Source organism: Niveispirillum sp. FG148 (assembly GCF_057809655.1).
Genome location: NZ_JBMDKJ010000002.1, coordinates 1 through 57,671, shown reverse-complemented (window position 1 = coordinate 57,671; position 57,671 = coordinate 1). Strand labels below are relative to the sequence as shown.

Sequence of the window (57,671 nt, the reverse complement as noted above, 5' to 3'; positions counted from 1 at the left end):
TGCGCGACGGAGCCGGGCGCCACCACCAAATTGACATCCTCGGCCAGATCCAGCGAGATCCCGACCCGGCTTTGCCGCAGCAGCGGTTCCAGGCTGCGCGTCGTTTCCCGCAGATACTCACCCAGATCGATCAGTTGCGCCTCTTCCCGCGACTGATCCGCGGCGACGCGCTTGAAACTCTGCACCAGATCGGCAGCGCGCGTCAGATTGGTCAGTACGACATGCAGGCCTTCGCTGGCGATCTTGATGAATTCGTCCAGGTCGCTCCGTTTCAGCTGCCGATCATCTGCCTTGGTCTTCAACTCCAGACATTGGCTTTCGATGAAGCTGGTGCCGGTCAGAGCGACGCCCAGAGGCGTGTTGATCTCATGCGCCACACCGGCAACCAACCCACCCAGCGATGCCAGCTTCTCCTGCTGCACCAGCCGGGCCTGGGCCGCCCGCAGTTCTGTCAGCGTGGTGTCCAGCCGCCGGTAGGCCTGGGCGTTGGCGATGGCGATGGCCGCACTGGCCGCCAGCGTACGCAGGATGTCCTGTTCGCGCGGGCCATAGGCACCGGACCGCCGCGTCTGTACGGTGAGAACGCCAAGCACCTTTTCGGAGAAAGCCAGGGTGCAGAAGGCAAGCGATGCCATCCGGGCATCGCCACTTTCCTGCATTGACGGGGCAGTGGCGGCGGCGGCGGCATCCAGAACCATCATATCCGCTTCCATGGTCAGCGCCTTGACCGTCAGCGACGTGGGATGGGTCAGCGGATAGTGCGGCAGATCGGGCTGAGGCACGCCGTCCAGTGTGAACAGCACATAGGCGACATCATCCCCCGCCTCATTCAGAAGCGCGATGCCGAATGCGTCGGTGGGCAACAGCTCGCCAGCACTTTGGGCCAGGGCGGCATAAACGGTGGTCGGGTCCAGCGTCGCCGTCAGATTACGGCCGACATGGCCCAACCGGCTCAACGTGGCTGTCGATGCCTCCAGCTCCGCATTGGCGTGACGCAGATCGGCCGTGCGCACATCCACCTGCGCCTGCAGGATTTCCGTGTCGATGCGCAGCCGCTGTTGATACCGCCCCACAACCCAGGAGACGAAGGCGGCACCCGCCGAAACCGCAATGGCGAAGAACAGGAAGGTCTGGATGGTGGTGTCAGCCCGGCTGGCGGCGGCCGCCGCCAGTTGGCGAGCCTGATTACCGTGGTCGCTGACCATTCGGTCCAACTGCACCTGAACGCGGCTGAATATCTGACCGAAGGATTCCAGATAGGCGACGGCGCTGGGATAATCGAGGTCGACCATGGAACCAACCCAGGTCACCGCGCTTCGATAATCCGACAGCTCGTTCAGCATGTCGTTGATGGCGGCGATCTGCTCTGGTTGCGCATCGACACGGCGATAGGTCTCCATGTCCGAGATGACGCTGTCGAGAGCCGCCGTTGCATTCTCCAATTCGGTGCGGACATCGATCCCTTCGCGCCCGGCTGCCTTCAACACGAGAATCCAGTTGAAGCGGGCGCTCAGTCCCTGCATCCGGTTGCCGATATCGGCAAGGCGGACACTCGCTTCCATATTGCGCAGGATCAGCGAATTATCGGCAGACAGGTCCAGAACGGTCTGACCGCCGCGACTGTAAAGCCCGGCCATCAGGATGATGACAACCAGCGTGGGGACGAGCGCCCGCAACACTGGCCCCAGACGGCGGCCGTTCCAGCGGACCGCAGAACCGGTGGATCGGGCGTCGATCATCGCCACGATCTGACCCACCTATGGGACGTGCGTCCCTTTATCCCTTTCCGCGGGCTGCGGTCCTTCATGTCCCGATCTTTCGTCACGGGGGCGCATCTCCACTTCCAAGGATCGCTTAAACCAGCCAGATATTCAATCATATGCGCCTTTGATGAAAAGCTGTGCGCGTCATGGCCGTAATGCCGGCTTGGGGCGCCAACGCTGGACCGTCAGGACCGGATCACCGAAGGGCGGGTTGCCTACCCCTTCCAACCGGTTGGTGAAGACTGTGCCGACACTGTTGAACCACAGGGGCAGGCGCGGCAACTCCACCATCAGCTCCTTCTGGAAATCCAGCCACGCGGCGCGCTGGTCATCCCGCGTGCAGCCGGCCTTGTCGATATGTTCCAGTGTCCGGTCCAGTTCGGGAATGCGCGAGCCTGTGAAATTAAGGCCACGCATACCATTTTCTGGTGTCGGGATGGCCGTAGACAGGAAATAGAGCGGCATTCCGGGGGAATTGGCGGCATAGGTGACGCTGCTCAACACCATGTCGAAATTGCGCTCCCGGAACACCCCGATAATATCCACCTCCTCCTTCAAGGTGACGGCAATGCCGATCGCCCGCCAGGCGCTGGCCAACGCCTGCGCAACGCCGCGGTCGCCCGCGCGGTAGGAGAGGGTCATTTCCAGCGTCTGCCCCGTGACCTTGCGTCGCTGTCCGGTCTTGTCGCGGCGCCATCCGGCACCATCCAGCAGCGCGGCAGCCCGGGCAGGGTCGAATCCGTAGCGGGGGAAACCTGCCGTGTAGGCCGGCAGGCCGGGGTGGAGATATCCAGGGGCCACCAGCGACGTCCCCAGCGTCAGGTCCCGCACCATGGTCTCGCGGTCCAGAGCCAGATACAGCGCCTCGCGCACCTGCCGGTCGGCCAGGGCCGGGTGTTTAAAGTTGGGAGTGAGCCAGGTCAGGGTGGAGGAAGGGGACCAGATCACCTTGAAGCTGTCGCGACGTTCCTTGGTGAAGCGGATCAGCGCCTCCTCCCGAACGCTTTTCGGCAACAGAATATCGATGCTGCCATTCATCAGGCCCTGTTCAGCGGCCGCCGTATCGCCGAATAGCAGGTCCACCCGCTCAAAATAGGGGGCGGGGCCCGCGTAATTATGGTTGCGCCGCAGTCGGATGATGCTGGGCGCCGTCTCGGACTCAACAATATAAGGACCAAGATAGAGACCCGGATTGTTGCGGCCCTTGTAATAAAGGGTACGGTCCAGATAGGTGGAGGGGTCGGCCAAGAACAGCGGTTCCTCCAGACGCCGGGGCAGGGGCGGGGGAACGAAGACCTGATCCTTGCACAAGGTGCCTTCATACAGCACTTCCAGATGCCGATCACCAGCCATCCGGACCGATCGGATGCGGGCCGTGATGCCGGTCGGGTCCAGCACCTGCGGCGGGTAGCGCTTGGCTACCTTCAGGCCGAACTCCACATCACCGATATCCAACGGTGTTCCATCACCCCAACGCAGGTTGGGCAACAATTCAAAGCTGGCCCGGGTGACGGTGCGTCCGGCCTCGTCCTGGAACGTGGTCAGCGAACCGTCCAGCGCGTTGGGAAGCTGAGTGCAGAGCGAGCAGGCGATCAGTTCCCCATGCATGCGGCCGATCACACCCTGGGTCAGCCGGAACAGGGTTGCCTGCGGCTGGGTATAGATCAGGCTGCTATGGGTCAGGGGGTAGAGATTATCGGTGGCAACCACCACCCGCTTCTCTTCCGCAAGCCGACGGGACTGCGCGTCCTGCCCCGCAGCGACCTGCGACAAGGTCAGCGACAGCAGCAGGACGATCAGCGCCTGCCAGAGTGACCGCAGACCGCCCGCCCTCATGTCACCGGATACGCATAGGCGGCGCCACAACCCTGGTACCAGGGCGCCACACCGAGATTGACCAGATGCCGGCTCAGCATATACCGGGCGTAATCAGCGCGGATCGCCGTGCGTGGCAGGTTGCTGTAATAGGTGTCCCGGCTCAGCAGCGCTGCCAGCACACCCGTGGTCAAAGGTGCGGCCAGCGAGGTGCCGCTCATATCCGCATAGGGCTTTTCCTGCCCGTACCGTGATGGAATCGTGGAAATCAGGCCTGTGCCCGGGGCGATGGCGTCGATCTGCCAGCCGACCGAGATGAAGTCGGGCACAAAGATGCCGCCCACGCTATAGCGGTCCCAGGTGTCCGGTGTCCAACTGGCGGCGAAGCTGCCGACGGGCGTCGTGCCCAGCAGGCCCAAGGCCGACACGGCCACACATTCCGGATAGGCGGCCGGATAGGTGACAGCGCCGCCTTCTTCATTCCCGGCGGACGCCAGGCAAAGCGTGCCCCGCAGACGGGCCGAGATGATGGCGTCATGTTCAATGGCGGATGCCGGGCCACCCAGGCTGAGATTGATCAAATCTGCCAGATGCGAGATGGAAAGCAGGTCGATGGCCGACGCGATGTCAACCTGACTGGCCCCACCCGTTTCTCCATAAACGCGAATCACCCCGATATCCGCACCGGGCACCAGACCGCAGAAATCGGTCGACCCGGCGGGCGGGCGGGCGCCCAGAAGGCCAGTGACGGCGGTGCCATGGTCCTGCACATCCTGGGCCGCCACGGGGCCGGGCAGAAAGTCGCCGTTCACGAATGCGCCCAGCCCATGGACATGATCAAGAAGCGGCGTGGGGCCGGATCCGGTATCCACCACACCGACGCGGATGCCCGCACCGCGGTTCGGGTCATAGGCGGGGTGACCGGTCAGGGCCTGCCACCAGCCGATCGGGCCCTGGGCCATGGGCAGCGGCGGCAGGTTGACCGTCTGCCCGTCATGGGGGGCAGCAACCATCATGCTCCAGGCTCTGCCATAAGGCAGGATCAGACCCTTCGATGGGGTCCAGCCCGATTTATGCGACAAGGTAGCATGCCCCTTGGCATCCGCCACCGTCTGCACCAGCTTGGTTTCACCGCCGCCTGTTTCGAACCAGACGCCAACCTGGGCGCCTTCGGCCGGCTGGCCGTCGGCCAGAACCGTCATGCGCAACGGCACCAGCGCCTTCTTCTCCGCTGCCGTCCGGGCCGCCGGTTCCGGCGTCACGCGGCGATGCAGATCACGCAACGGCGGCGGCAGGGGGCGTGGAATGTGGCGGGGCATCTCCCGCTCGACCAGCAGATGGTCCGGCCGTTCCGCCAATTTCTGCTGCAATTCCGCCGGATCGCCTTCCAGCACCAGGATGCGGCGACCATGGCCGCCCGGTGCCTCCTTGTGACGCTTGGTGTCCGTTACGGGTTTCAGCACCTTGTCGACATAATGGTCGAACTGGTCGCGCGCCGTTTTGCGCTGGTCCTCGTCCCGGAAAGGGGCGGTCCGGTGGGAAACGACGATACGGCCTGCGGCCTGATCCTGCGGTGGCTGGCCGGGGAATCTCCGACCGGATTTCGGGTCGTTCATCGCGTTGCTCCTCCCATGGACAGGTTGCGCGTGCCCAGATAGGCATCCGGCAGCAACAGGCTGCCGGCCATCATGGGGTCATGCAGGCGCAGATAAAAATGGCCGATTCCGGCCAGACCGGTCATCAGTCCAGGCACTTCCCCCACCCCGCTGACGGCGCAGGGCCAGGGAATGCGGGGGGCGGCATGCCGTTCAATACCGCGGTAGCCGACGGTGGCGGCCAACGCCGTCAGATCGGCCCGACCCGACCACAGGCCGGCATCCAGCAACAGATCGGCCAGGCCGGCCAGACCATGGCAATAGCTGTAGTCGGGTGACACCATGCCCATCGGCCGCGACAGGGCGGAGGCCAGCACACGCAGCGCCGCTTCCAGTTCCTGTTCCAGCATCGGGTCGCGGGCACCGGCCGCCAGCAGCCACAAGCGCGACCGGCCGATCCCGGCGGCCCCATGGCACCAGGACGCGCCAAAGACGGGCTGCTGCGACGGCTTTCCATCCGAATCCCGATAATCCGGCCAATTGCCAACCCGACCGTCGAAGCGGCTGCGCTCATAGCGCAGCGCCTCGGTCAGCGCCTCGGCCCAGCGTGCGTCGCCGGTTGCCAGATGCAGGCTGGCCAGCGCGGGCAGTAGGCCGCTACCACCATGGGCGAAGCCGACCGGGGCCGGCACGTCGCTTCCGTCGGGCCAGGACAGTCCATCCGGCCCCTGCTGTCCCGCCGCAAGCAGGGATTCACCCAATACCAGGGCCCGGTCCTGGAATTCAGGGCGGTCGTGATGGCGGGCCAGGGTCAGCAGAACGGGGATCATTCCCGCCGCGCCCCCCAGCAGGTCCAGATTTTTGTCGACCGCCGCAGCCTTTCCAATCAGGGCCAACCCGCGTGCAACCAGCCCGTCATTTTCCTGCATCAGACCGATGCTGATCAGTACCGCCCCGACGCCCCCGGCGCCGGTATAGAAGCCGCAACCAGCAGCACCCTTTTCCGCCAGCATCAGGGCCTGTTCAGCAGCGCGGGCCTGCATCCGGTCTCCTGTACGCTGATGCAGAAGGACCAGGAACAGGGCGATGCCAGCCACTCCCTGATAGAGATCCGCGCCCACGGGGCGGACCAGCACTTGGGGCAGGTTCTCGCGCCATTCGGGTTCAGCACGCAGCCAGTTGATGGCTCCGCCACCCCGCAGCGCGTCACGGCACAGGCGGCGGCCGATCTCGTCCGCGCAGCGAAGGTGATGTTCCTGCCCCTCCACCAAGGGGGCGGTCGCCAGCATCCGGTTCAAGCGGGCCTCCCCAGCGGTGTGTAAAGGTCGGCCATACCGGGGGACAGGTGCAATGCGTCCAGCCGCAGACCGGCAGCGGTCAGGCGGGCACCGATACAGTCCAGCAAGCTGCCGCCACCCGTCCAGGCATCAACAATCCCGGCCGCCACCAGCCGGCATCGCGACTGCCCGAAACTTTCGCCCGTCCCCGGATCGTCGGCGCCGCCCAGTCCCGGGAGCAATTGCCGGGTGAACAATGGCTCACCGGGCCGCAACAGCGGGGACAGCACCGAAACTGCCTGTTCCAGAAGATCCATCACCAGCGGCAGATAACGGCGCGGCGGGTACAGGACCAGCGTATCGACACGGTTGTACAAGGACGGGGACGATGGGCACTTCAGGCTGAAGGGAATGAAATAGCGATTGAGACCAAGGGTCAGCAGGTTCAGAAGTGCCGGCGCCTGTTCGGGGCCGACGTTGAAATAAAGGCGCGCCAGTTCCCCATCGTCGGCGGCACTCGCCGGCGTTTCCCCGAATGCATGGTAATAGCCGGCCTGCGCCGTCACCGATTGGTGCTGCAGGGCGACATCCACATGCTGCCCGGGCTGGGGCTGATATCCGGGCGGCAATCCCGCCTGCGCCGCAGAGATGACCCGGTAGCTGTCACCCTTCTGGACATGCAGCCCTCCGTCCGGCGCCACCTGATAGACCTGCCAGCCACGATCCCAGACAGGTTGCCCGGCATTGGCCGCGGAAAGTGCCGCAACAAAGGCCGCGTCCGCGGTCAGGTTCAGGGGTGCCGGCGACGCCGGCTTACCGTCCCAGCGGGTTGTATAGGCATGCCGGTAGAGCAGGGGCCAGATGGCCTCCACCATGGCCGGCCGCACATCCTGCCCCGGGGGGGACACGACCGGCTGTGGCGGCAGGTCCGCCAGTTGCACCGAATGCGGCGCCAGAATGCGCACGGCCGCCGCCGCAGCGACCAGAGTCGGGTCGGCCCAATCCCCGCTGTCCGGCATCTGCGGCAACAGGGCCGGCCGCTCGACAGCGGCAGGGGCGGGGCCCGGCGCTGTGACATGCCCGGCCCCGGCGAATTCGGTCAGGAACCGGTCCGGATCAGCAAAGGCCAGCCCGGCCAGATTGACCAGTTCTGCCGCCAATGGCGGCACCGTGGGAGACGTGAAGGTCGATTCCATGGCGCTTTGCAGCAGTCTGGCCCCCAGATAGGGCAGCACTGGCCACACGCTGTCGATATCCTGCCAGTTGCCACCGGTCGCGGCCTGCCAGAAGGCGGCCATGGATGGCCACATGGACTGCAGCGGCGCCAATGGCACCGGTTCCGGCCGCCGCGGTGCGGCAGTGGGATTGGTCATCCAAGGCAGGCCACCATCTTCAACCAGCCAACTGCTGTAGAAGCCGGCCAGCGCACCAGCCTGATCCCAGATCGGATCGCCGATATCCGCCAACTCCCAGTCGACGATGCGCAGTTCAATCGTCCCGTCCGCTGCCGCCCGGACCAGGATATTGTCCCATTTCATGTCGCCCTGGATCAGGGTGCGTGGGCGCCATTGTGCCAGCGCCGCCTCAAGACCCTGCAGGATGGCAGGGGTGGCGCGGACAGACGATACAAGGTTCGCGCCACCCTGGCCGAAAACGGGCACGTCACGGCGGCCGATGGTCAATATCCAGGGCGGCAGACACGGGGCAGCGATACTATCCGCCACCTGGGTTGCCAGCGGCTGCGCCTGTGTGTGGATGGCGGCCAGACTGGCGCCCAACTGGGCCAGCACTGCCGGATCAAGTCGGCGGACACGACGATAGCTCGCGTCCAATGTGTCGGCATCTTCGAACAGGTCGAAGACCAGGGTGTGGCGGCGTTCTTCAAAGCTGCGGAGCCTCACCGTGGCACCGCGCAATGCCGACAGGTCCGGCGAGGTGGCGGCCAGCCGATGCAGGGCGGCCTCCCGGCCGATAGACCCAGCCAGATCCGGCGCCGATGCCGCCACCTGTTTAATGAACAGCCCTGGACCATCGACCCCGGAGACCCGGAAGCTGCGGTTTCGCCGCCGCACCTCACGCACGCGCAGCTGGTCGCCAGCGATATCCGCGGCCTTCAGCAGGTCGCGCGACAGCAGAAAGGGCGGAATATCGCTGGCCAGCAGGAACATAGGGCGGCCTTTGCCGGGAAGACGGAACGGTTCCGCCGAGGCCGGCGCCCCGACGGACCGTCACGGGAAACGCCGCGGTCTCAGACAGCCGGCGGGCAATACGTGGTCTGCGTTACCCAGGGATTACCGGCCGGTCCAGTCTGCGGAGGCGCCACCGGCGCCTGCCCCATACCACCGGCCGCGGCCGGCTGGGCAAAGCTGATGGTACCGGGTTGGGCAAAACTGATCGTGCCCGGCTGGGCGGCACCGGGCTGAGCGAAGCTGATCGTGCCAGGCTGGGCGAAGCTGATCGTGCCCGGTTGCGCGGCACCGGGCTGAGCGAAGCTGATCGTGCCAGGCTGAGCGAAGCTGATCGTGCCAGGCTGAGCGAAGCTGATCGTACCGGGCTGAGCGAAGCTGATCGTACCGGGCTGGGCGAAGCTGATCGTGCCGGGCTGGGCAAAGCTGATCGTGCCCGGCTGGGCAAAGCTGATCGTGCCGGGCTGGGCAAAGCTGATCGTGCCGGGCTGGGCAAAGCTGATCGTACCGGGCTGGGCGAAGCTGATCGTACCCGGCTGAGCGAAGCTGATCGTGCCGGGCTGGGCGAAGCTGATCGTACCCGGCTGAGCGAAGCTGATCGTGCCCGGCTGGGCAAAGCTGATGGTGCCGGGCTGGGCAAAGCTGATGGTGCCGGGCTGGGCAAAGCTGATGGTCTGCGGATAATAGCAACTGGCCGGGACGCAGGCGCTTGCCATCGGGAAGGAAATGGTTTGAGGATATCCCGTATAACCGAACATGCAGCACCTCTCCTATGACCCATGGCGGGGCTTTGTGGCATCTCGCGGCCGCACGTCGGGCAGCCACAATCTGATTAACCTTAATGGGCTACTCATTCAAGCCGATATGGAGAACAGCAAATGGCAAATTACCCTTATAACGCGTAATTGACGCACTTCGCGGGCTGCGCCGACTGGATAACCCGGATGCTATACGGTCCGAACGACAGCCTTCGTGGCAGGCGGCCGGGGGCAACAGGCAGAAAATGAAAGACTCCGTCACAAGGACTCCCAAGCGCCCGCTGCCGGTTCAGTCCACAAATCGGCGGTTGGTACCGCTGGCCGCGACCTCGATCGCCATTCCATGGCTGCGAGCGGCATCAGCCACGGCCGCCGGCGGGGCCGCGTCGGTGTACAAAGTGTCGATGTCACCGAAATCGGCAACCTGGATAAAACCAGCCTTGTTGAATTTTGTGGCATCGGCAAGCACAACCACACGCCGGGCACGGCCGAGCAAGGCCCGCTTGAACGTCGCTTCGTCGGCGTCGAAATCCAGAAAGCCACGGGTGTTGTCGATCGCTCCCATCGACAGGACCGTCATATCGGGCACGAAACGTTGGCAGAAGCTGATGGCTTCCGGCCCGAACGCCGCATGATAGTCGGGCTTGATCTGACCTCCTGCCAGGAATATCCGCTGTCCAGCCCGTCCCAGCACTTCATGCGCGATCTCCACCGAATTGGTGATGATCGTCAAATCCCGCATGCCGGCCAGAGCCCGGGCCAGCCAGAAGCAGGTCGTGCCGGAATCCAGCAGCAGGGTCATGCCTTCCTGCACCGTTCGGGCGGCCTGATGGGCGATACGCTGCTTGGCTTCCGCCTGCTCACGCAGTCTGATCCGATAGGGCGCCTCCAGCGCGCCGGCCGGGATGGATACGCCGCCATGGGTCTTCTGCACCCGCCCGGCCGTTTCCAACTGACGCACATCCCGACGGATCGTTTCCTCCGACACGTCGAAATGGGCAGCCAGTTCGGCAACAGAACAATGGGTGCGCTCCTCCAGCAGCTTCATGATCTGCGTCAGGCGCGCAACCTGGGGGGCGCGGGCGCCGGCTTTGCCGTGGTTTGTGTCGAGGTCGGTCATAGGGAGATGATATCCACATCAAATTGCGCTGAGAAGACTCAAATTCCCACATAATCGGTCATTATTCTCACATTTTGTCACATGCTTGTCATCGCTAACCCTTAGGGTGCGCGCGGAGGGTGGCTGGGTGCCGCTGCATCTTTGGGGAAGATATCGAGATGATGATGAAGAAGTCGGCAGCGCTGCTGTCATTCCTGGCCGCGACGACGGCCCTGTTTCCGGGCATGGTGCATGCTCAGACCGCGGCTCCGGCGCCGCAGGTCGCCGCCGCACCGGACGCTGTGGAAGAGATCGTTGTCTATGGATTCGTGCAGTCCCTGAGCAAGGCCCGCGAGGAAAAGAAGAAAGCCGACATCGTCAAGGATGTCATCGTGGCCGAGGATATGGCCAAGTTCCCGGAACTGAACCTGGCGGAAAGCCTGCAGCGGCTGCCCGGCGTAGCGATCAACCGCGAAGCTGGCGAAGGCCGCCGCATCACGCTGCGCGGCCTGGGCCCGGACTATACGCGCGTGCAGCTGAACGGCATGGAAGTGCTGGGCAATGTCGACTCCGCGATGGACAGCCGTGGCCAGCGTTCGCGCGACCGCGCCTTTGATTTCAACATCTTCGCCTCGGAACTTTTCTCCAAGGTAGAAGTGGAAAAGAGCTATCAGGCGGCCCAGAACGAGGGCGGCATGGCCGGCACCGTCGGTCTGTTCAGTGCCAAGCCGTTCGATTACGGCACGGGCGCCACGGGTGCGGCGTCCGCCAAGATCGGCACCAACTCCTATACCAAGGACACGCAGCCGCGTGTGGCGGCGATGGTCGGCCAGAACTGGGATGACCGGTTCGGCGTGCTGCTGTCGGCCGCCTATTCCAAGCGCAAGACGGAGGAGCAGGGCTACAATACCTATTCGCCCAGCCAGCTCAGCGCGTCCAAGATGGCGGATTACGTCAAGAAGGGTCTGGACATCTCGGCACTCAGTGCGGAGCAGAAGGCCAAGTTCCTGTCGGGCGATCTGGTGTTTGCGTCCGGCAACCGCCTGTCGGTCTGGGATGCCGACCAGGAGCGACTGGGCCTGACCCTGTCGACGCAGTGGCGTCCCAGCGATAACGTCCTGCTGACCCTGGACGGTCTGCACGGCGAATTCACCACCCATCGTGACGAATATCACCTGGCGACCCGGCCCGGCACCACCTCCGGTTCCGTGGCGTTCGATATCGCCTCCAAGATCAATTCGATCAGTTGGGACAGCTCCAACTTCGTCAATGCGATCGACGTCGACAACCTGACCTATGCCAGCGAGCATCGCCGTTCGCTGAACAAGAACAAATTCAACCAGATCGCCCTGACCGGTGAATGGGAAGCCAGCGACCGTTTCAAGCTGGATGGCCATGTCGGCTATGAGAAGTCGACCTACGACACCCCTTATGACGACAAGCTGTATCTGCGCGCCACCGGCGGCATGACCACCACCTACGACCCGTCGGGCACGTCGGCGACCAATGTCTATGACTGGGATACGACCGACATCTCCCGCTATAATTTCAAGGAATTCTATTTCCGCGAATTCTGGAACGAGACCAGCCTGGCTGAAGCCGTCCTGAACGGCCGGTACGAACTGACCGACGAACTGAAGCTGCGCGCCGGCGTGGCCTATCACCGTTACCGTTCGGCTGGTTCGGAAATCTACAATGACGGTCAGGCGCGCCAGTTCACGGGCACGCCCGCGACCTCCTATGCCTCGGCCTATGACAGCAACAAGAAGCAGTCCTGGGTCACGGGAGATTTCGACAAGGCGTTTGCCAATTACAATCTGACCCATACGGTCAAGGGTGCGACCGATATCGAGAACACCTTCCGGGTGACGGAGGCCACGACGTCCACCTACGGCCAGGTGGACTGGGACGCGCCGATCGGTGACATGCGTCTGCGCGGCAATGCCGGTCTGCGCGCCTATTTCACCGATACGGACAGCGTGGGCGATATCATCAACAGCAGCTACACCCCGCTGGGCAGCAACAAGAACAGTTCCGACTATTCAGGCGTTCTGCCGACCCTGAACGCCGCACTGGAAGTGACGGATGATTTCCTGGTGCGTTTCGCGGCGTCGAAGAACATCAACCGCCCCTCTATTTCTTCCATGTCCGCCGCCGGCACCATGAAGTTCGAGAGCGGCAAATACACGGCCAGTGCCGGCAATCCCGATCTGAAGCCCTACAAGGACACCGCCGTGGAGGTTTCGGCCGAATGGTATTTCGGCAAGATCGGCATGCTGACCCTGGGCGTGTTCCACAAGGACATCAAGAACCTGATCTCCAGCGAAACGCTGTACAATGTGCCGTTCAGCAGCACCGGCCTGCCGACGACGATCATGACCGGCGTCACGCCCAATACGGTGGTGGCGGAATTCACCCGGCCCGTGAACCTGGACGATGCGCGGGTGACGGGCTTCGAGGCCGGCGTTCAGACTGATTTCACCTTCCTGCCGGCACCGTTCGACAAGCTGGGCGCGCTGGCCAATGTCACCTTGATTGACAGCAATACGGAGATCAACGGCCTGGACGGCCCGATCACCGGCCTGTCGAAGACCAATGCCAACGGCACGCTCTATTACGAGACGGAGGATTGGGGCCTGCGCGTGTCGGCCAATTACCGCTCCTCCTACCTGCGCAGCCGCTATAACGGCAAGAATGCCGACAGCGAGGATGGCTTCGACGGCACGGTCTATGTCGACGCCGCCGCCTTTGTCAGCCTGACCCCCAACGTGAAGCTGACAGTCGATGCCATCAATCTCACGAATGAAAAGGAAGTGCAGTACAACAGCATCTATCATCGCCTGCACAACGTGACGCAAAGCGGCACGACTGTGTTCGCGGGCGTGAGTGTGGATTTCTGATACAGCACGGCCGGGGCGGCGGGAAACCATCGCCCCGGCCTATTTCAAAGACAGGATTTTGGACGATGGCATTGAAGCAAGACCGCCGCGCCTTCATCGCAACCCTGCTGGCCGGGGGCGGGGCCGCCAATGCCTTGATGCCATCCATTGCCCGCGCCTTGTCGATTGATCCTGACCGGCGCAGCGGCAACATCCAGGATGTGCAGCATGTCGTCATCCTGACCCAGGAAAACCGGGCTTTCGATCATTATTTCGGTGCGATGCCGGGCGTGCGCGGGTTCGGCGATCGGTTCGCCGCACCTGCCCCGGCGCTGCCCCAGGCGCCCGGCCGCACCGTCTTTGTGCAGCCGGGTGATCCGGCCAAGCCGGGACCGGCCCTGCTGGCGCCGTTCCGGCTGGATACGGGCAAGGATTTCCGGATGATCCGGCCGCCCGGCACCCCACATGGCTTCACGGACAGCCAGGCCGCCTGGGACAATGGCCGCATGGCTGAATGGCCCAAGCACAAGCACAATCACGCCCTGGCCTATTTCACGCGCGACGATATCCCGTTCCAATATGCGCTGGCTGAGGCGTTCACCCTGTGCGACGCCTATCATTGCGCCCTGCATCTCAGCACCAATCCCAACCGGCTTTACATCTGGACGGGCACGCATGATCCGCAGGGGCGCGGCAATGGCCCGGCAATCGACAATTCCTATGATGGTTTTGCCGATCCGCACGGCCATGGCGGTTATCTGTGGACAACATATCCGGAGCGGCTGCAGGCCGCCGGGATCGGTTTCCAGGTCTATCAGGACATGGCCGACAATTTCAGCGACAACCCGCTGGTCGGTTTCAAGAATATCCGGGCGGCCCGCGCCGCGCAGGAGGCGGGGGACAATGGCCCGTTGGCCGATCTGGCCCGCCGCACGGTGGAAACAAGGACGCTGGAAGATCTGAAGCAGGATGTACTGGACGGCAGGCTGCCGCAGGTTTCCTGGATTGTGGCGCCCACTGCCTATTCTGAACATCCCAGCGTGTCGACACCGTTGCAGGGGGCGGAATATACGGCGCGCGTACTGGATGCGCTGACCGCCAATCCTGCCGTCTGGGCGCGGACGGTGTTGTTCATCAACTTCGATGAGAATGACGGGCTGTTCGACCATGTGCCGCCGCCGGCGCCACCGGCCCGCGCAACGGATGATCCCACGCGCACCATCGGTGCCACCACGGTGCCGGCCGAAGACGAATACCACACCAGGTCGCAGACCGAGGCGGATGCGGCCTATCTCCATCGGCCCTACGGGCTGGGTCCGCGCGTGCCGATGTATGTGGTGTCGCCCTGGAGTTCGGGGGGCTATGTCTCTTCCGAAGTGTTCGACCATACCAGCGTCATCCGGTTCCTGGAAACGCGGTTCGGCGTGCAGGAACCCAATATCAGCGCCTGGCGCCGCGCCGTTTGCGGCGATCTGACATCCTGCTTCAATTTCGAACGCAAGGATGAACGGCCGTTCCTGACCCGCCTGCCAAAGACGCGGCTATTGTCCGATCGCGCCTCCACGCTGAAAGAGACGCCGCCGCCATTGCCCGAAAACGTGGTTGCGCCACGGCAGGATCCCGGACCCAGCCGCCGCCGCGCCACACCCTATTGCCTGGACGTGGTGATGGAAGCCGGGGCGGAAATGCGGCTCCTGTTCCGGAACGACGGTAAGGAACGGGCGGCGGTCTTCCATCTCTACACAATGGATCGGCTGGACGAGGTGCCGGCCCGCTTCACCGTGGGGGCAGGCGAGACGGTTCCGGCTGCAATTCAGGGGCAGGGGCCGCGCGACCTGTTCATTCTGGGACCGAACGGCTTTCACCGCCGGCTGGTTGGCCGGTGCGACAGGTTTGGTATCAGGCTGGAACAGGGGCGCGGCCGACGGGCGGTGTTGCTGTTGAGCAATCCGACCGGGGCAGCCCTTGAACTTTCCGTGTCGGACATGGCCTACGGCGCACCGGTGTCCAAGGTGAAACTGGCGGCGCGGACCGATACCAGCCTTCCGCTGGACTTCACCGCCAGCCATGGCTGGTACGATCTGCGCGTGGCCGGCGGTGGTCAGTCCTGGCGGTTGGCCGGACACATCGAAGACGGTACGGAATCCCTCTCCGATCCTGCCGCGCATGGCCCAGCACCACTGCGGGTGGCGTCAGCCTGATCCAATGATCACCTTCTGAACAGGCAAAACCGGCAGCCATCTGGGTGCCGGTCCCGTCCCGTCCGACCTTCATCCTGCCTGCCCATGCCGCCACACTGGTTGTTGCGGCGGTTTCCATGCTGAAATCGCCATTGCAATCGTTTGTAATGTGTGGATATGATTATATCAAAGAACAATATGGCATGAAGCGGGGGGACAGGTGGTTATGCGTCATCCAAGGACGGTGCTGGCGTCGGCGGTCGCTGCCTGCGCCATCGGCACCGCGTCGGCCGGGGCAGTTGCGCCTGAAGGCGGCCCGGCATTCACGGGGCGCTGCGCGGCCGTCGCCGCACAGATGCAGGGGCACTGGCCGGACGCATCAACGCGCATCCATTCAACGCAATTTGTCGCCGACGGCAGCGTGGCGCCGACGGACACGTTCGCGTTCAACCCCGACCCGCTTCCCCCCTTGAAGGCCCATTGCCTGATCGATGCGGTCATGGCGGAACGGCAGGGGCGGGAAGGCCAGCAATACGCGATCCATTTCCGTCTGCGGCTGCCTGCCGATTGGAATGGCCGTTTTCTGTTCCAAGGCGGTGGCGGAACCAACGGCAATATCGGCAACGCCCTGGGACTGGTGCCGGGAGCAGGCCTCAGGGACCCGGCCATCAACCAGGGCTATGCCGTTGTCAGTCAGGATTCCGGTCATGACAACGCCACCAACACCGACCCGGAACGGGGCGGTCCGGTGGCCTTTGGCTGGGATCCGGAGGCGCGCCGGAATTACGCCTACGCCTCGCTGCCGGCGGTGGCGCAGGGGGCCAAGGCGGTCATCGCCCGTTTTTATGGTCGGGCTGCCGATCATTCTTATTTCGCGGGCTGTTCCAAAGGGGGACAGGAGGGGCTGATGTTCGCCCAGCGGTTCCCCGACATTTTCGACGGCATCGTGGCCGGTGCGCCCGGCATGTCACTGCCGCGCGCCGCCCTTGCCCAGAATTGGGACGTGCAGGTGTTCGGTGGCGTATTGACACCGGACGCCCAGGGCCGCCGATCCGTCTTCAGTCTGGCCGGCAGCTTCACCGCACAGGATTTCGCGCTGGTCCGACAGGCGGTGCTGGAAGCCTGCGACGCCGATGACGGGCTGGCGGATGGGATGATCGCCCGCTATGCCAGCTGTTCGGCCAGCAAGGTGGAAAAATCGCTGGAAAAGGTCCGCTGCACGGCGGACGCTGCGACGTCATGCGTTTCCGGCGTGAAGCTAACGGCATTGAAGCGGTCGCTGGGCGGGCCAAAAGGCAAGGACGGCGCGCCCCTTTATACCGACTGGCCCTGGGATGCGGGCATCGGGTCTTCGGACTGGGCCGTCTGGAAACTGGGCCTGACGCAGCCCCCCATGCCACCGCTGAATGTGGTTATCGGTGGCAGTGCCTTGCACGGCCTTTTCTCCACGACACCCCGGTCTCTGGGACGGGGACCACAGGAGATTTTCGACCAGCAGATGGGGTTCGATTTCGCCAGGGATGCTGACCTGATCTACCGCACAGCTACCCCGTTCAACGCTTCCGGCTGGGAGGAGATGTCGGCGCGGTCACCGGATATTGACGGGTTTCGCGCCCGGGGGGCGAAGCTGATTGTGCCGCATGGCGTTTCCGACCCCGTCTTCTCGATCCATGACAGCATGGCGTGGTACCGGGAAGTCGACAGCCGGTACGGCGGCAAAGCCGATACCTTTGTCCGGCTGTTCCCGGTGCCTGGGATGGGGCATTGCGGCAATGGTCCGGCCACCGATCGCTTCGCCGCCTTTCAGGCCATGGTGGAGTGGGTGGAACAGGGCAAGGCGCCGGATCGGCTGACAGCGGCCGCAGGACCCGGCAGCCCCTGGCCCGGCCGCACCCGGCCACTCTGCCCCTATCCCAGCTATGCCCGCTATGACGGGCAGCCAAACAAGGAAGCCGCCGAGAGCTTCCAATGCATCAGGGAGTGACAGAATATGAAAAGCCTTGGTTCGGCCAAATGGCTGGCGGCGTCCATGCTCGCCCTGCTGCCGGTCCTGTCCGCCGTGGCGGCACCGGACGGACGTTGGGTACAAAGCTGGGGTTCCAGTCCGTCCCTGGCGGTGGAAAAGCTGCCTTTCGATTTCTGGCGTCCGCCGGCGCAGATTCAGGGGACGGTCCGTTACATGATGCGGGTCAGTGCGGAAGGGGACGCCGTACGGGTTCGGTTGTCGGCGGAGACCTTGACACAGGACATCCATGTCGGCGCCGCAACCATCGCGCTGGCGGCTTCTGACGGAAAGGTCGATGTGGCCTCCCTGAAGCCGTTGACATTCGGCGGTGCGCCGACGGTCCGCGTGCCTGCGGGCGCCCCCATGCTCAGTGATGCCGTTGTCCTGTCTGTCAAGGCCGGGGCGATCATCTATGTGTCGCTGCATCTGACGGACAGTGTCGCCATCCCGCAGGCGGATCCGCTGCATCTGGTGGAGGTTCTGCCCGGTCCGGATCGGACGGACGCCGTCACCCTAACGGGATCACACAAGGAGACGGGACGGGAAATCGTCTCTGGCATCCTGGTCCGGTCGGCTGTCAAGGCGCGCACCATCGTGACTTTTGGCGACAGCATCACCGACGGTGCCGGCGCCACCGATCCGATGATGCGCGGCTGGCCGGACCAGTTCGCCGCACTGCTGCGTGACCGGGGCCGTGGCCAGATTGCCGTCGCCAATGCCGGCATCGGCGGCAACCGCGTGCTGCGGGAGGAAGTGGGGCAATCGGCACTGGCCCGTTTCGACCGGGATGCACTGTCGGTGCCGGGTGTGACGGATATCGTGCTGCTGGAAGGGATCAACGATCTGGGACTGAGCGGCCTGCCCAACCCACGGGGGCCGGGAAGTCATCCGACGGTGACGGCCGCCGACCTGATCGCCGGATATCGCCAGTTGATTGCCAGGGCGAAGATGCGGGGACTGAAAATCCACGGGGCGACGCTGACGCCGTTCCTGGGATCGCCTTTTCCCGGCTATGCCACGCCGATGAAAGAGGAAATCAGGCAGGAGCTGAACAAATGGATCCGTACCAGCGGGGAATTCGACAGCGTCATCGATTTTGACGCTGCCCTGCGCGATCCCGCGCAGCCGCAGCAGATCCGGCCGGCCTATGACAGTGGCGACAAGCTGCACCCATCAGATGCCGGCTACCGCGCCATGGCGGAGGCCGCATTGGCTGTGCTGCTGAAGTAATCCGGCCAATTAAGAGACGTCTTGAACGTTGTGAGCCGTGCCGATGGCGCGGACGCCCCCCTGCTGCCCGAAGCCGGAGGAGGGGCGGCACGGCACAATTGAGCACAAATGGGCCGGAACCTTGAGATTCCGGCGACAACCAACTGACAAAAGGGATGGAAAATGCAACACGCATGGAAATGCCTGCGCACGACGCTGCTGATGTCCGCTGCCGGCCTGCTCCTGGTTCCGGCAGCAGCAACAGCCGAAACGGCCGCCGATGACGATGTGCTGGCGGAGATTGTCGTGACGGCGCAAAAGGTGAAGGAGACCTTGGACAAGGCTCCCGTCGCCGTGTCGGTGCTGAGCGCGGATGCGCTTGATCGGCAGAACATCACGGCGGCCGACGATCTGGTCACCACGGTGCCCAATCTTCAGTTCAGCCAGAACGGCTTTGCCATGCGTGGCATCGGCAGCAATAACGGCTTCAGCGGCTATTCCACCGTCGCAACGCAGATTGACGGCATCTACGCGCCTTTTCCCACGACCTTGACCCTGGGCATGTTCGATATCGGCGCCATCGAGGTGCTGCGCGGCCCCCAGGGCACCGTCCATGGCCGCAACGCCACCGCCGGTGTTGTAAATATCAACACGGCCGATCCTGGGGCTGATCTGAAGGTCGCTGGCGACGTCCAGTATGGCACGCACCAGGACCTGCAGGTCCGGCTGAATACCGACCTGCCGGTGAACGACGATCTGTCCGTCCGCATCTCCGCCTTCCGTCATGTCAATGAGGGCCGGTATCCGCGCTACGCCGCCCAGGACCGGTTCGATAAAACGGACCAGACAGGTGTAAGACTGACATCGCTGTGGAACATCACCGACAATCTCACCTGGCGACTGTCACTGAACTATGGCGAGGATGTGGGAACAACCCCGTTCCTGTTCCTGGCAAGCTACAATTATTACCCCAACGCCAATCTGAAAACGGGCAGTTTCGGACCGGTAGAGATCATCAACACCCACGAACCCAATCCCGGCATCCAGAATGTCCGCGAGAACCAGAAGGATGTCCGGGAATATGCCGCCCGCTCCCGTCTGGCCTGGCAGATGTCTGACGCCGTCACGGCCACTTACATCGCTGGCTTCTCCGTTCTGAAGAATGACGGGATCGATGTCAGCACCGGCGTCTTCTCGCAGGAATATCTGGACCTGCGCCAGGAATCCAGTTCGCATGAGGTCGATATCAATTACGAAACTGACCAGTTCTCGCTGGTTGTCGGTGGCTATTATTACTGGGACGACAAGCCGTCGGGGCAGCGCCTGCTGCACGCCGGCAATACCGCACCGGCACCGTTCGGCAGCGTATTCAACGCATTCGGGCCGCTTGTCGCGGGTACGGGCAAGCAAATCTCCACCATCAATGCCGTCGACGTCGTCAATACCTACAGCGACTGGGGCAGTGAATCGGCGGCCATCTTCGCCCAGGGCACCTTCCATGTCACCGATCGGTTCCGCCTGCTGGCGGGTTTACGATCCACCTGGGACACCGTACATGGCAGGCAACAGGAACTGGTCTGCTTCGGCGGTACGGTCACCCGCGCGAACATCAACAGCGTCACCTGTCCCGCCGGCGGTTTGGGCCTGACCGACGACAGCAACCGCGCGTCGGAAAAGTTCAGCAAGATCAGTTGGAAGGCGGGCCTGGACTATGATCTCACGGAACAGGTCATGGGTTATGCCACGGTCAGCACCGGCTACCGCGCGGGCGGCCTGCAATCCAGCACAAATCCCGCGCCCTACACGGGCTACAAGCCGGAGACGGTGACGAATTATGAAGTGGGTCTGCGCAGCAATCTGCTTGATCGCCGCCTGTTCCTGTCCGCCACTGTTTTCAACATGGATTACAAGGATTTGCAGGTTTCCAGCGTGATCGGCACGTCCAGCGGACCAGTGGCGGTCACCACCAATGCCGCCAAGGCCAGAATCAGGGGCGTGGAACTGGAGACGATATTCCAACCGACGCATAGTGACCGGCTGTCGGCCTATGTCTCGTATCTGGACGGCAAATACACGTCCTTCCCCAATGCCTCCGACAACATGCACAGCGCCGATGTGATGTATAACATCTTCGCGCCGATCCTGGGCTACGCCGCCATCCCGGGGGCGGTCGCGGACTTTTCCGGCAATCGGCTGGCCAATGCGCCCCGCTGGAGCGCCCGTCTGGGTTACCAGCATATTTTCGACCTGCCCGGTGGCAGCACCCTGACACCTGCTGTCGATTTCTATGTACAGTCCAAGACCTTCAGTGACAGCGCCAACTATGTCCAGGGCATCAACGGCAGCTACACCAAGACCGACCTGAACCTGCGCTGGGACAGCCCGGCACAGAGCTACTTCGTCAATGCCTTTGTCAACAATTTGGAAGATGAGCGCGTCGCGAACCAGACCAGCGTGGTGTGGAGTTCGACAACGGCTGTCTATAACCCTGGCCGCACCGTCGGCATCCGGGTCGGCGCCACCTTCTGACAATCTCCCATGACTGACCCCGACCGTGCCTCCGGCCGGCGGGGTCACTTTTTTAAAGCATGACCAAACCGACATCGGGCAGGCGGGCGGCCAGGGCAGTCGCCTGGGCAGTCGGCATCAACAGGAATGCCGTGGACAAGGCGTCGGCGCGGCAGGCCGTGGCAGCACGCACACTGACCTGACGCGAACCCGGCACCGGCGTTCCCGCGCGCGGGTCCAGCACATGTCCCAGGCGGCCGGCAGGATCGAAGCTGGTGCCGTCGGTCGCAGATGTGGCAAGCGCCCCGTCCAGGTCGAGCGCTGGACCGGCCCCATCTCCCTGCCGCACCGAAACACGCCAGGGGCGCCCGTCCGGATGCCGGCCCAAGGCGCGGATTTCCCCCATATCGACCAGTACATCGCGCATACCTTCGTTCAGCAGCAGGTCGGCGATACGGTCGGTTATATAGCCCTGGGCGATGCCGTTCAGGGTGACGGCCATGCCCGGCCGGGTGAAGGCGATAGAGGACGCCTCCACTGTCACCGCGCGGTAATCGACCAGCGGACGCAGCGCGGCGACGGCCTGTGCCGGGGGACCCAGCGGGTCGGCCCCGGCCTTGGCGAAATGCTGCGCATGCAGTTCCCAGAGCGGCTGGACCGTCATATCGAAGGCACCGTCGGTAATGTGCCCATACATCACCGCTTCCTGCATCAGCCGCACCAGATCGACCGGCGGGTTATCCAGGCGCCCCTCCCGGTTCAGGCGGACCAGGGCACTGTCGGCCCGATAAAGGCTGAACACGCGCTCAAGGCGCGCCACCTCCTTCAGGCAGGTATCGATCAGCCGGTCCGACGCCGGCCCGTCCAGACCGGTCAGGGTCAGCCAGGCATCGGCGCCAAGGGCGATCCCCTGCCACTGCCGGATATTGGCCGTGCCGGCCCGGCCAGGATCGGCGGGGGCCAGCAGGACAGCCCCGGCCGCGGCGGCGGCGATTTTCAGGAAACGACGGCGGTCAGTTGGCATGATGTCCCCCACCCATGGTCGGCGCCGCGGGCATTTCGTTATCGTCTCCGCCCAGCACCTCCTGCGGACGGATATCGGCGAAGCGGCGGACAACGCCGCCATGGCGCTGGGCGAATGCGCGGGCATCGGCTTCGCGAGAGAACGGATATAGCTCGGCCCCCGTCATGGCGGCTGGCGCGTTTGAGCCCGTGACATACCAGGCCAGTTTGGCATCGACCCAATGGTCGGGATCGGCCGCGTCCGGTGCGGTCGCCCCGCCCATGTCGGAGACAAAGGCACCGCGCACATTCTTCGGCTCGTCCGGCAGCATCAGAAAGGCGAAGGTGTCGCGCACCGACGACAGCCAGACCGGCTTTTCGCGGCTGCGCAGATGCACCTGTCCCTTTGGCCCCGGATGATCAGAAAGGTTCATGCCGCAATATTGGCCCACGGCATCGGCGGTGATGGCGGCGGGGGTCAGCGGTGCCTCCGCCTTCTGCTCCGCCCCGCAAGCGGACATAAGACCGGCCCAAAGCAGCAGGGCGGCAAGGGCATGGGGTTTCATATCTGTCTCCGTGAAAGCAGCAGGCCGGCGATCCCCAGCGGGGCCAGCACCCAGGCGCCCAGCGCGCCCAGCAGGGCCGTCGGGGGCAGGGTGGCGTGCGCCGCCAGCCCGGCCATGCCGGCATGGCGGCCGACACTGACGAAGCCGGTCAGGTTGAACAGGCGATAGGCATCGGCGGGGTTGGCCAGCAGCAGGGCGTTCAACAGCCCTTCGCCCACCCCCTGGCCGCCCGTGGCCACCAGCAGGCCCAGCAAACCCATGTCGTACAGCAGCACGAACAGCAGCCAGAGGGCGACGGCGATGCCGGCGGCCGTGCCGCGATCGCGCACCAGCGTGCTGGCCAGATAACCCATGGCCACGAAGGCGGCGCCCAACAGCACACTGGACCCGATCATGGCTGCGAACGCCATCCAGGCTTCCCGCGCCGTGTCCGGCACCAGCAGGTAAAGCGCCAGCCCCGCCGTGCCGTAACCGATGACGGTGGCGAAGGCGATGATGGCGACATGGCCCAGGAACTTGCCCAGCAGCGCCTGCCAGCGCGAAACGGGGTAGGAGAGCAGCAGCAGCATGGTGCCGCGGTCGATCTCCCCCACAATGGCGTCGAAGGACAGCAGCAGGGCCAGCAGCGGCAACAGGAAGATGGTCAGGCTGGACAGGCTGACGATGGTCACTTCCAACTGGCCGACACCGACCGTTCCCGTCGGTGCGCTGCCCAGAAAGGCCAGCGTCACGGCCAGGGCGGCCATCAGCAAGGTGGTGGCTGCAACCCAGCGGTTGCGCAGCCCGTCGCGGATTTCCTTGGCCGCGATGATCAGGATGGTTCTCATGCTGCCTCCTCCTGCGACAGGAAATGGGCGTAGATCTCGTCCAGGCTGGGCTGGGACAGTTCCAGATCGGCCACGGCGTCGCCGCGCGCCAGCAGGGCGCGGGTCAATTCCAGCTTCCGCGACCGGTCGCAGGTCATCGACACACGGCGCACCCCTTCGGCTGGCAGGGGCAGGCCATGGGCTGCTGCCAGCTTGGCCGCCTGTTCGGGCGTGTGCAGCGTCACCGTCAGGCGCAGCGGCAGGTCGGCCAGGGTGCGCAGGGTTTCAAGGCTGCCTTCGGCCACCTTGCGTCCCCGGTTCATCACCACAACCCGGTCGGCTTGTCCCTCCAGTTCTGTCAGGGCGTGGCTGCACAGCAGGATCGTCGCCCCCTGGTCGCGCAATGCCCGCACCAGGGCATAGAAACTCTGGCGCAAAGCCGGGTCCAGACCCGTGGTCGGTTCATCCAGGAACAGCAGGCGCGGATTGCCAAGCAGCGCCTGGGCCAGCCCCAGACGCTGGCGCATGCCCTTGGAATAGGTGGCCAGACGCTGCCGCGCCGCCGCTTCCGACAGGCCGACACGGGCCAGCAGCCCATCATTGCCGGCAAGGGCCACACCCTTCAGTCGGGCATAGAAATCCAGGCACTCCCGGCCCGTCATGCCCGGATGCAGGGCGACATTTTCCGGCAGGAAGCCGATCTGGCGGCGCATCGCGGCTGCATCCGATCCACCGGGATCATGGCCCAGCACCGTCAATCGTCCGGCATCGCGATGGGTCAGACCCAGCATCAGCTTGATCAGGGAGCTTTTGCCCGCCCCGTTATGGCCGACAAGCGCCACGCATTCACCGGGCATCAGGGTCAGGTCCAGGTCGCGCACGGCGCGGATGGCGCCATAGCTTTTGGCGACGCCGTGGGCCAAGACCGTCGGCAGGTCATTCATGATGGGCCTCCTTGAGGGCGGGGGCAGAGGCGGGAAGGGGAAGGGGAACGGGATCCGCCATCAGCGGGGCGCTGTCGACCACACCGCCGGGATGCAGGGCAGGGAATTGCTTCTGCGCCCAGCGGATCATCTGGATACCGGGGCTGTTCAACAGCAGCTTGGCCTGGGGATGGGCCCAGACGATGCGATCCACCACGTCGTTGGGACGATAGGCCTCGTCGGCGATGCCATCACCATTCAGGTCGAAGGCGGCATTGTCGCTCCAGTAGTTGCCCTTGCCCTCCGACGACCAGTCCAGCGCGCGGGTGCCGACATATTTGACTTGTGTCCGGTTGGCAACGAAGGCATTGCCGGTGATGAGGTTGCGTTCCGATCCGGCCGTGAAATGCACCCCGATCTCGCAGCCGGAGAAGCGGTTGCCCGTCAGGACATTCTTGTTGGCATTATAGATGAAGACACATTTGCCCGTGCCATCACGCGGGGCGGTAGGGTCCAGATCGTTGGCGGGCACATCCTGGTCGCCCGTATCCTCGATGGTCTTGATGTCATCGGTCTGCGGGAACCGGCCCTCGATGATGTTTCCCGTGATCTCCGACCCGTTGGTGTAGTTCAGCAGCAGCCCGTGCAGCCGGTCCCGGCGGGAGATATTGCCGCGCACCTTCAGGCGCTGTGAATACATGATGGCGTAACCGACATGGTTACCCTCCGACACATTGCCGGAAACCTCGCTGTCGTTGGTGTACATATAGTGGACGGCGAAGCGGACATTGGTGAAGTGGTTGTTCTGGAACAGGTTATGGTGGGAGGTGGTGACAAAGATGCCGTCACGCCCGCCATCGACCCAATTTCCGACCACATGTGATCCCGGTGCGTTCCACAGCTGAATGCCGTTGCCGCGTTCCGACAGGCGCAGGTCCGTGCGACCGCTGACATGGTTGTCGCGGATCTGCGCATCGACCGCCCCCCAGGCATAGATGCCGATCAGATTGCCGGTCAGGCGGTTGCCTTCCACCACGGCACCGGTAGCGGTCTTGCTTAGGAAGATACCGGTATTCTGGTCGAACAGGCTGGCGCCCGAATTGCGCACATCCAGGCCGCGCAGGGTCACGCCGGGGGCCGCGACGGTCAGACTGTTACCCTGACCACCGCCATCAATGATGGCACCGGGTTCGGCCGTCAGGGTGACCGGCACCTCGACCCGCACCGGCCCCGGATGAAGGCCTGGCAGCAGACGCAGGGTGTCACCCGGCTTGGCCTGCGCCAAGGCCGCGGCCAACCCGCCAGGTGTCACCGCGACGGTGGTCGCCGCAGCCGGCAGTGCCAACAGGCCGGTCAGCAACAGAAGGAAGAGACGTTGAAGCAAGGGATTGATCCTGCTGACGAAATAATCCCCGTTCCCGTCCGGGGGTAGTGGGCGGGAACGGGGCGTCGGGGCCGGAAAGCGTCGGTCAGGCGCTCTTCGGCTCGACGATCATGCGGCCGCCCATTTCCATGTGCAGCGCGTGGCAGAACCACTGGCAATAGTACCAGTAGACGCCCGGCCGGTCGGCCGTGAAGGTGACCGAGGAGGTCTGCTGCGGCCCGATCTCCATGGCGATGCCATGGTTGGTCAGGGTGAAACCGTGGGTCAGGTCATCCACATCATCGATATTGGTGACGAAGACCGTAACCTCATCACCCTGGCGGACGTTGAATTCCTCCAGCGCGAAGGCCGGGGCCGACGAATACATGTAGACGCGGACCTTGTTGCCGTCGCGGATGATTTTGGCATCGGATTCCAGCGTCACCCCGTCGGCCTTGGCCTGCTTCACCGCATCGGCGAACATCGGATCGGCACGGTCATAGGTGTTGCGGGGATTCACCTTGGACCGGTGGACGATCAGCGTGTCATGCGGCTCCGCAAATGTCGGGCCGTCATGGACCAGCTTCATTTCGTCACCGGAAATGTCGATCAGCTGGTCATTCTCCGGCTTCAGCGGACCGACATTCAGGAACCGGTCCTTGGAGAATTTGTTCAGCACCATCAGCCATTTGCCGTCGGCTTCCTTGGTCTGGCCCATGGAGGAATGCAGATGGCCCGGCTGGTAATGCACATCCAGCTTCTGGATGACAGGCGACACTTTCTCGCCCTTGTAGGCGCGCTTGGCGGCATCGATGTTCCACTTCACCACCTGGCTGTCCAGGAACAGGGTAGTGTAGGCGTTGCCGCGGCCGTCATAGGCCGTGTGCAGGGGCCCCAGGCCCAATTGCGGTTCGGCCACGACGGCATCCCGCGGCTTGATTTTGTCGTCAAACAGATCGTCGAACTTGCGCACGTCGAAGACGGTGGCCGTGGGCGACAGCTTGCCATTGGCCGTGGCATGGATGCCGTCGGGCGCCATGTTGATGCCGTGCGGGCTGTTGGGCACGGGGATGTAGCGGGTGAAAGGCGAACCCTTGCGGCCATCCACCACGGGCACGCCGTTGATGATCTGGGCCTTGCCGGCCTTCACCGCCGCTTCAATTCGCTTGATGTTGAAAACGACCAGCCAGTCCTGCTCGTTGGCCGTCATCTCCGCCAGCGTCACCCCTTCTTCCGAATTGTAGCAGGTGGACATGGCATATTTGCCATGATAGTCGGACTCCGTATTATCAAGGTTGCCATCCACCCAGACCTGCCAGGCGATCTTCATGGTATCGCCGTCGATGGCGGTGAAATGCGACCGATACTTCTTGGTATCGGCCATGTTGTGCCCGTCATTGGGCGTCGGCACGCGCTGCTCGCCATTGGCGTAGATATAGCCGGTACGGGGGAATTTCTGCAGGCGCAGGCCGTGGATGGCGGCAGCGTTGGGAATCTCGATGACCTTGTCCACCTTCATGATGTCGCAACGCACACGGGCGACGCGGGTATTGGCCTTGTCGTTGCAGAACAGGTAGCGACCGTCATAGGTGCCGTCGGTGAACGACATGTGCGGATGGTGCAGGTCACCATTCAGGTAGCTGCCGCCCCGCTTCTCCAGAAACTTCTTCGTTTCCGGCAGCAGACCTTCGGTCAGGATCTTCCGGCTTTCGTTCGTCAGCCCCCAGCCGGTGGCCGAGCAGCGATTGAACACCGGGATGCGCATCAATTCGCGCATGGACGGGATGCCCATGATGCGGATTTCGCCGGACTGACCGCCGGAATGGAACACGTAATATTCATCCAGATCGCCGGGCTTGACCTCGATACTCTGCTTGCCCGCCGTGGCGGCATCGGCCGTACCGGGTGCCAGCAAGCTGCCACCCACGGCAGCCCCACCCATGGCCGCCCCCAGGCCCGCCAGCGTCGCGGCCCTGGCGGTTCCCCCCAACAGGGCGCGGCGGTTCAGCCCCTGCATAGTCTCGTTCTTTTCCGACATTGTTACAGCTCCGTGGTTGCCCCGCCAGCAGGCGGGGGGATGAGAAGGAGGGATCACTCGGCGGTGGGCGGCACGGGATACTTGGCCCGCCGCGGATCGGAGGTCATGACGGCGGCCTGGCGTTCCGCCTTCTTCAGGCGGGCCACCACCACCGGACAAACTTGCGTGTGGTTGTAGAGAACCTGGCAGTGCAGGCACTGAATGCATTCGTTGGGATTGATGCGGCCGTCGGGATGGATGGCCTGCACCGGGCATTCAATGGCGCAGCGATGGCAGGGATTGCCGCATTCCCGATACCGCCGCAGCCAGTTGAACATCCGCATCCGGCCGGGAATGGCCAGGGCCGCGCCCAGCGGGCAGAGATAGCGGCAGAAGAAGCGTTCGATGAACAGTCCGGCCAGGACCAGGGCAGCGGCGAACAGCACGAACCACCAGTCGCGGATGAAATGCAGGATGATGGCGGTCTTGAACGGCTCCACCTCCGCTACCCGTTCCGCATCCGACAGGCTGTGCAGCGACAGGCCGAAAATCATCAGGAAGATCATGTATTTCAGGGGCCAGAGCCGTTCATGCACGGCAAACGGCACCTTGATCTGCGGCACGCGTAGTTTCTTGGCCAGCTTGTTGGACAGTTCCTGCAGGGCGCCGAACGGGCATAGCCAGCCACAGAAGGCCCCCCGACCCCAGAACAGCAGGGATGCCGCCACCGAGAACCAGAGCAGGAACAGCAGCGGATCCATCATGAAATAGTCCCAGCGGAAATCGTGGCGCATGGCGTCCACGAAGGTCAGGACATTGACGACGGACAGCTGGGCATGGGCGTACCAGCCCAGATAGAACAGGGTGAACAGCAGCACGGCCATGCGGGTGCGGGCATAGAGCTTCGGCCGGCGGACCAGAAAATCCTGGAAGAAGAAGATGCCCGTCACCGCCAGCACAGCCAGTGCCGTCAGCACGATATCGACGCGGCGGTTGTTCCAGACCCGCTGCCACAGCGGCACGTCCTGCGCGGCCTCTACCTCGGTGCTGATGGGGACTGCGGCTGCGGCGGAGGCCTGTGGCGCATTGGTCAGATAGATTTCGGGTGGAATGTAGCCCAGATCGAAGGTGACGAAACTTTTCTCCAGCGCCGCCGTGGCCCGCTGCACCAGCAGTTGCAGGCGCCAGGGCTGTGCCGGATCGAACACCATATTGTCCGGTACGGTGAACAGGCCGATCTCGGGCAGGTCCGGGGCACCGTCAGCGGCCAGTGCGCCCAACCGCTTATGGTTCTTGTCACGGAAGCGGGTGCCCGCCTCGCCCTGGATCAACTCGACCCGGTCAAAGATGCCGCCGCGCACATAGCCCGATCCCTTGAAGGAATAGCGCCCGCGGGCGGCAATCAGCAGGGCCTGCTGCCCCGGTTTCAGCCGGGCGCGCAAAGCCTCAAACTCTGTGTCGCCCAGCAGGCTGCGGCCGACGGTGGGGATGGTGACGAGACCGGCATAAAGCTCGATGAAGGTCTCGTCATCAGGACCAGGTTCCGGGCGGGCCGCGGCCGCGGCGTTACCGGATTTCGCAAAGGCCGCGTTGACATCGCCGACGGTCAGTACCAGCCGGCGAACGGAACCGTCACCGATCAGCGTCTCCCATGCCGCGATGTCGCGTCGGTTTTCATCAATCCGGCGGGCAGGGGCGGCATTGGCCGTCTCCGTCGCGCCCGTCAGCGCCTGGGACAATTTGCGGCCCGACCGCAGCAGGCTGTCACCGATCACCATCACCGTGACGGTGGCCCCCGACACGATGTCGACCGGCGGCTTGGCCCCGTTGGTCAGCGCGGGATCGAAGACGTGGCGTCCGACATAGCCGTCAATAAAGGCCTGTACCTTGGCAACAGGAATGCCGACCAGCACGATCGGCTCGTGGTGATCGACTAGCCTGGCACCCTTGATCACGCCGTCTGGCGTCAATCCCACCATCACATCGATGGGCCGACCGGAATAGCCTGTGGTGTCCACAAAATCCGACGTCAGATAGGCAAAGCCCAGCAGCGTTTCCCCCTTGAAGACGGGGAATGCCGGCGCCTTGTCACTGCGGGTTCCGAAGCGTTCGCCCTCTGGAAAGAGATCAGAGGGCTTGACCTTGGATAAATAGTTATCGACGCGAGGCTCTTTTGCAAAAGAATCACCACATACCAAAAAAATAGACAAAAGAATCAGCGCGACTCCGAACATAATATTCGGAGATCCAAGGTAATTTAAAAATGACAAGCGTTGATTTGACATTTGTCAATAGCCTTATCTGATATCTGAACGAAGCTTTATTACAGACCGGCCGATACTGTATTTGACCTCGATCAATTCGGTCAGTCAACTTCGGTCAATTCCGTCGTCCCATCGGTAGCGCGGTCAGGGGCACGCTTCTTTGCGCAGCCGCAAAGAGCGGGAAGGAAACGGCTTTTCCCGGGGTCGCTGAAAATCGAGGCGACGGGTTTCCCGCTTTTCATCCCGCTCTTTGCCCCAGCGCAACGACCGGGCAGGGGCCTTTCTGTTGGCATGCGGTCGCTTTGATCCATCCCGAGGCTGAAAAAGGTTCGCCCATGAAGACCGAGATCGTCCATTTCCGCCGCGATTCCGCGCACAGCCTGCTGCCATCCGATGGCGTCCCCGGTGAACAGGCGGATGGTTCCGTCATCTGCGCCATTGATGAATGCCCGGACACCCTGGTGGCAGAGAAATTGCTGAACCGGCTGCAGGGCCTGTTCCCGGCACCCGGCATGACCCGTGTGTCCTTCGCGGACCTGCCCGTCCGTGACGGCGGCTGCTGCGGCGGCCGTTGTGGCGGCTGAGCCTTCCCCCTTCCTGTCACACCATGGCCGAGACCAACCCATGTCCTCGCTGACGCAACCGGTTTCGCTGTTCGCCGCCACCTATCCCGGCGCCACCGCCATTTTTCGCCGCCATGGCATCGATTTCTGTTGCGGGGGCGGCCAGTCGCTGGCCGATGCCGCCACGGCCCGCGATCTGGACCCTGACGGGCTGCTGCGTGAGCTGATGGACCGGGCAGCGGAGGGCGGCGAGGTTCCGGCAACCCTGCCCGATACCGCCCTTATCGCCCTGCTGCTGGAACGGTTCCACGCCGGCCACCGCCGTGAACTGGAAGAGCTGTTGTTCCTGTCGCAGAAGGTGGAAAGTGTGCATGGCCAGCATCCGGACTGCCCCAAAGGTCTGAACACCCTGCTGCGTCAGGTGTCGGAGGAGTTGGAGGAGCATATGCAGAAGGAGGAAAAGGTGCTGTTCCCCTTGGTGCTTTCCGGCGGATCGCCCTTCATTGCCGCACCCATCGCCTGCATGGCGGAGGAACACGAGACGTTCGCCCGACAACTGCATCAGATGCGGGCGCTGACCCGGGATTTCACGCCGCCGGTGCGGGCCTGCGCGACTTGGCGGGCACTGTACAGCACGCTGCAACACTTCACCCAGGAAGCGGAGGAGCATGTGCATCTTGAAAACAATGTCCTGTTCCCGCGCCATGCCGGCGTGTCGCCACACACGACCTTTGGCTTCTGATCTGACCGGAAACAAGGGATAGGCTTTAATAGGCAACAAGGGCTATTTGTACAGGACAGGGTTCATGTTGACGCGGACAGGGGCAGTGCCTTACCAAAGCGCTATGCTTACTTTGCCATGGCATGTCTTGATTTTAATCAATTCCTGTCGCCCAATCCGATTGACCGCCTATTCAGCGTGCCGACAATGAAACCTGATGATCTGCCCCTGATCCGCAGCCTACCCATGTTCCGGTCAGTGACGGAGGTGCAGTTGGCTGCCCTGGTGTCGCGCGGATCGTTGCAGCGATATCCACGCGGCACCCTGCTGTTCCGGGAAGGTGATCATGCCGACTTCCTGATGATCCTGCTGGAAGGAGCGGTCGAACTGTTCGCCCGCGACCAGGACGATAATGAAGCCGTCGTGGAAACCTTGTTTCCGGTCGACAGCTTCATCCTGGCTGCCGCACTGACCGATGCTCCCTATCTGATGTCTGCCCGCACCCTGTCGCCAGCCCGCATCCTGTTGCTGGAGACGGGGCCATTTCGCCGGGCGGTCGCTGCCGACCCAGGCCTGTCGGCGCCGGTGATGGCGGAGCTCGCCCAGTATTTTCGCCGGCTGGTCCGGCAGATCAAGGATCTGAAACTGCGCACCGGGGTGCAGCGGCTGGGCTGCTATGTGCTTGGTCTTGCTGCGACGAAGGACGAAGTGGTGCTGCCCTTCGACAAACGTACCCTGGCATCGCGTCTGGGGATGACGGCGGAAAACCTTTCCCGCGCCTTCTCCACCCTGCGCGCGCATGGACTGTCGGTTCAGGGCAACCGACTGCTGATTGAGGATCGGGAGCAGCTGACGGCATTTTCCCGGCCCGATCCCCTGATCGACGCGGCCGAAGGGCCGCTGTCCATCCTGGCCGAGTAGGGATCAGGGTGGCAATGGCAGGTCTTCAGCGATGGCAACCAGCGTGTCTGGCTTGACCACCACGATCTGCTGCCGCCCACCCGCCGTGATACCGTTTGTTTCCCAGGCTGACAGGATGCGGCTGACCGTATGCAGCGTGGTGCCCGTCATTTCCGCCAGATCCTGGCGGGTCAGGGGGAAGCTGATCTCCACCCCTGTTGACACCTCCCGCCCGGCCTGCCGGGCCAGGCGCAGCAAGGCATAGGCGACGCGTCGCTCCACACGCTGCGTCGACAATTGCCGCACGCGGGTCTGCAAGTCCTCCAGCCGGTCCCCCAGCATCGCCATGGTATTCATGGCGATCTGCGGGTGGGCCAGCATCAGCGCCTTCATCGTCTCCACCGTCCAGACCAATTCCACACTGTCAGTCACGGCCAGGGCATCGCCGGGATAGCCAGAGAGGAACATGGCCAGCGTGCCATACATTTCACCCGGCCCGACGAACTGCACCACCATCTGCTGACCGTCGGGGCTGGCGTGCTGGATCTTGATGCGGCCGTCGATCAGGGCGTGGCAGGTGGTGGCCGGGTCGCCCTGCTTGAACACTGTGCTGCCCTTGGGCACCAGCCGCGCCTGGCCTTGCGCCGTTACCGCGCGCAGGGCCTGGGCGTCCAGGCCCGCGAACATGCGCATGCGGTGCAGCAGCGAGGGATCGGGTTTCAGCTTGTCCATCATTTCCGCCTGACCGTTCGCAACGGGGGCGGGCAGCATAGACCCATCGCCTGGAAAAACGCCATGCCGGTTCATCCCGGCCGTCCATCGGCGCGGCGCATCACCAGGATGGGGGCATAGACGAAGACGAACAGCAGGAAGGCTGCCAGCCAGAAGCTGCCAGCGATGCTGTAGGCCAGCCGCAGATCGGGCAGCAGCGGCGCCAGCACCCGGACCAGGGCGCCACCCGTCAGCAGCAGATAGGCGGCCACCGTCGGCCGCGCCGCCACGATGTCACGTCCCGTATGGCCCAGGGCAGCACGGCTCATCACCGCCACAATCATGGTGGCGAAGGCTCCCGCCGTGATGGCGTGGATCCAGCCCTGACCGATATCGGCACCGGCCAGCAGCCATGCCGCCTTCAGCAGCAGCCCCGCCGGTATCCACGCATAGGCCAGATGAAGCACCCACAGGATGGGCTGGTCCAGCGTCTTCAGTCCCTGCCAGCGCGACAGGCGCCAGGCATGGGCGATCCCGGCCAGCAGGGCCGCCAATCCAGGCAACAGCCCGTCCGGCTGAACCATGTCGGCCAGGGCCAGCAGGGCCATAGACCCCAAGGCCAGCCGGTCGGGCCAGCCGAAGGGCGCCACCGCCACCTTGCGGCCGACACGCTTCAGCGCACTGACGGTGAAGGAGGGGACGATGCGCCCGCTGATCAGGGCCACCATCAACAGCACCATGTCGATGCCCAGCGTGCGCCCCCGCGTCCAGATACCGGGCAACCAATCCAGCCGGTCGGCATGGTACAGCGCACTGGTCGCCGTCAGCAGGGCCAGCAACAGCACCATCACATAGTTGCGACGATTGCGCGCCTTGATGATGGAGGGCAGCACCATGGCGCACAGGGCGGGGAAGAAGGCCAGATCAATGATGGCCCCCGGCAACACCGGCAAGGGGGCGATGGGGTTGAGCGCCAGCCGGCCCGCCAGCCACAGCCCCGTCAGCGCCATCAGGCGCCCGCCCGCATAGCCGCGTTCCCCCGTCCAGTTGGGCACGGCGGTCAGCAGAAAGCCGGCGATGGCGGCGGCGGCAAAGCCGAACAGCATCTCATGCCCATGCCAGGCCGCTGGATTGCCCAGCTGCGCCGGCCACCGACCGGTATGCAGCACCATCAGCCACAGGCCCAACATGATGATTGCGTGCAGCCCAGCCGCCAGGAAGAAAGGACGAAAACCATAGGCGAACAAGGCCAGCCGGGTACCGGTCGGGCGGGGTATTTCCTCAAAATGGGCGGTCATGGCGGTCCTCTGCGGCATCAAGGGGTTTCTCACCCTGTACCGCGTTCGGACCGCCCGTCCTTTGTGCCGGCGCAAACAACCGGAAGATCACACCATCAGGGTGCTGGCGGAATCGCTTCCTCCGGCCAGTAGAGGATCATCGGGTTGGCGACCAGCAGCTTGTGCTGCAATGTCGCCGTCGGCGCGATACGGCGGATCATGTCCACGACCAGCCCGTCATCGGGAATGTTCTTTTCCATATTGGGATGCGGCCAGTCCGTGCCCCACAGGACGCGATCCGGGTAATCCGCCACCAGTGGCGCCACTGCCGCCGCGAAATCATCCCAGCCCGGTGCCGCCGACAGACGGTCGGGACAGGTGACCTTGGTCCAGATGTCCGGACGGCTGTCCAGCAGACGGCGAAAAGCCAGCATGTCAGGGCCGGCCGGCCCTTGTGTCACGTCGGGCCGCCCCATATGGTCAACGACCACAGGGGTAGGGAGGGCATCCAGGAAGGGGCGCAACTCCTCCAGAATGTCGGCCTCGAAATAGACAACGACATGCCAGCCCAGAGGTTGGATACGGCGCGCCACCTCCAGGAACTTGTCCTTGGGCGCATCATCAACCAGGCGCTTCAGGAAATTGAAGCGCACGCCCCGGATGCCGCCCGCGTGCAGCCGTTCCAGTTCCGCATCGTCGATGGCGGGATCCACCACGGCCACGCCGCGGCAGGTGCCCTCCGACACGGCGATGGCATTCAGGGTGGCGGCATTGTCGGTGCCATGGCAACTGGCCTGGACGATGACATTGCGGCTGAGGCCCAGGTGTTTGCGCAGGGCGAACAGCATGTCCGGCCCGGCATCCTGGGGCAGATACTTGGCCTTGGCGCTGAACGGGAACTGCGCCATGGGGCCGAACACATGGCAATGCGCATCCACGGCCCCCGGCGGCGGGGCGAAGCGGGGGCGGGACGGGGCGTCGGCCCAGCTGCGGATCCGGTCGGTCATGCGAAGATAACTCCATCCATCAGCTTGCGGGCGGTGCGCAGCAAGGCAGCGGTGCGCACCTGTCCAGCCGCATCCAGTTCCAGCACACAGCTCATTTCCCCCGTCGGATGTTCGACCGACAGGGTCTTGCGGTCACCGGGCGGCAGTACGGCCACATCGGCCGCAGGCGATCCGGGCACCAGACAGGCGGTAGCGACGCTGACCGCCCCCAGCACGCCGATGGTCGCATGGGCGCGGTGGGGGATGAAGCTGCGCACGCAGACGGCCCCCCCCTGGCGCGGCGGGGCAACCAGCATGATCTTCGGCACCGATTTGGCCGACACGTCACCCAGATTCATCAGCGGCCCGACCTGCAGCCGGATGGATTCGATCCGCGCCTTCAGGGCCATGTCGGCGTCCAGCGTCTCCCGGTCCTCGTACCCGGTGGCGCCGACATCGCTGGCCTTGATGACGATGCAGGGCATGCCATTGTCGATCAGGGTGACGGGCACGCCATCGATGATATCCACTGCATTGCCCGTGGGCAGCAGGGCACCACAGCTTGATCCCGCCGTGTCGCGGAATTCCACGGGCACCGGCGCATGGGTGCCGGGCACGCCGTCGATGCGGGCATCACCATGATAGCTGACCTTGCCGCCCGGCGTGGCGATGGTCGCCACAGCCACCTGGCCCGTATTTTCCATGAAGATGGCGACCCTGGTCTCGTCCCCCGTCGCCGCGACCAGACCGCGTTCAATGGCAAAGGGACCGACGCCGGCCAGGATGTTGCCGCAGTTCTGACTGTCGGAGACGATGGCCTGATCGACGAAGACCTGCAGGAACAGGTAATCCACGTCGATTCCCGGCCGCTGCGACCGGCTGACAACGGCCACCTTGCTGGTCAGGGGATCGGCCCCGCCCATGCCGTCAATCTGCCGCGGATCGGGCGATCCCATGATGGACAGCAGGAACGCATCGCGCGCGGCAGTATCGGCGGGCAGATCATCCTTCAGGAAATAGCCGCCCTTGGAGGTGCCGCCGCGCATCCACATGCAGCGCACACCGTCCGTCCCCACCGCCTCAGACATATTTCAGCCCCATGGAGGCCAGCTTGCCGCGCATGTCATAGATATCCAGGCCCAGTTCGCCGGCGGCCAGCCGTGCGCGCTTGGCGGTTTCCGCCGCTTCCCGCGCCTGCGCCTTCTCCAACACGGCGGCGGCCTTTTCCCGCGGCACGACACAGACGCCATCATCATCGGCGACGATCACATCGCCGGCCTGGATGGCGGCTCCAGCACAGACGATGGGCACATTCACCGATCCCAGGGTGGCCTTCACCGTGCCCTGGGCGAACACGGCCTTGGACCAGACAGGGAACTTCATCTCCGTCAGGTCGCGCACATCGCGCACGCCGGCATCGATCACCAGCCCGCGACAGCCCCGCGCCAGGGCCGACGTCGCCAGCAGGTCACCGAAATAGCCATCTTCACAGGGGCTGGTCGGCGCCAGGACCAGGATGTCACCGTCACGGATCTGCTCAATGGCGACATGCACCATCCAATTGTCGCCCGGCGGGGCGGAAATGGTGACGGCCGACCCGGCGATGCGGGCACCAGGATAGATGGGGCGCATGTGTGAGGCCAGCAGGCCGGTGCGGCCCTGCGCCTCGTGCACCGTGGCCACGCCACAGCGGGCCAAACCGTCGATGACCGACGCATCGGCGCGGGCGATATTCTGGACGACAATGCCGGACATTGAATTCTCCGTCTTTGGGCTGGCTTCTGTCTTGACCCCAGCCCGCCGGTACGGCAATTCAGAAGCATGGACGGGCCATAAGTTTTAGCTAATCGTGTTGCAATGCACATATGGGATCTGAACCTGCGCCATCTGCGCGCCGTGCTGGAGGTGACCCGTCTGGGCAGCATCAGTGCCGCCGCCCAGGCCGTGTCGCTGACCCAGCCGGCCGTGACCCAGGGCATCGCCCGGCTGGAACGGGAGCTGGGCCGCCCTTTGTTCGCGCGCCGGGCCGATGGCATGGTGCCGACACCGGCCGCCCTGCTGTTGCAACCGCGGCTGGAGGCGGCGCTGACCCATATCGGGTCGGTGCGGGTGACCATGGCGCAGGTGCGCGCCCTGATCAGCGTCGGCACGTCGGGCAGTCTGGCAGAGGCCAGCCACGATAGCGGCCTGTCGCAGCCGACCCTGCACCGGGCGGTAAAGGATTTGGGTCTGGCGCTGCGCCGCACAATAACCGAACGGCGGGGGCGGGGTATCGCCCTGACAGAGGCCGGACAGCGCGTGCTGCGCGGTTTCCGTCTGGCGCGTGCCGAACTGGTGGCGGCGCTGACGGAATTGCAGGCGCTGGACGGGGTGGAGGTGGGGCGCGTCGCCATCGGGGCCATGCCCTTGTCGCGTGCCCGGCTGCTGCCCAGCGCCGTCGCCAGCTTCCACCGCTCCCGCCCGGAAGTGACCATCCATATTGTCGAAGGCTCCCACACCGAATTGATCGACCCGTTGCGCGACGGTGAGTTGGACCTGCTGATCGGGGCGCTGCGGCTGGAAGTGCCGCCGGCGGAGGTGGACCAGCAGCCCCTGTTCGATGACCAGCCCGTCGTCTTTGCCCGGCCGGGCCACCCGTTGATCGGCCATCCCGCCCCCTGGTCGGCGTTGGCCGATTACCCCTGGGTGGTGCCGCCGGCCGGCACGCCGCTGCGCACGCAGTGGGAGGCGATGTTCAAGGCGGCGGGCCTGCCCGTGCCGCGCGTGTCGATCGAATGCGGGGCCGTCATCACCGTACGGCAATTGATCCGCGACAGTGATTTCCTGACCCTGCTGTCGCCAGACCAGTTGGCGGTGGAGTTGCAGGCCGGCGTGGTTGCGCGGGTTGGCGAGGCCCCGGGCGACCTGCGCCGGACCATCGGTATCACCACGCGCAGTGGCTGGCGCCCGACCCCGGCACAGGCGGCCTTCATCCGCGCGCTGGAGGAGACGGCAAAGGGCATCAGCGGCACGATTAGCTAAAACTTATGACCGGACGTCGGAACTGATTGGCCGCATGCCCCCTGTTGCCGCCAGGGTTGGGCCATGCAGAACGAACCCAATCCCCCCCTGACCCCGGTCGCCCTTGTCGGTTTCGGCGAGGCTGGCCGCACCTTCGCCACCGCCGGTGCCTGGGGCGCCCGCGCGTCGGTGTTCGATATCAAGACATTGCGGCCTGATCTGGCGCCGGGCAAGCGGCAGGACTATGCCGTCGCCGGCGTCGATGGCCGGGAGAATGCAGCCGACGCCCTGGCCGGGCGGCCCGTCGTGCTCTGTCTGGTCACAGCCGATCAGGCCCTGGCGGCGGCACAAGCCTATGCGCCGCTGCTGGCGCCCGGTGCGCTGTGGTGCGACATGAACTCCGTCGCCCCGGACACCAAACGTGCGGCCGCCAAAGTCGTAGAGGCGGCGGGCGGCCGCTATGTCGATGTCGCCGTCATGGCCCCCGTCGATCCCGCCCGCCTGTCGGTGCCGCTGCTGGTCAGCGGTCCGCATGCCGACGCCGGGCTGGAAGCGCTGGCCAACCTGGGCTTCAGCAAGCGGCGTGGCGTTGGAGCAGAGGTGGGGCGCGCGTCTGCCATCAAGATGGTGCGGTCCGTCATGGTCAAGGGCATCGAGGCGCTGACGGCGGAGATGATCCTGGCCGCGCAATCGGCCGGGGTGGTGGACGAGGTCCTGTCCTCCCTGGGGGCCGAATGGCCGGCCAAGGCCGATTACAATCTGGACCGCATGCTGGTGCATGGTCTGCGCCGGGCGGCCGAAATGGAAGAGGTGGCCAAGACCTTGACCTCGCTGGGCGTGGAGCCGGCGATGACGCAGGGGACCATCATCCGCCAACGCCGGCTGGGCTCCCTGGGCGGCACCGCGCCCGAAGGGCTGGCCGCCAAACTCAATCATCTCACCCATAACGGGAAGTCACAATCATGACCCTCGTGATCGATTGCCACGGCCATTACACCACGGCGCCGGAGGCCCATAATGCTTGGCGCGAGGCGCAGGTAGCAGCCTTCAAGGCCGGCACCGCTCCGCCGCCCTATCCGGAAATTTCCGACGATGATATCCGTGCCACGATCGAGAAGAACCAGCTTCGGCTGATCCGCGAACGTGGCGCCGACCTGACCATCTTCAGCCCCCGCGCCTCGGCCATGGCCCACCATGTCGGGGACGAGGCGGTGAGCATCGAATGGGCGCGACGCTGCAACGACCTGATCGCGCGCGTCGTCCGGCTTTACCCGGAGACGTTCGTCGGCGTCTGCATGCTGCCGCAATCGCCGAAGGCGGGGCTGGAGGCGTCGATTGCGGAGCTGGAACGCTGTGTCAACGACTATGGCTTCATCGGCTGCAACCTGAACCCGGATCCCGGTGGCGGGCATTTTACCCACCCGGCGCTGACCGACCCGTACTGGTATCCGCTGTATGAAAAGATGGTGGAACTGGACGTGCCGGCCATGATCCATGTGTCGGGATCGTGCAATGCCTGCATGCACGCCACGGGCGCATTCTATATCGCGGCGGACACCATCGCCTTCATGCAGCTGCTGGAAGGCGACCTGTTCAGCAAATTCCCCAGCCTGCGCTTCATCATCCCCCATGGCGGCGGGGCCGTGCCCTTCCATTGGGGCCGGTATCGCGGTCTGGCCGACATGCTGAAGAAGCCCGATCTGGGCCGGCATCTGATGAACAATGTGTTCTTCGACACCTGCGTCTATCACCAGCCGGGCATCGACCTGCTGGCCAAAGTGATCGACACCAAGAACATCCTGTTCGGGTCCGAAATGGTGGGTGCGGTGCGCGGCATCGATCCGACCACGGGGCATTATTTCGACGACACCAAGCGCTATATCGAGGCCCTGGATATCGGGCCTGAGGAAAAACACGCGATCTATGAAGGGAACGCGCGCCGCGTGTTCCCCCGCCTGGACGCGATCCTGAAGGGGAGGGGGCAGTGATGCCGGAAACGGGGCACCAGGATATCCACGCCTATCTGGCGGAATTCGACGATATACCCGGCACCAGGGTCTATACCGCCGCCCGCGCCCGCAAGGGCTATTGGATCAACCAGTTCGCCATGAGCCTGATGAAGGCGGAAAACCGGGCGCGGTGGAAGGCGGATGAGAAGGCCTATCTGGAGGATTGGCCGCTGACCGACGATCAGAAGGCAGCCATCCTGGCCCGGGATTACAACCGGCTGCTGGATCTGGGCGGGAATATCTACTTCCTGGCCAAACTCTTCTCCACCGACGGGCTTAGCTTTGTGCAGGCCGTCAGCACCATGACCGGCATGTCGGTCGCCGAGTATCAGGCGATGATGCTGGCCGGCGGCCGTTCACCCAAGGGTGTCCGTTCCATCAAGGAGGGCAACTGAATGGCCCGTATCACCGCCGGCGTGGCCAGCAGCCACGTCCCCGCCATCGGCGTCGCCATCGACCTGGGCAAGACCGCGGAAGCCTATTGGCAGCCCGTTTTCGCCGGTTTCGACTGGACCAAGCAATGGATCGCGGACGAAAAGCCCGACGTGGTCATCCTGGTCTATAACGACCACGCGTCGGCCTTTGACATGAAGATCATCCCGACCTTCGCCATCGGCTGCGCGGAGAGCTTCAAGCCGGCCGATGAAGGCTGGGGCCCGCGCCCCGTGCCAGTGGTGGAAGGCCACCCGGATCTGGCCTGGCACATCGCCCAGAGCTGTATCCTGGACGAATTCGACATGACCATCATCAACGAGATGGATGTCGATCATGGCCTGACCGTGCCCATGAGCCTGATGTTCGGCAAGCCCGAAGCCTGGCCCGTCAAGGTTATCCCGCTGGCGGTCAACGTGGTCACCTACCCGCCGCCGTCGGGCAACCGCTGCTGGCTGCTGGGCGAGGCCATCCGCCGGGCCGTGGAAAGCTATCCAGAGGACCTGAAGGTCCAGATCTGGGGCACGGGCGGCATGAGCCATCAGATCCAGGGTCCGCGCGCCGGCCTGATCAATGCCGAATGGGACAATCGTTTCCTGGACATGATGAGCCAGGACAGTCAGCGCCTCCGCACCATCCCGCATATCGAATATCTGCGGGAGACGGGCTCGGAAGGCATCGAGATGGTGATGTGGCTGATCATGCGCGGCGCACTGGGCGCCGATGTCCGCCAACTGCACCGTCATTACCACGTTCCGGCCAGCAACACGGCGGTCGGCCATATTGTACTGGAGCCTGTGACATGAGGATCGCCCTGGTCGGTGCGGGTGCTTTTGGGGAAAAGCATCTGGACGCGCTGAAACTCATCCCCGGTGTCACCATCACCTCCGTCATCAGCCGTCGCCTGGATCAGGCACAGGCCGTGGCGGAAAAATATGGCGCTGTCCATGCCGGCACGGAGCTGGAGGAGGCGCTGGCCCGTCCGGACGTGGATGCGGTGATCCTGTGTACGCCGACGCAGATGCATGCGGCCCAGGCCATTGCCTGCATGAATGCCGGCAAGCATGTGCAGGTGGAAATCCCGCTGGCCGATAGTTGGGCCGACGCCCAGGCCGTGCTGGAAACGCAGCAGCGCACGGGTCTGGTCTGCATGGTCGGCCATACGCGCCGGTTCAACCCGTCGCACCAGTTGCTGCACAAGCGTATCGTGGCCGGCGAACTGTCCGTGCAGCAGATGGATGTGCAGACCTATTTCTTCCGCCGCAAGAACATGAATGCGAAGGGCGAGCCGCGGAGCTGGACCGACCATCTGCTGTGGCACCATGCCGCCCACACGGTCGACCTGTTCGCCTATCAGTCCGGGCCGATCGTGAAGGCCAATGTCCTGCAGGGCCCCATCCATCCGGAACTGGGCATTGCCATGGACATGTCGATCCAGCTGCAAAGCGTGACGGGCGCCATCTGCACCCTGTCCCTGTCCTTCAACAATGACGGGCCGCTGGGCACCTTCTTCCGCTACATCTGCGATAATGGCACCTATATCGCCCGCTATGACGATCTGGTGACAGGGCGCGAGGAAAAGGTCGATGTCTCGCAGGTCGATGTCTCCATGAACGGCATCGAATTGCAGGATCGTGAGTTCATTGCCGCCATCCGCGAGGGCCGCGAGCCCAATGCCAGCGTGGCGAAGGTGCTGCCCTGTTACGAGGTGCTGCACAAGCTGGAACAGCAGCTTCTGGGCTGACGCACATGCCGGCCGGGATGGGGATGGCCCCTCCCGGCCGGCCGATCCGCGCCCATCGAGAATCCCTTGGAGGAAACAATGAAAACCCAGGTTGTCATTGTCGGCAGCGGGCCGTCCGGCCTGATGCTGGCGCACCTGCTGTGGCAGGCGAAGATCGATTGCGTGGTGCTGGAACGCCAGACGCGGGATTATGTCCTGGGCCGCATCCGCGCCGGCGTGCTGGAGAAGGTCACCGTCGATCTGCTGGACCGCATCGGGGTTGGCGCCCGCAAGGATGCCGAAGGGCTGGTCCATGACGGGTTCAGCCTGGTCACCGAGAACAAGCGCATCCGTATCGACATGGCAGCGCTGACGGGCAGCACCGTCACCGTCTATGGCCAGACGGAGGTGACGCGCGACCTGATGGATGCGGCCGACGCCCGCGGGATCAAGGTGGTCTACAGCGCCGGCAATGTCGCCCTTCATGATATCGAGGGCACCGCGCCGCACGTCACCTACGATCATGACGGCGCTTCGCATCGGATCGATTGCGACATCATCGCCGGCTGCGACGGGTTCCATGGCGTCAGCCGCGCCAGCATCCCCGCCGAAGTGCTGAAGACGTTCGAACGGGTCTATCCCTTCGGCTGGCTGGGCATCCTGGCCGATGTGCCGCCGTGTGACCATGAACTGGTCTATGCCAGCCATCCAAACGGCTTTGCGCTGGCCTCCATGCGCTCCAACACCCGCAGCCGCTATTATATCCAGGTGCCGCTGACCGAACAGGTGGAGGATTGGAGCGACGATCGCTTCTGGGATGAACTATGCGTGCGGTTGGGCGCGGATGCCGCCAAGGTGACGCGTGGACCGTCCATCGAGAAATCGATTGCCCCGCTGCGTTCCTTCGTGTGCGAAACCATGCGCCATGGTCGTCTGCTGCTGGCCGGTGACGCCGCGCATATCGTGCCGCCGACGGGGGCCAAGGGCCTGAATCTGGCCGCGTCCGACGTGCATTACCTGGCCGAAGCCCTGGTGGACTTCTTCCAGAAGGGTGACGAGGCGGCATTGGAGGCCTATGCTCCCCGCGCGCTGGCCCGCATCTGGCAGGCCGAACGTTTCTCCTGGTGGTTCACGCAGTTGATGCACCGTTTCCCCAATACCGAACCCTGGGATCGGAAGATGCAGGTTGCCGAACTGGACCATATCGCCCGGTCGCGCACCGCCCAGGCGGAAGTGGCGGAGAATTACATCGGCCTGCCGCTGTGATGAAGGCGGGAACGGGGCCGGTATTGTCAGCGAAGGAATGAACATGAGCCTTGCCCGTCGCCAACTCGGCCCCTTCACCGTTTCCGCCATCGGCCTGGGCTGCATGAACCTGAACCATGCCTATGGCGGGAAACCCAGCCCGGCCGAGGCGCGTCGCGTGCTGGAAGTGGCAGTGGAGATGGGTGTGACCCATTTCGACACCGCCGCCCTGTACGGCTTCGGCCGGAACGAGGAACTGGTGGGGGAGGTTTTGCAGCCCTTCCGCCAGCAGATCACCCTGGCCAGCAAATGCGGCATGACGGGGATCAATGGCCGCCGCGTCATTGACGGCCGGCCGGACACGTTGCGCCAGACCTGTGAAGAGGCGCTGCGCCGTCTGCGTACCGAAATCATCGATCTTTACTATCTGCACCGCTGGGACAAGGCGGTGCCCATCGAAGACAGTGTCGGCGCCCTGGCCGATCTGGTACAGGCGGGAAAGATCAGGGCCATCGGCCTGTCGGAAGTGTCCACGCCGACCCTGGAACGGGCGGCCGCCATCCATCCCATCGCCGCGGTGCAGTCGGAATATTCGCTGTGGAGCCGGGGGGTGGAGCGGGTCCTGCTGCCCGCGTGCGCCCGGCTGGGCACGGCGCTGGTGGCCTTCTCCCCCTTGGGTCGGGGCTTTCTGACGGGGGTTGTCAGCGATCCAGACGCGCTGGAACCTGACGATATCCGCCGTGGCATGCCGCGGTTCCGGCCGCCGCATCTGGCCACCAATCTGGCCCTGGCGGCAGAAATCAGAAGTTTGGCCGATGCCGCCGGCCGCAGCCCGGCGCAACTTTGCCTGGGGTTCCTGCTGTCCAGGGGGCCCCATGTCCTGCCCATTCCCGGCACGACGCGGATCGACCACCTGCGCGACAATATGCTGGCGGCCGAACAGCCCCTGTCGCCTGATCTGCTGCAACGGCTGGAAATGCTGTTCGCGCCCGACGCCGTATCGGGTGACCGGTATCCACCGGCCACCCTGACGGAAATCGACGAAGATCCGGCCTGATCAGGGCCGGTATCCGGTATCAATGGTGACACAGCCGCCCGGCGAGCGGGAGACGCAGGTGCACATGCGTTTGCCCTCCCGCTTTTCCTCGTCGCTGAAGAACACATCGCGATGATCCAGGGGGCCATTGCTGTCCAGGACGTCCACGGCGCACATGCCACATTCTCCGCGCCGGCATTCATGGATCATCGCCACCCCGGCCCCGATCAGCGCGTCCAGCAGCGACTGGTCCGGGGCCACGTCGATGGCCAGGTCATAGCCGGTCACCTTCACCTGAAACGACGTTTCCGTGAACCGGCCGGTATCGCCGAACACTTCATAGCGCAGCCGGCTCAACGGCCGGCCGGCGGCCAGCCAGGCCTGACGGACGGCATCCAGCATGGGCAGCGGGCCGCAGATATACAGCTCGCCATCGGCCGGCAGACGCGCAATCTCCGCCGCTAGGTCGATCATCGCTCCCTGATCCTGGGGATAAAGCGCCAGTTCATCGCCCAGGGCGGCGCGCAGCGGCGCAATGAAGGGCATGGCGGCCAGACTGGGCCCGCCATAGGCCAGGCGCGGCTTCATCCCCTTGGCCGCCAGCGCCAGCGCCATGCCATAGATGGGGGTGATGCCGATGCCACCGGCCATCAGCAGATAGGTAGGAGCCCGCCACGATAGCTCGAACCGGTTGTCCGGCGTCGTCAGGCGGATATTGTCGCCCGGTTGCAGGGTGAACATGAACCGCGATCCGCCGCGGCTGTTCGGATGCAGCTTGACGGCCACCGCGACATTGCCGCGGGCGGCATCGGGCAGGCAGCTGTAGGAGCGGACGACCCAGCCGTCACCGACCTTCACCCGGAACTGCACATGAGAGCCGGGGTCGAAGGCGGGAAAGGGTGTGGCAGCGGTGAATTCCAGCCGACGCACACCTTCCGCCACATCTTCCACACGCGCGACTTCCGCATCAAGCCAGACGGCGGCATTTTTCATCTTAGGTCCTCCCTTCCTGTTCATGTACGGGGGCGCAAGTGTCCCCCTTCGGCGCCGCCAGCCGGGGCGCCGGAAAATGAGCCAAGCTGTATACAGCCCGGATTGATCAGTCAGACAGCGCCTGTGCGCGGACCGTCGTGCAGATGTCAGCCGACGACCAGTGCCAGTGCCGGGAAGTGGCGCAACGCCTCGCTTCCGCCCTGCATCGCGGTCTCCAGGTTGCGGCGGGCCAGACGCGCATGCTCGCGGGCCAGGGATTCCGCCCTTGCCCCCTCACGCAGGCTGATCGCCTCCATCATGGCCCGATGCTGGGCCTGGGCCATCAGCAGGGAATGCGGCACCACCGCTGCTCCGTCGGCCCGTTCCAGAAAGGCACTGGGGGACGCGAAGGGCAGGCGGGTGATGCGGTCGATCTCCCGCTCCACCGTCTCGCTGCCGGACAGGCCGGACAGCAATTCATGGAACTCCGCATTCAGCGCAAGGTAACGGTCCATCGGCGGGTCGGCGGGATTGGACGACAAGGCATCGTCCAGCGCATCCAGCACCCGATTGATGGCCAGCATCCGTCGCGGTTCCACCCCGCGTTCGGCGGCCAGACGCGCCGCCGTGCCTTCCAGCACACCACGCAACTCGATGGCATCAATGGCCTGCGCCAGGGTGAAACGGCGGGGGATATGCCCGCCGGACGCCACGCGCTCCAGCAACCCTTCCTGTTCCAGGCGGGCCAGCGCAGCGCGGATGGGTGTCCGGGAAATGCCCAGCCGTTCCGCCAAGGCCGGTTCCGACAGGCGGTCACCCGGCTCCACCGCGCCCTGCAGGATCAGGTTGCGGATGCCGGCCAGGGCCCGCACCGTCTGCGCCGCATCCTTGTTGTAGCTCATCCGCTGCCGCTCCCTGACCTGTCCCGTTCGTTGCCGCGTCCTATTCCGCCGCCTGTACCAGCGCCAGGGCCGGCGCCTGTTCAGCGGCGATCATCTGATCGATCAGCCGCCGGGCCCACATGGAACCGGCGTCGATGTTCAGATTATAAAAGACATGGCCCGGATTGGCATCGATGGCTTTCTGCTGGGCTTCCAGGATGAATTCATCCTCGCGGAAAATCCCCGCCACGCCTTCGCGGATGCGATGCGTTTCATTCTGCTGATCCAGTTTGAAATTGCGCGCGAAGGCCCAGAAATAATGGCAGGTCTTGCCGGTTTCGGGCGTCAGCAGGTTGATGACGCGGCCATCGACACCGTTGCTGCGATCGCCTTCCGGCGCGCCGGTGCCGGTCGGGGCCACGCCCACCTCGATAATGATGGTGGACGGGGCCGTGAAGCGGATGATCTGCCAGCGGTCCACATGATCCTTCTGGCCCAGATTGCCGGCCCAGAAGGGCGGGGCCTCGATATCGATCATCCAGCGGGTGATGGTCGCGGTCTTGTCGGAATGGGTGGCCTGGAACGGTGCTTCCGCCACGGCCTCGTTGCCAATGGACGAGCCATGCACGAAGGTTTCGTGCGTCAGGTCCATCAGATTATCCAGCACCAGCCGGTAATCGCACTTGGCGTGGATCACCTTGCCATCGGCCGTCCAGCCGGGCGAGGCCATCCAGGAAATGTCGGGGATCAGGTCGGGATCGGCCAGCGCCGGATCGCCCGGCCAGATCCACAGGAACCGGTGGCGTTCCACCAGCGGATAGGTCTTGACGGCCGCGGAGGGGTTGATCGTGTGCTGGGACGGCATATGCACACAGCGGCCGGTATCATCGAATTTAAGGCCATGATAGCCGCAGGTCACCCGATCCCCTTCAAGCTTGCCCAAAGACAGCGGCAGCAGCCGGTGCCAGCAGGCATCGGCCAGCGCGACCGGCGTGCCGTCCAGCTTGCGATAAAGGACGACTTGTTTGTCACAGATGGTGCGCGCCAGCAGGCTGCGCCCCACCTCTACATCGTAGGCGGCAACGTACCAGGCGTTGACGGGAAAGGTTGCGGACATCAGGCGTCTCCCCGCGATCTGTATGTTGGATTTTCATCCTGTATACAGGTTGATCAGGAGCGACGCCAGAAGAATTTGATGGATCAATGATTGGGCCGGAGATCAGCCCAGATCACCGCCTTCTCCCTCACCACCGGCGAATTTGAAACCGTCCAGCAGGGCCAGCAGCGCCGACCGGCCGGCAGGTCCCAGGCTGGCGGTCAATTCCTGTTCATAGGCGTCATGCTGTGCCTGGATGGCCTGCATCCGCTCCTGCCCATGGTCGGTCAGATGCAGACAGTAGGAGCGGCGGTCCGTCAGGGAGGGAGAGCGGACCAGCAGTCCCCGATCCTCCAAACCGTCCAGCAACGGTACGAGGTTGGCCCGCTTCAGCCCCAGCGCATCGCTGATCTGGGATTGGCTGAGGCCGGGATTGTCGCGGATCACCGTCAGGATCGCGAACTGGGTCGGACGGATGTCAAATTCCGACATGAACTGGGTGAACAGGCTGAAAGCGCCGATCTGCACCCGGCGCAGGCGATAGCCGACCGACCGTTGCAGCGCCGAAAGATCCACGCCGGTGCGTTCCTGCTCATCCATCCTTCATCACCTTGCTTGATGTTCCATATTGTTATTGCAGGCTACAATTCCGCTGCTGGATTTTCGAGAGCGCAATCGCGTCCCTGCATGCATGGCCGCATCCTGCCCTATCATCGACGAGTCGGGTCAGAAAAGATTATCCTGCGTAACGAATCGGTGAGCGGCGTACCGGTCACCCGCGATCGAAGCCCTGACGGCCTGAACCACCCGGCCTCCTGGCGAGCGAGAATGCGGTGAGAACCGCGGCGGAGCGGCGCGCCAGTCGGTTGATCACCGGAGAAAATATCGCCCGCCGGCCGATTGGCATGATTAATTATTATAATGCATAACGACTCGTGATATCATCAGGGACAAGATAATAGTCCCGCGAATGGGACTGATCGGGAGGTTACCCCATGGGCTTGTCGTCCCGTGCGACCACGGGTGGGCGCATCACCCTGCTGCTCTGCTTTTTTATCGCGCTGCTGGAAGGTTTCGACATACAGGCCATCGGCGTTGCAGCCCCTTATCTGCTGCCGCAACTGGGCCTGACGCCACAGCAGGCGGGCGTGGTGTTCGGCGCCGGCATGGCGGGGCTGGTCTGCGGTGCCCTCACCGGCGGCTGGCTGGCCGATCGGATGGGGCGCAAGGGCCTGCTGATGGGCTGTGTCGCCATCTTCGGCCTGGGCACGCTGGCGACGCTGATCGCGTCGGGGCCGGTATCGTTGGGCGTCTATCGCCTGCTGGCCGGTGCCGGCATGGGCGCGGCGATGCCCAGCCTGGTTGCCGTCGCCCTGGAAATCGCCCCGCCGGAACGGCGGACCCGCACAACGACCCTGATGTTCAGCGGCATGCCGGTTGGGGGTGCGCTTGCGGCCCTGTTTGCTGCCAGCCTGCTGGAAAAATATGGCTGGCACAGCATCTTCCTGGTGGGTGGCCTGCTGCCGCTGGTGCTTCTGCCGGCCATGTATGTGCTGATGGGGAATGATACCCCCCACAAACATGCCCATCATGCGGAACGGCCGGGCGCTGTCCACACGCTGTTCGGCGACAATCGCGCCCTGACGACGCTGCTGGCATGGTTCACCTTCGGTATGACACTGCTGGTGCTGTACCTGCTGCTGAACTGGCTGCCCTCCCTGGTCGCGGCCAAAGGGCTTGGCGGCAGCGGCGGTGCCCAGGCTGCCTTTGCCTTCAATGCCGGCAGCGTGATCGGCTCCGTGGTTATCGGTCTGCTGGTCGACCGGCTGGGGCCGCGCCTGCCCATCATCCTGGCCTATCCGGCATTGGCGTTGGCCATGTTCGGTCTGGCCGGTGCGGACAGCCTGGGGCCGGTATTGGCGCTGGCGGGCATTGCCGGCTTCTTCCTGTTGGGCGCGCAATATTCCCTTTATGGCGTCATACCCCGCTATTACCCGGCCAAGGTCCGGGGCCTGGCGACGGGGGCGTCCATCGCGGTGGGGCGCCTGGGCTCCATCGCCGGCCCCCTGGTGGCCGGGCACTTGCTGGGGCAGGGCTGGGGGCCGGCCGGTGTGGCCATGGCCATGGTGCCTGTCGTGCTGTCGGCTGGAGGTGCGGTCAGCCTGATGACCATCCGTGGGCGGTTTGTTGACGACGCTGCGTGAGCCACCGGCGGCAAGGTTCCGCTTGCGGGTTGGGCGCAATCGTTATATAACATAACCAATAATACGCCATAGCGTGGGAGGAGATATCATGGACAATCGGTTGGAAGCCGATTTGCTGATCGGCGGCGAATGGCGCGGGGCCAGCAATGGCACCACGTTCGATCGCCGTAATCCCGTGACCGGTGACGTGGCCAGCACTGCGGCGGCTGCGACGCTGGACGATGCCGCTGCTGCTGCCGTGGCCGCCGCTGCCGCCTTTCCGTCCTGGTCGCAGACGGGGCCCAATGCCCGCCGCACCCTGCTGCTGAAGGCGGCCGACGCCCTGGTGGCGCGCATGCCGGACTTCATCGCTGCAATGGCAGCGGAAACGGGGGCAACGGCGGGTTGGGCTGGCTTCAACGTCACCCTGGCCGCGTCCATGCTGCGCGAAGCCGCATCGTTGACGACGCAGATCAGCGGAGAGGTCATTCCGTCGGACAAGCCCGGCTGCATCGCCATGGCGGTGCGCCAGCCCGTGGGCGTCATTCTGGGCATTGCCCCCTGGAATGCGCCGGTGATCCTGGGTGTGCGCGCGGTCGCGACGGCGCTGGCCTGCGGCAACACCGTGATCCTGAAGGCGTCGGAACTCTGCCCCCGCACGCATGCGCTGATCGGTCTGGCGCTGGCCGATGCCGGTTTCCCGACCGGCGTTGTCAATGTGCTGACCAACGCCCCGGCCGATGCGGGCGCTTTGGTGGGGGCGCTCATCGACAACCCGGCCGTTCGCCGCATCAACTTCACCGGCTCCACCCGGGTGGGCCGCATCATCGCCGAACGCGCGGGCCGCAATCTGAAGCCAGTGCTGCTTGAACTGGGGGGCAAGGCGCCGCTGCTGGTGCTGGACGATGCCGACCTGGACGAAGCCGTGAAGGCCGCCGCCTTCGGCGCCTTTTTCAATTCCGGCCAGATCTGCATGTCAACCGAACGCATCGTCGTTGACAGCAAGGTCGCCGATGATTTCGTTGCCCGTTTCGCCGCCAAGGCCGCGACGCTGGTCGCCGGCGATCCGCGTGAGGCGAAGACGCCGTTGGGCTCGGTCATCGACCCGCATGCCGTGACCGGTATCCAGGCCCTGATCGACGACGCCGTTGCCAAGGGGGCGAAGCTGTATCAGCCGAACCCGACCACGGGCACCTGCATGTCCGCCGCCATTCTGGACCATGTCACGCCCGCGATGCGAATCTATGCGGAAGAAAGCTTCGGTCCCGTCACCACCATCGTCCGCGTGGACGGGGAGGCGGAAGCTGTCCGCGTCGCCAACGACACCGAATATGGCCTGTCGGCCTCGATCTTCACCCGTGACGCCGCACGCGGCCTGCGTCTGGCCCGGCTGATCCAGTCCGGCATCTGCCATGTCAACGGCGCTACGGTGCATGACGAGGCGCAGATGCCCTTTGGCGGGGTAAAGGACAGCGGCTATGGCCGTTTCGGCGGCAAGGCCGGTGTGGATGCGTTCACCGAACTGCGCTGGATCACGCTGGAAACCCAGCCCGGGCATTTCCCCATCTGATCTTTCATCAGGACAAGCATTATGACGGATACGGTAGCCTATGACGTGATCGAAGGGATCGCCTGGGTGCGGTTCAATCGGCCGGAGAAGCGCAATTGCATGAGCCCGACGCTGAACCGTCGGATGATGGAGGTTCTGGACGCGCTGGAATTCCGCGACGATGTCGGGGTTCTGGTCCTGTCGGGCGAGGGGTCGGCCTGGTCGGCGGGCATGGACCTGAAGGAATATTTCCGCGAGACGGAAAAGCACGGGCTGGGCGCCACGCGCCAGGCGCAGCGCGAGGCCTATGGCTGGTGGCGGCGCCTGCGCTGGTACCAGAAGCCGACCATCGCCATGGTCAATGGCTGGTGCTTCGGCGGCGGCTACGGCCCGCTTTATGCCTGCGATCTGGCCATTGCCGCGGAAGAGGCGAAGTTCGGCCTGTCGGAGATCAACTGGGGCATCCTGCCCGGCGGCGGGGCGACCAAGGTGGCCGTCGACCTGATGTCCATGCGCGATGCCATGTACCACACGCTGACCGGGGAGGCGATCGACGGGCGCAAGGCCGCCGAATGGCGCCTGGTGAACGAGGCCGTGCCGCTGGCCCAGCTCAAGGACCGCGTGACGGAACTGGCCAAGGTGCTGCTGGAAAAGAACCCGGTCGCCCTGAAGGCTGCCAAGGACGCCGTCCGCCGCGTCAAGGACATGACCTACGACAATGCCGAGGATTTCCTGGTCCGCGCCCAGGAAGCCGCCAATTCCTTCGACAATGACGGCCGCAAGGAAGGCATCCGCCAGTTCATCGACGAAAAAAGCTACAAGCCCGGCCTCGGTGCCTATCGCCGGGAGTGACGGCGCCCAACCAAGGGCCATGATCAAATGGCCCTTGGTCGCGCCCCGTCGCCAAACCCATTCCTGGACCAGCAGAGACCGACGCGATGAACAGCCCCGCCTTGTTCCTGCCCGCCCCCGATCCGGTTGCCTTCCAGGCGGCGGCGCAGCCTGACAAGCTGGCCATGGTCGATCTGGCCGGCGGCCGACGCTACAGCTATGCCGCCCTTGACCGGGCGGTAAACCAGTGTGCCGCATGGCTGGTGGGGCGCATCGGCACCGTGGCCGGTCAGCGCGTCGCCGTCCTGGCCCGGAATGACACGGCCATCCCGATCCTGCATCTGGCCCTGGCCCGGCTGGGGGCGATGCTGGTTCCGCTGAACTGGCGGCTGACCGTTCCGGAGCTTGATTTCCAGGTCGGGGATTGCTTGCCGGCACTGTTGCTGGCAGATGCCGATTTCAAGGACACGGCCATCCGCGCCGCCGCAGACAGGGTGCCGGTTCTGGACCTGGCGGCGACGGCGGCGGAATGGGACGCGACGGCACCGGTCCGGCCCGCCAGCGTGCCGTCGGTCGAGACGCCCAGCACGCTTCTTTACACCTCCGGCACCTCCGGCCGGCCGAAGGGGGTGCTGCTGACCGAAAGCAACCTGTTCTTCACCAATGTGAATTTTGGCCTGATGAACAAGGTGACCTCGCAGTCGGTCATTCTCTGCGACATGCCGCTGTTCCATGTGGTGGGGCTGGTGACCATGACGCGCACCCCCCTGGCCCAGGGCGGCACGCTGCTGATGTCGCGGGGGTTCGATCCGACGGTGACGCTGGACCGGCTGGCCGACCTGGAATTGGGTATCACCCATTACATGTGCGTGCCACAGATGGCGCAGACCCTGCGCCAGCACCCGGACTACAAGCCGGAGAGGTTGCGGGGCCTGGTGGCGCTGTGTACGGGCGGCGCACCGATGCCGGCGGCTCTGATCCAGCGCTTCTGTGACGACGGCATCACCATCGCCGACGGCTATGGGATGAGCGAGTCCGGTACAGTGCTTGGCATGCCCATCGCCGATCGCGCCCGGATCCTGGCCAAGGCAGGATCGGCCGGCATCCCCGGCCCGGTCCTGCGCCTGCGCCTGGTCGATGACCACGGGAACGACGTGCCGGACGGGCAGGTGGGCGAGATCTGGATTGCTGGCCCCAATCTGTCGCCCGGCTACTGGAACCGTCCGGAACTGCCCGGACTGGCGGAGCAGGGGGGGTGGCTGCGAACCGGCGACGCCGCCTGGCGTGACGCTGAAGGCTTCTACTATCTGGTCGACCGCAAGAAGGACATGTTCATTTCCGGCGGAGAGAATGTCTATCCGGCAGAGGTGGAAGCGGCCATTCTGGAAATGGATGACGTCGCGGAAGCCGCTGTCATCGGCATGCCCGATGATCGATGGGGCGAGGTGGGCTGGGCCTATGTCGTTCCCCGCCCCGGAACCGGCGTGACGGCGGAACGGGTCATGGCCTACCTGGACGGACGTGTTGCCCGATATAAGCGGCCGCAGCGGGTTCTGATTACCAATGACCTGCCACGCACCGGCTCCGGCAAGTTGCAAAAGCATGTGCTGAAGGAACAGGCTCTTTCCCGCGGTCAGCCGGAATGAGTAGCCCTCATTACAATTCAGCCTTATTTGCAACTTTAGGGCGCTGACAGCGCTATTTTCTTCGGGGCACCTTTCCGGCCAAACCCCACCGATAATGGCCGTCTCCCCAGGCGGGCTTTTACCTTCAATCGTGCGGATTACTCTGCTGCAAGGTCAGAAAATCCCGCGCATTTCTCCCGTAAACAGCTTGCGGGAGGGCCTCGGTTCTGTCACTATGTTATAGCAAATAACTATAAAAGAGACAGTCAGTTCACTGACTGTCTCTTCCTGAAAGCGCGACAAGAAGAGCGTTTCAAAAAAAGTCTCACTGGGAGGTAACAATGAACAAGGGTGACCGTCGGATACATCCGGCGAATGGGAACACGCGTCCCCACAATCTGTCACGTACACTGACCGCCATCGGTCTTGCCCTGGCGGCAGCGGTTCCCGCCGTTGCACAGAACGCACCGGCCGTTCTGGAAGAAGTGGTGGTGACGGCCCGTCGTCGGGCGGAAGCATTGCAGGATACGCCGGTGGCGGTGACGGCTTTCAATGCCGAAGCCCTGGAAACCCGTACCGTCGAAACGCTGGACAATATCGCCAAGTTCACGCCGAACATCCGTTTCGACGGTGCGGCAGCCCTGTCGGGTGGCAATTACAACGCCACGGTTTTCGTCCGTGGTATCGGTCAGAACGACTTCGCCATCTTCAGCGACCCTGGTGTCGGCTTCTATGTGGATGGCGTCTACTATGCGCGATCCATCGGCGGCATCATGGATGCCATGGACCTGCAGAGCGTGCAGGTTCTGCGCGGCCCGCAAGGCACGCTGTTCGGCAAGAACACGATCGGTGGCGCTGTTTTGATCACAACCCAGGCGCCGACGGATAACCTGTCCGGCAGTGCGGAACTGACCACCGGCAGCTACTCGCGGTTTGACGCGAAGGGCGTGCTGAACGTGCCGCTGGCCGAAGGCAAAGTGTTGACGCGCCTCTCCTTCTCCAGCCTGAACCGCGACGGGTACGCCAAGCGGCTGAGCGACGGCGGCGAGATGGGTGACAAGAACGCCGATTCCGGCCGCGCCCAGATCCTTGCCCATCTCAGCGAAGAACTGAGCCTGCATATCACCGGCGATGTGACGCGCGCGCGGGAACATTCGGCCCCCAACAAGCTGCTGGCCGTGGCGCCGGCACCGGGCCTGACCGGCGTACCGTTCCTGACCAACTATAATCAGTTCGTGGCCTCCACCTTCGGCATCACGGCGCCGAACGGGCAGAAGACGCTGAACAGTTCCTTCGTCACCGACGATCCCTATACGACCTGGGCCACAGGTCCGAACATCAACGATCTGGACCTGTGGGGCGTGGGGGGCACCCTGTCCTGGAGCCCGGGTGCCGTCGATGTGAAGAGCATCACGGCCTATCGCAAGATGCATGCGGTCTTTGCGCGTGACGGGGATAACAGCCCGTTCAAATATCGGGAAACCTATAACAACGACCACCAATGGCAGTTCAGCCAGGAATTCCAGCTGAGCGGGGACAGCTTCGATGATCGGCTGAGCTGGGTGGCCGGGCTCTATTACTTTGCTGAAAAGGGCACCGACGATGCCCGGGCCGATCTGGCCATCGGTCTGTGGCCGCCCTTGGCCGCGCCTCTGTCGCCGGCCACGCTGATCTTGAACAAGATCGACAACAAGTCCTACGCCGCTTTCGGCCAGGGTACCTGGAAGTTCACCGACGCCCTGTCCATGACCGTCGGAGGCCGCTGGAACCGCGATGAAAAGTGGATTTCCGTCTACAACAAGCGCCAGCGCGACAATGTGATCTTCACCGATGTCCAACGGTCGACCGAATGGAATGCCTTCACGCCCAAGGTGGGTGTTGAATACAAGGCAACCAAGGACGCGCTGCTGTATGTTTCGGCGGGCAAGGGCTTCAAGAGCGGTGGCTTCAACGCCCGTCCGTTGGTCGATGCATCGGAAGTGACGGAGTACCAGCCCGAAACCATCTGGACCTACGAAGCCGGTGCCAAGACCGAATGGCTGGACAAGCGGCTGATCCTGAATCTGGCCGCCTATTACAGCAAATATGACAATATCCAGCTCACGGTGAACCAGACGCCGCGCAATTTCGTGGCCAATGCCGCCAAGGGCACCATCCAAGGCGCTGAACTGGAAATGCGCGCCCGGCTGTTCACCGGCTTCGATGTCGATCTGGGCGTCGGCTATACCGATGCATCCTATGACGAGGTCGGGACCGGATTGGGACCGACGCAGGTGCTGCCCATCACCAAGGCGGCCAAATTCGTGAAGACGCCGAAATGGACGGTGAACGCCGGCGCGCAATATACCCATGAACTGGCTGACGGCAGCAGCCTGACCCTACGCGGCGACGTGTCGGCCTACAGCAAGTTCTACAATGATGTGGCCAATACGGAGCTGGTTGCGCAGTCCGGCTATGCGGTGATGAACGCGCGCCTGACCTACAACTCTGCCGACGACCGCTGGAGCGTGGCGCTGTTCGGCACCAATCTGGCGGATCGCCGGTACTTCGTATCCGGCAACGCCAGCCCTGCCTTCGGTCTGGCGGAAGTCAGCTACGGGCGGCCGCGGGAATGGGGTCTGTCCGGCAAGGTGAAGTTCTGATCAGTGAGGCGGCTCTCTGCATCTGGTAACGGATGCAGAGAGCCCATTTCCGTATCTGTCAGATCGGGGTGAACTCCACCACCATCGCCTTGAAATGGCAGGCAGCGGCGGCCAGCACCAGCAGATGCCAGACCGTATTGTGGTAGCGCACGCGTACCGCCAGATAGGCGCCAACACCCAGCGTATAGATCACGGCACCGGCCGCAATCCAGGTACCGGTATCGGGGTGCAGCCGGCCCGACAAGGCCGGGATCATCGGCAGCCCGATCCAGCCCAGCCCGATATAGAGTGCCAGCCCCACCCGTTCATACCGGCGCGGGGCCCGCAGTTTCAACAGGGCGCCGACCCCGGCAATGCACCAGACCAGTGCCAGAGAGGCAACCGCCTGTGTCACCGGCAGGCGGACCAGCAAGGGCGTATAGGTGCCCGCGATGGCAGCATAAATGAATGCATGGTCCATCCGCCGCAGCGTTTCCTTCAGCGGATGACGATTGATCAGGTTATAGCTTGCTGATGATGTCAGCATACCGGCCATCGCGGCGACATAAATGACCAGCGCCAGCAGGCCGCCGGAAGCGCCAAGGTCCAATCGCGACAGGATCAGCCAGATCCCGCCCGACCAGGCCGCTGCCACACCCAATATATGGACGATGGCATCCGACCAGTATTCGCCCCGATGATACGGGGTTATATGTTCAACGGCCGGTCCGGCATCCATGTTTGGAATGTCCTCCGGCCGTTGCAACCGAACTTACCGGCGGCGCGGCGGCGGGGGACGTCGTACGGCACCGCCGGGACCGGCGGAACGTTCGTCCTTGTGCCGATAGGTAATGCGCCCCTTGGACAGATCATAGGGCGTCATTTCAACCGTGACGCGGTCACCCGCCAACGAGCGGATGCGGCTCTTGCGCATGCGGCCGGCCGTGTACGCGATGATCTCGTGACCGTTTTCCAGCTTCACGCGGAAACGACCGTCGGGCAATGCCTCTTCGACATGGCCTTCAAACTCAATGAACTCTTCTTTGGCCATCCGGCCCTCCCTGAAAACGGAAAGGGGGGGGGGATGGGTTGATG

The 57,671-nt window shown here is 64.1% G+C and carries 46 protein-coding genes (1 of these 46 running past the window's edge); 21 read left to right on the top strand and 25 right to left on the bottom strand.

Translation table 11 applies throughout. The features are described 5' to 3' along the window. From ACODTW_RS02135 to ACODTW_RS02105, 7 genes are all read right to left on the bottom strand, one after another. Window positions 1-1,739: the 5' portion of a GAF domain-containing sensor histidine kinase gene (locus ACODTW_RS02135; RefSeq protein WP_488944519.1), read on the bottom strand. 355 nt of this gene lie to the left of the window's left edge; only the first 1,739 of its 2,094 coding nucleotides appear in the window; it begins with the start codon at window positions 1,737-1,739; its stop codon lies beyond the left edge, outside the window. A gap of 168 nt (window positions 1,740-1,907) precedes the next feature. Beyond that, entirely contained in the window at window positions 1,908-3,599 is a 1,692-nt protein-coding gene (locus tag ACODTW_RS02130; RefSeq protein ID WP_488944226.1) for an ABC transporter substrate-binding protein, read from the bottom strand. Further along, window positions 3,596-5,194, bottom strand: a complete 1,599-nt coding sequence (locus ACODTW_RS02125) for a S8 family peptidase (RefSeq protein ID WP_488944225.1) — start codon at window positions 5,192-5,194, stop codon at window positions 3,596-3,598. Before ACODTW_RS02125 ends, ACODTW_RS02130 begins: the two co-directional genes overlap by 4 nt. Continuing rightward, window positions 5,191-6,462, bottom strand: a complete 1,272-nt coding sequence (locus tag ACODTW_RS02120; protein ID WP_488944518.1) for a lanthionine synthetase LanC family protein — start codon at window positions 6,460-6,462, stop codon at window positions 5,191-5,193. The genes ACODTW_RS02125 and ACODTW_RS02120 overlap by 4 nt, the downstream gene beginning before the upstream one ends. Before the next feature lie 5 nt (window positions 6,463-6,467). Continuing rightward, the gene (locus ACODTW_RS02115) at window positions 6,468-8,618 is read right to left on the bottom strand and encodes a T3SS effector HopA1 family protein (protein ID WP_488944224.1); all 2,151 of its coding nucleotides are present in this window, start codon (window positions 8,616-8,618) and stop codon (window positions 6,468-6,470) included. 80 nt (window positions 8,619-8,698) lie between these two features. Then, complete coding sequence (locus tag ACODTW_RS02110) at window positions 8,699-9,394, bottom strand: hypothetical protein (RefSeq protein ID WP_488944223.1); 696 nt, start codon at window positions 9,392-9,394, stop codon at window positions 8,699-8,701. Between the two features lie 289 nt (window positions 9,395-9,683). Then, complete coding sequence (locus ACODTW_RS02105) at window positions 9,684-10,514, bottom strand: DeoR/GlpR family DNA-binding transcription regulator (protein ID WP_488944222.1); 831 nt, start codon at window positions 10,512-10,514, stop codon at window positions 9,684-9,686. A gap of 158 nt (window positions 10,515-10,672) precedes the next feature. Here ACODTW_RS02105 and ACODTW_RS02100 point away from each other — a divergent pair, with 158 nt between their 5' ends. The 5 genes from ACODTW_RS02100 (at window position 10,673) to ACODTW_RS02080 (ending at window position 21,295) form a co-directional block, all read left to right on the top strand. Further along, entirely contained in the window at window positions 10,673-13,393 is a 2,721-nt protein-coding gene (locus ACODTW_RS02100) for a TonB-dependent receptor (RefSeq protein WP_488944221.1), read from the top strand. Window positions 13,394-13,458: 65 nt separating this feature from the next. Continuing rightward, complete coding sequence (locus tag ACODTW_RS02095) at window positions 13,459-15,573, top strand: phosphocholine-specific phospholipase C (RefSeq protein ID WP_488944220.1); 2,115 nt, start codon at window positions 13,459-13,461, stop codon at window positions 15,571-15,573. A gap of 205 nt (window positions 15,574-15,778) precedes the next feature. Continuing rightward, window positions 15,779-17,536 (top strand): tannase/feruloyl esterase family alpha/beta hydrolase, encoded by a 1,758-nt coding sequence (locus ACODTW_RS02090; protein WP_488944219.1) that lies wholly within the window; start codon window positions 15,779-15,781, stop codon window positions 17,534-17,536. Between the two features lie 6 nt (window positions 17,537-17,542). After that, on the top strand, window positions 17,543-18,787 hold the full coding sequence (locus tag ACODTW_RS02085) for an SGNH/GDSL hydrolase family protein (protein ID WP_488944218.1): 1,245 nt from the start codon (window positions 17,543-17,545) through the stop codon (window positions 18,785-18,787). A gap of 162 nt (window positions 18,788-18,949) precedes the next feature. After that, the gene (locus ACODTW_RS02080) at window positions 18,950-21,295 is read left to right on the top strand and encodes a TonB-dependent receptor (protein ID WP_488944217.1); all 2,346 of its coding nucleotides are present in this window, start codon (window positions 18,950-18,952) and stop codon (window positions 21,293-21,295) included. Between the two features lie 52 nt (window positions 21,296-21,347). Here ACODTW_RS02080 and ACODTW_RS02075 read toward each other — a convergent pair whose 3' ends face one another. The 7 genes from ACODTW_RS02075 to ACODTW_RS02045 all read right to left on the bottom strand — a co-directional run bounded on the left by ACODTW_RS02075 (window position 21,348) and on the right by ACODTW_RS02045 (window position 29,969). Continuing rightward, window positions 21,348-22,298 carry an FAD:protein FMN transferase gene (locus tag ACODTW_RS02075; RefSeq protein WP_488944216.1) on the bottom strand — a complete coding sequence of 317 codons (951 nt, stop codon included), beginning with the start codon at window positions 22,296-22,298 and terminating at the stop codon, window positions 21,348-21,350. Next, the gene (locus tag ACODTW_RS02070) at window positions 22,288-22,842 is read right to left on the bottom strand and encodes a nitrous oxide reductase accessory protein NosL (RefSeq protein WP_488944215.1); all 555 of its coding nucleotides are present in this window, start codon (window positions 22,840-22,842) and stop codon (window positions 22,288-22,290) included. The genes ACODTW_RS02075 and ACODTW_RS02070 overlap by 11 nt, the downstream gene beginning before the upstream one ends. Then, the gene (locus ACODTW_RS02065; RefSeq protein WP_488944214.1) at window positions 22,839-23,669 is read right to left on the bottom strand and encodes an ABC transporter permease; all 831 of its coding nucleotides are present in this window, start codon (window positions 23,667-23,669) and stop codon (window positions 22,839-22,841) included. The genes ACODTW_RS02070 and ACODTW_RS02065 overlap by 4 nt, the downstream gene beginning before the upstream one ends. After that, the gene (locus ACODTW_RS02060; protein ID WP_488944213.1) at window positions 23,666-24,592 is read right to left on the bottom strand and encodes an ABC transporter ATP-binding protein; all 927 of its coding nucleotides are present in this window, start codon (window positions 24,590-24,592) and stop codon (window positions 23,666-23,668) included. The genes ACODTW_RS02065 and ACODTW_RS02060 overlap by 4 nt, the downstream gene beginning before the upstream one ends. After that, window positions 24,585-25,955 (bottom strand): nitrous oxide reductase family maturation protein NosD, encoded by a 1,371-nt coding sequence (locus tag ACODTW_RS02055; protein ID WP_488944212.1) that lies wholly within the window; start codon window positions 25,953-25,955, stop codon window positions 24,585-24,587. Before ACODTW_RS02055 ends, ACODTW_RS02060 begins: the two co-directional genes overlap by 8 nt. An 85-nt stretch (window positions 25,956-26,040) precedes the next feature. After that, the gene (gene nosZ / locus ACODTW_RS02050) at window positions 26,041-27,972 is read right to left on the bottom strand and encodes a TAT-dependent nitrous-oxide reductase (protein WP_488944211.1); all 1,932 of its coding nucleotides are present in this window, start codon (window positions 27,970-27,972) and stop codon (window positions 26,041-26,043) included. Between the two features lie 53 nt (window positions 27,973-28,025). After that, the gene (locus ACODTW_RS02045) at window positions 28,026-29,969 is read right to left on the bottom strand and encodes a 4Fe-4S binding protein (RefSeq protein ID WP_488944210.1); all 1,944 of its coding nucleotides are present in this window, start codon (window positions 29,967-29,969) and stop codon (window positions 28,026-28,028) included. Between the two features lie 581 nt (window positions 29,970-30,550). Here ACODTW_RS02045 and ACODTW_RS02040 point away from each other — a divergent pair. The 3 genes from ACODTW_RS02040 (at window position 30,551) to ACODTW_RS02030 (ending at window position 32,420) form a co-directional block, all read left to right on the top strand. Continuing rightward, complete coding sequence (locus ACODTW_RS02040; protein WP_488944209.1) at window positions 30,551-30,799, top strand: hypothetical protein; 249 nt, start codon at window positions 30,551-30,553, stop codon at window positions 30,797-30,799. 40 nt (window positions 30,800-30,839) lie between these two features. Next, entirely contained in the window at window positions 30,840-31,520 is a 681-nt protein-coding gene (ric, locus tag ACODTW_RS02035; RefSeq protein WP_488944208.1) for an iron-sulfur cluster repair di-iron protein, read from the top strand. A 186-nt stretch (window positions 31,521-31,706) separates the two neighbouring features. Then, entirely contained in the window at window positions 31,707-32,420 is a 714-nt protein-coding gene (locus ACODTW_RS02030; RefSeq protein ID WP_488944207.1) for a cyclic nucleotide-binding domain-containing protein, read from the top strand. A gap of 3 nt (window positions 32,421-32,423) precedes the next feature. Here the strand turns inward: ACODTW_RS02030 and ACODTW_RS02025 are convergent, their stop codons facing one another. From ACODTW_RS02025 to ligK, 5 genes are all read right to left on the bottom strand, one after another. Beyond that, window positions 32,424-33,170, bottom strand: coding sequence for a Crp/Fnr family transcriptional regulator (locus ACODTW_RS02025; RefSeq protein WP_488944206.1), 747 nt, complete (start codon window positions 33,168-33,170; stop codon window positions 32,424-32,426). Window positions 33,171-33,202: 32 nt separating this feature from the next. Beyond that, window positions 33,203-34,408, bottom strand: a complete 1,206-nt coding sequence (locus ACODTW_RS02020) for an NnrS family protein (protein ID WP_488944205.1) — start codon at window positions 34,406-34,408, stop codon at window positions 33,203-33,205. A gap of 95 nt (window positions 34,409-34,503) precedes the next feature. Beyond that, a complete protein-coding gene (locus ACODTW_RS02015; RefSeq protein ID WP_488944204.1) occupies window positions 34,504-35,394 on the bottom strand; it encodes an amidohydrolase family protein in 891 nt (296 codons plus the stop codon). Further along, window positions 35,391-36,461: a 4-oxalomesaconate tautomerase gene (locus ACODTW_RS02010; protein ID WP_488944203.1), complete on the bottom strand. Its 1,071-nt coding sequence runs from the start codon at window positions 36,459-36,461 to the stop codon at window positions 35,391-35,393. Before ACODTW_RS02010 ends, ACODTW_RS02015 begins: the two co-directional genes overlap by 4 nt. Further along, window positions 36,454-37,128, bottom strand: a complete 675-nt coding sequence (gene ligK, locus ACODTW_RS02005; RefSeq protein WP_488944202.1) for a 4-carboxy-4-hydroxy-2-oxoadipate aldolase/oxaloacetate decarboxylase — start codon at window positions 37,126-37,128, stop codon at window positions 36,454-36,456. Before ligK ends, ACODTW_RS02010 begins: the two co-directional genes overlap by 8 nt. 102 nt (window positions 37,129-37,230) lie before the next feature. On the opposite strand from ligK, the gene ACODTW_RS02000 reads away from it, so the two are divergent. The 8 genes from ACODTW_RS02000 to ACODTW_RS01965 all read left to right on the top strand — a co-directional run bounded on the left by ACODTW_RS02000 (window position 37,231) and on the right by ACODTW_RS01965 (window position 44,839). Next, window positions 37,231-38,394: a LysR substrate-binding domain-containing protein gene (locus ACODTW_RS02000; protein ID WP_488944201.1), complete on the top strand. Its 1,164-nt coding sequence runs from the start codon at window positions 37,231-37,233 to the stop codon at window positions 38,392-38,394. A gap of 63 nt (window positions 38,395-38,457) precedes the next feature. Then, window positions 38,458-39,339 (top strand): NAD(P)-dependent oxidoreductase, encoded by an 882-nt coding sequence (locus tag ACODTW_RS01995; protein ID WP_488944200.1) that lies wholly within the window; start codon window positions 38,458-38,460, stop codon window positions 39,337-39,339. Further along, entirely contained in the window at window positions 39,336-40,361 is a 1,026-nt protein-coding gene (locus ACODTW_RS01990; RefSeq protein ID WP_488944199.1) for an amidohydrolase family protein, read from the top strand. Before ACODTW_RS01995 ends, ACODTW_RS01990 begins: the two co-directional genes overlap by 4 nt. Then, complete coding sequence (ligA, locus tag ACODTW_RS01985; protein WP_488944198.1) at window positions 40,361-40,777, top strand: protocatechuate 4,5-dioxygenase subunit alpha; 417 nt, start codon at window positions 40,361-40,363, stop codon at window positions 40,775-40,777. The genes ACODTW_RS01990 and ligA overlap by 1 nt, the downstream gene beginning before the upstream one ends. After that, window positions 40,778-41,620 carry a class III extradiol dioxygenase subunit beta gene (locus ACODTW_RS01980; protein WP_488944197.1) on the top strand — a complete coding sequence of 281 codons (843 nt, stop codon included), beginning with the start codon at window positions 40,778-40,780 and terminating at the stop codon, window positions 41,618-41,620. Next, a complete protein-coding gene (locus ACODTW_RS01975; RefSeq protein WP_488944196.1) occupies window positions 41,617-42,558 on the top strand; it encodes a Gfo/Idh/MocA family oxidoreductase in 942 nt (313 codons plus the stop codon). Before ACODTW_RS01980 ends, ACODTW_RS01975 begins: the two co-directional genes overlap by 4 nt. Window positions 42,559-42,636: 78 nt before the next feature. Then, the gene (pobA, locus tag ACODTW_RS01970) at window positions 42,637-43,803 is read left to right on the top strand and encodes a 4-hydroxybenzoate 3-monooxygenase (RefSeq protein ID WP_488944195.1); all 1,167 of its coding nucleotides are present in this window, start codon (window positions 42,637-42,639) and stop codon (window positions 43,801-43,803) included. Window positions 43,804-43,846: 43 nt separating this feature from the next. Then, window positions 43,847-44,839, top strand: coding sequence for an aldo/keto reductase (locus ACODTW_RS01965; protein ID WP_488944194.1), 993 nt, complete (start codon window positions 43,847-43,849; stop codon window positions 44,837-44,839). Here ACODTW_RS01965 and ACODTW_RS01960 read toward each other — a convergent pair whose 3' ends face one another. From ACODTW_RS01960 to ACODTW_RS01945, 4 genes are all read right to left on the bottom strand, one after another. Further along, on the bottom strand, window positions 44,840-45,811 hold the full coding sequence (locus ACODTW_RS01960) for a PDR/VanB family oxidoreductase (RefSeq protein WP_488944193.1): 972 nt from the start codon (window positions 45,809-45,811) through the stop codon (window positions 44,840-44,842). Between the two features lie 146 nt (window positions 45,812-45,957). Beyond that, window positions 45,958-46,692 (bottom strand): GntR family transcriptional regulator, encoded by a 735-nt coding sequence (locus ACODTW_RS01955; protein ID WP_488944192.1) that lies wholly within the window; start codon window positions 46,690-46,692, stop codon window positions 45,958-45,960. Between the two features lie 40 nt (window positions 46,693-46,732). Then, entirely contained in the window at window positions 46,733-47,788 is a 1,056-nt protein-coding gene (locus tag ACODTW_RS01950) for an aromatic ring-hydroxylating dioxygenase subunit alpha (RefSeq protein WP_488944191.1), read from the bottom strand. Between the two features lie 102 nt (window positions 47,789-47,890). Continuing rightward, window positions 47,891-48,367 (bottom strand): MarR family winged helix-turn-helix transcriptional regulator, encoded by a 477-nt coding sequence (locus ACODTW_RS01945; RefSeq protein ID WP_488944190.1) that lies wholly within the window; start codon window positions 48,365-48,367, stop codon window positions 47,891-47,893. 395 nt (window positions 48,368-48,762) lie between these two features. Between ACODTW_RS01945 and ACODTW_RS01940 the strand changes: the two genes are divergently transcribed. The 5 genes from ACODTW_RS01940 (at window position 48,763) to ACODTW_RS01920 (ending at window position 56,597) form a co-directional block, all read left to right on the top strand. After that, complete coding sequence (locus ACODTW_RS01940; protein ID WP_488944189.1) at window positions 48,763-49,971, top strand: MFS transporter; 1,209 nt, start codon at window positions 48,763-48,765, stop codon at window positions 49,969-49,971. Between the two features lie 88 nt (window positions 49,972-50,059). Further along, a complete protein-coding gene (locus tag ACODTW_RS01935) occupies window positions 50,060-51,520 on the top strand; it encodes an aldehyde dehydrogenase (protein WP_488944188.1) in 1,461 nt (486 codons plus the stop codon). 21 nt (window positions 51,521-51,541) lie between these two features. Next, window positions 51,542-52,351, top strand: coding sequence for a p-hydroxycinnamoyl CoA hydratase/lyase (locus ACODTW_RS01930; RefSeq protein WP_488944187.1), 810 nt, complete (start codon window positions 51,542-51,544; stop codon window positions 52,349-52,351). A gap of 86 nt (window positions 52,352-52,437) precedes the next feature. Continuing rightward, the gene (locus ACODTW_RS01925) at window positions 52,438-53,976 is read left to right on the top strand and encodes an AMP-binding protein (RefSeq protein WP_488944186.1); all 1,539 of its coding nucleotides are present in this window, start codon (window positions 52,438-52,440) and stop codon (window positions 53,974-53,976) included. A gap of 320 nt (window positions 53,977-54,296) precedes the next feature. Continuing rightward, on the top strand, window positions 54,297-56,597 hold the full coding sequence (locus ACODTW_RS01920; protein ID WP_488944185.1) for a TonB-dependent receptor: 2,301 nt from the start codon (window positions 54,297-54,299) through the stop codon (window positions 56,595-56,597). Between the two features lie 58 nt (window positions 56,598-56,655). On the opposite strand, the gene trhA is transcribed toward ACODTW_RS01920, so the two are convergent. Both trhA and infA read right to left on the bottom strand, forming a co-directional pair. Then, window positions 56,656-57,315, bottom strand: a complete 660-nt coding sequence (gene trhA, locus ACODTW_RS01915) for a PAQR family membrane homeostasis protein TrhA (RefSeq protein WP_488944184.1) — start codon at window positions 57,313-57,315, stop codon at window positions 56,656-56,658. 33 nt (window positions 57,316-57,348) lie between these two features. Next, window positions 57,349-57,627, bottom strand: a complete 279-nt coding sequence (gene infA / locus ACODTW_RS01910; protein ID WP_488944183.1) for a translation initiation factor IF-1 — start codon at window positions 57,625-57,627, stop codon at window positions 57,349-57,351. Window positions 57,628-57,671 lie beyond the last annotated feature (44 nt).

What these genes read in the sequence shown, in the direction of transcription:
- ACODTW_RS02075 (WP_488944216.1), bottom strand. Translation starts at nt 22,298, where the DNA reads ATGCCAACTGACCGCCGTCGTTTCCTGAAAATCGCCGCCGCCGCGGCC.
- ligA (WP_488944198.1), top strand. Translation starts at nt 40,361, where the DNA reads ATGCCGGAAACGGGGCACCAGGATATCCACGCCTATCTGGCGGAATTC.
- ACODTW_RS02115 (WP_488944224.1), bottom strand. Translation starts at nt 8,618, where the DNA reads ATGTTCCTGCTGGCCAGCGATATTCCGCCCTTTCTGCTGTCGCGCGAC.
- ACODTW_RS02080 (WP_488944217.1), top strand. Translation starts at nt 18,950, where the DNA reads ATGCAACACGCATGGAAATGCCTGCGCACGACGCTGCTGATGTCCGCT.
- ACODTW_RS01930 (WP_488944187.1), top strand. Translation starts at nt 51,542, where the DNA reads ATGACGGATACGGTAGCCTATGACGTGATCGAAGGGATCGCCTGGGTG.
- ACODTW_RS01925 (WP_488944186.1), top strand. Translation starts at nt 52,438, where the DNA reads ATGAACAGCCCCGCCTTGTTCCTGCCCGCCCCCGATCCGGTTGCCTTC.
- ACODTW_RS01920 (WP_488944185.1), top strand. Translation starts at nt 54,297, where the DNA reads ATGAACAAGGGTGACCGTCGGATACATCCGGCGAATGGGAACACGCGT.
- ACODTW_RS02070 (WP_488944215.1), bottom strand. Translation starts at nt 22,842, where the DNA reads ATGAAACCCCATGCCCTTGCCGCCCTGCTGCTTTGGGCCGGTCTTATG.
- ACODTW_RS01935 (WP_488944188.1), top strand. Translation starts at nt 50,060, where the DNA reads ATGGACAATCGGTTGGAAGCCGATTTGCTGATCGGCGGCGAATGGCGC.
- ACODTW_RS02010 (WP_488944203.1), bottom strand. Translation starts at nt 36,461, where the DNA reads ATGTCTGAGGCGGTGGGGACGGACGGTGTGCGCTGCATGTGGATGCGC.
- ACODTW_RS01945 (WP_488944190.1), bottom strand. Translation starts at nt 48,367, where the DNA reads ATGGATGAGCAGGAACGCACCGGCGTGGATCTTTCGGCGCTGCAACGG.
- ACODTW_RS02105 (WP_488944222.1), bottom strand. Translation starts at nt 10,514, where the DNA reads ATGACCGACCTCGACACAAACCACGGCAAAGCCGGCGCCCGCGCCCCC.
- ACODTW_RS02000 (WP_488944201.1), top strand. Translation starts at nt 37,231, where the DNA reads ATGCACATATGGGATCTGAACCTGCGCCATCTGCGCGCCGTGCTGGAG.
- ACODTW_RS02130 (WP_488944226.1), bottom strand. Translation starts at nt 3,599, where the DNA reads ATGAGGGCGGGCGGTCTGCGGTCACTCTGGCAGGCGCTGATCGTCCTG.
- ACODTW_RS01955 (WP_488944192.1), bottom strand. Translation starts at nt 46,692, where the DNA reads ATGAGCTACAACAAGGATGCGGCGCAGACGGTGCGGGCCCTGGCCGGC.
- ACODTW_RS02065 (WP_488944214.1), bottom strand. Translation starts at nt 23,669, where the DNA reads ATGAGAACCATCCTGATCATCGCGGCCAAGGAAATCCGCGACGGGCTG.
- nosZ (WP_488944211.1), bottom strand. Translation starts at nt 27,972, where the DNA reads ATGTCGGAAAAGAACGAGACTATGCAGGGGCTGAACCGCCGCGCCCTG.
- ACODTW_RS01950 (WP_488944191.1), bottom strand. Translation starts at nt 47,788, where the DNA reads ATGTCCGCAACCTTTCCCGTCAACGCCTGGTACGTTGCCGCCTACGAT.
- ACODTW_RS02125 (WP_488944225.1), bottom strand. Translation starts at nt 5,194, where the DNA reads ATGAACGACCCGAAATCCGGTCGGAGATTCCCCGGCCAGCCACCGCAG.
- infA (WP_488944183.1), bottom strand. Translation starts at nt 57,627, where the DNA reads ATGGCCAAAGAAGAGTTCATTGAGTTTGAAGGCCATGTCGAAGAGGCA.
- ACODTW_RS01975 (WP_488944196.1), top strand. Translation starts at nt 41,617, where the DNA reads ATGAGGATCGCCCTGGTCGGTGCGGGTGCTTTTGGGGAAAAGCATCTG.
- ric (WP_488944208.1), top strand. Translation starts at nt 30,840, where the DNA reads ATGTCCTCGCTGACGCAACCGGTTTCGCTGTTCGCCGCCACCTATCCC.
- ACODTW_RS01940 (WP_488944189.1), top strand. Translation starts at nt 48,763, where the DNA reads ATGGGCTTGTCGTCCCGTGCGACCACGGGTGGGCGCATCACCCTGCTG.
- ACODTW_RS02090 (WP_488944219.1), top strand. Translation starts at nt 15,779, where the DNA reads ATGCGTCATCCAAGGACGGTGCTGGCGTCGGCGGTCGCTGCCTGCGCC.
- ACODTW_RS02060 (WP_488944213.1), bottom strand. Translation starts at nt 24,592, where the DNA reads ATGAATGACCTGCCGACGGTCTTGGCCCACGGCGTCGCCAAAAGCTAT.
- pobA (WP_488944195.1), top strand. Translation starts at nt 42,637, where the DNA reads ATGAAAACCCAGGTTGTCATTGTCGGCAGCGGGCCGTCCGGCCTGATG.
- ACODTW_RS01980 (WP_488944197.1), top strand. Translation starts at nt 40,778, where the DNA reads ATGGCCCGTATCACCGCCGGCGTGGCCAGCAGCCACGTCCCCGCCATC.
- ACODTW_RS02110 (WP_488944223.1), bottom strand. Translation starts at nt 9,394, where the DNA reads ATGTTCGGTTATACGGGATATCCTCAAACCATTTCCTTCCCGATGGCA.
- ligK (WP_488944202.1), bottom strand. Translation starts at nt 37,128, where the DNA reads ATGTCCGGCATTGTCGTCCAGAATATCGCCCGCGCCGATGCGTCGGTC.
- ACODTW_RS01965 (WP_488944194.1), top strand. Translation starts at nt 43,847, where the DNA reads ATGAGCCTTGCCCGTCGCCAACTCGGCCCCTTCACCGTTTCCGCCATC.
- ACODTW_RS02120 (WP_488944518.1), bottom strand. Translation starts at nt 6,462, where the DNA reads ATGCTGGCGACCGCCCCCTTGGTGGAGGGGCAGGAACATCACCTTCGC.
- ACODTW_RS02085 (WP_488944218.1), top strand. Translation starts at nt 17,543, where the DNA reads ATGAAAAGCCTTGGTTCGGCCAAATGGCTGGCGGCGTCCATGCTCGCC.
- ACODTW_RS01960 (WP_488944193.1), bottom strand. Translation starts at nt 45,811, where the DNA reads ATGAAAAATGCCGCCGTCTGGCTTGATGCGGAAGTCGCGCGTGTGGAA.
- ACODTW_RS02025 (WP_488944206.1), bottom strand. Translation starts at nt 33,170, where the DNA reads ATGCTGCCCGCCCCCGTTGCGAACGGTCAGGCGGAAATGATGGACAAG.
- trhA (WP_488944184.1), bottom strand. Translation starts at nt 57,315, where the DNA reads ATGGATGCCGGACCGGCCGTTGAACATATAACCCCGTATCATCGGGGC.
- ACODTW_RS01990 (WP_488944199.1), top strand. Translation starts at nt 39,336, where the DNA reads ATGACCCTCGTGATCGATTGCCACGGCCATTACACCACGGCGCCGGAG.
- ACODTW_RS02040 (WP_488944209.1), top strand. Translation starts at nt 30,551, where the DNA reads ATGAAGACCGAGATCGTCCATTTCCGCCGCGATTCCGCGCACAGCCTG.
- ACODTW_RS02095 (WP_488944220.1), top strand. Translation starts at nt 13,459, where the DNA reads ATGGCATTGAAGCAAGACCGCCGCGCCTTCATCGCAACCCTGCTGGCC.
- ACODTW_RS02015 (WP_488944204.1), bottom strand. Translation starts at nt 35,394, where the DNA reads ATGACCGACCGGATCCGCAGCTGGGCCGACGCCCCGTCCCGCCCCCGC.
- ACODTW_RS02020 (WP_488944205.1), bottom strand. Translation starts at nt 34,408, where the DNA reads ATGACCGCCCATTTTGAGGAAATACCCCGCCCGACCGGTACCCGGCTG.
- ACODTW_RS01995 (WP_488944200.1), top strand. Translation starts at nt 38,458, where the DNA reads ATGCAGAACGAACCCAATCCCCCCCTGACCCCGGTCGCCCTTGTCGGT.
- ACODTW_RS02030 (WP_488944207.1), top strand. Translation starts at nt 31,707, where the DNA reads ATGAAACCTGATGATCTGCCCCTGATCCGCAGCCTACCCATGTTCCGG.
- ACODTW_RS02100 (WP_488944221.1), top strand. Translation starts at nt 10,673, where the DNA reads ATGATGATGAAGAAGTCGGCAGCGCTGCTGTCATTCCTGGCCGCGACG.